Origin of the sequence: Rhodococcus sp. SBT000017 (genome assembly GCF_003688915.1) — a bacterium.
GTDB lineage: Bacteria > Actinomycetota > Actinomycetes > Mycobacteriales > Mycobacteriaceae > Rhodococcoides.
The window spans coordinates 1,669,837-1,726,067 of record NZ_REFU01000001.1 but is presented as its reverse complement, the minus strand read 5'-3'; the positions used below and the strand labels follow the sequence as shown (position 1 = coordinate 1,726,067).

Here is a 56,231-nt window from a genome sequence, read left to right as displayed (position 1 = left end):
GAGATCCGAACGGTCTCGGGGCGTATCGGTTGCGGGAGAACTCCGGCGTTCGCATGTACGGCGGCGGCTCCGGGCACCGTTGGTGCAGCAACCACAGTCCGCCGAGCATCGCCACCAGAGAGATCAGCCCCGAACCCCCGAGTCCGACGCCCACCGGGCCGATCGTCGACACCGCAATGACCAATGCCACCGCCACGACCACCATCTTGGTCGTCGAATCGGAGCTGTTGCCACGCCCGACCAGCGACTCCGCGCCCGACGCGGTGTCACCGGCGCGGTTGAGGACAAGCCACCCCGCCAGATACAGCACGATGCCGGTACCGCCGAACAAGGTGGAGACGACGAACGCGATCCGAATCAGAACGGGGTCGACGTCGTAGCGATAGCCGATACCGGCCGCAACACCCGCCACATGCCCGCGTTGCGGCAAGCGGTGCGGACGGGTGCGCCACATCTGCTGAAGTTGATCCGAGACGGTCACGTTGCTCATGACAACCATCGTGGCCGCCACGAGCACCGAACACATCAGGGATACCCCTGATCTTCATCCCCGAAATCGGGTCCACCTCGCCGGATCCGCGAAACATCAGGGCGAACCCTGATGCGATCACCACCGCATCCGTGCCAGGATCGAAGGCGTGCACCCTGTCGACAATCCACCCGTCGACGCCGCCCGGAACACACCGTCCCCGGCAGGCGACGCGACGGCTACCCATGGCACGCCGACCGCTGTCCCCGTCGCTCCCGTTGTCCCTGTCACTCCTGCTTTTCCTGTCGCTTCTGCAGGCTCCGCTCCTGCTTTTCCTGTCACTCCTGCAGGCTCCGCTCCTGCCCCCTTCCAACGCCGCGGCGGCGGACGCATCGTCGGCGGCGTGGCAGGCGGGCTCGCCGACCATCTCGGCATCGACGTGTTCAAGATTCGGGTGGCGTTCGCGCTGCTCGCCGCGTCCGCCGGTGCCGGCATCGCCGCATACGGATTGATCTGGATGTTCACGCCCGCGGGCGAGGACACCGCGCATCCGAGTGCCGCCGAACGCCAGCGTGCGCTCGGGTTGGCTGCTATCGGTCTCGGCCTCGCCGTCGGTCTCGCCTGGCTTCTCAGCGGTACCGCTGCTTCGGTCATCGTGCCGGTCATCGTCGTGGTGATCGGTGCGGCCCTGGTCTGGCGCGAGTTCGACTCCGAGGGACCGCGAACAGCTGTGGGTCTGCCCAAGCATCCGACCGTGTTGAGTTGGGCGAGGGTCGTCGGCGGAGCGACGTTGATCGTGCTCGGCCTCGCCGTGGTGGTGCTCGCCCGCGTCGATCTGGCCGCACTGCGCTCGTCGCTGCTGGCGGTGGTGGTCACTCTCGTCGGCGTCGGCCTGCTGACGGTTCCCATCTGGTTGCGCACCTGGCGCGCGCTCGGTGCCGAGCGGTCTGCACGCATCCGCAACGACGAACGCGAGGAAATCGCGTCGCACCTGCACGATTCGGTGCTGCAGACACTGGCGCTGATCCAGAAGCAGTCCGACCAGCCGCAGGAGGTGATGCGGTTGGCGCGGGGGCAGGAGCGTGAACTACGCAAATGGCTCTTCGACGGCGGCGACACCGACAACTCCAGCTTGGCCGACGCGCTCAAGACCATCTCCGGGGAGGTCGAGGATCAGCACGGCGTGACGGTTCGACCCATCACAGTCGGTGACGTACACCTACTGCCCGACGACGTCGAGTCAGGCCTGTCCCGCGAGAGCTTCACCGCGCTACTGGGTGCCACGCGAGAGTCTCTTGTCAACGCGGCCAAGCACTCCGGTGAGACCAATATCGATCTGTTCGCCGAAACCGAACCGGAACAGGTCAGCGTCTTCGTCCGCGATCGCGGTACCGGGTTCGACGAATCCGAGGTACCCGAGGATCGACAGGGACTGGCGAAGTCCATTCGGGGACGCATCGAGCGCCGCGGTGGCACGGTGCAGGTACGGTCGACCGTCGGCAAGGGAACCGAAGTGCGAATCTTCATGCCCCGCAACGGCGCCTCCGTCACCACCGAATCTTCCGAATCCACCCAGCAGGAGCAGCCGACGTGACCGAACCTTTCCGCGTTTTCCTGGTCGACGATCATGCGGTGTTCCGTTCCGGTGTGCGAGCCGAACTCGCTCGCGAGGCGGACATCGACGTCGTCGGGGAAGCCGGAGGCGTCGCCGAGGCGGTCTCGGGCATCGACTCGACGAAGCCGGACGTGGTGTTGCTCGACGTGCACATGCCCGACGGCGGCGGCGTGGCCGTGTTGAACCGCATCTCCGAGGGGCCGGTATGTCTCGCCCTGAGTGTGTCCGACGCCGCCGAGGACGTCATCGCCGTCATCCGTGCCGGGGCGAGGGGATACGTCACCAAGACGATCTCCGGCTCTGAGCTCGCCGACGGTGTTCGACGCGTCGCCGGGGGAGATGCCGTCTTCAGCCCCCGACTGGCCGGGTTCGTCCTCGATTCGTTCACCGGTCGCAGCGCCGCCCCGGAGCCCCCGCTGGATCCGGAACTCGATTCGCTCACGCCCCGTGAACTCGAGGTGTTGCGGTTGCTGGCGCGCGGATACACCTATCGCGAGATTGCCGAGGATCTGTTCATCTCCGTCAAGACCGTCGAGACGCATGCCTCGAACGTTCTACGAAAGACTCAGCAGTCCAACAGGAATGCGCTCACCCGATGGGCGCACAAGCGTCGAATCGACTAGGGGACCTACGTCGATCGGAGAAGTGTCGCCAGGATCGTCGCGTGACGGATCAGGAACGTGTGCTCGTCGAGCTTCTTGCGTCGGAGCCACCCGGTCACTTCGCTGTTGTGTTTGCTGGCGTTGCAGGAGGGGCAGGCCGGCACGACGTTGTCGAGTGTGTACCGGCCACCGCGAGAGACCGGCGTGATGCAGTCGCGTTGCAGCGGCGCACTCGTCGCGCGACAGTAGGCGCACCCTCCCCAGGCGTCGAGAAGTTCCGCCCACTGGGAGGCGGTGAGGTCGTTGTCCACTCGGGCGAGCCGTCGTCGCCGTCGTTTCGTGTAGCGCGCCCGCGTTGCCTTCGGCAGCTCAGCGGCGGGGAGCTTGCGGCGAGGGTGCACAACGGCGCCGATACTTCGGCCGCGGCAGCACTTCCGTGTTTTGCCTCCGCGCGCCGAAATTCACACCGTTGCCGAGTATCGCCGGATGATGAGCATGGCAGACGACACGGGCCACACCGGCCCGGACGCACAGTGCTTGACCTTCGACCAACGCGAAGCCTCAGGATTTCACCATGACTGATTCGGAAGAAGAATTCCTGACCATCGGTGCGTTCGCTCGCTCGAGCGGCCTGACCCCCAGCGCCCTGCGGTTCTACGACGACTGCGCACTGCTCGTCCCGGCCTTCATCGACGCCAAGTCCGGCTATCGCTACTACACCCGAGCACAAGCGAAGCGGGCGAACATCATTCGGCAACTTCGGGAGATCGGTATGTCGCTCGACAAGGTGGCCTCTGCCCTCGACGGCGACGGAGCTGCAGCGGTCGACATCGTGGATCGGCACGTCGACGAGCTCGCCGCACGGGCGCGGGCAGCAGCCGAGGCCGCAGTGTCCATCCGCCGGTTGTTCGACGAAAAATACTGCACAGCAACGGTATCTGCCGCCGAGTTCGCGTCGGCGGTGGAACAGGTCGCGTCTGCGGCCGGGACCAGCGAGGAGTTTCCGGTGCTGCGGGGCGTGCTGGTCGAGGTGGACGGTGGCACTGTCACCCTCACTGCGACCGATCGGTATCGACTGTCCACCCGAAGTCTCGTTGCGCAGTGCTCGGCCGGCACCTCTTGGTCTCGAGTTGCGGCGATCGGCTCACTCGGGACGGTGACTACAACTGGCACTCTCGCGCTGACAGCAACCGACGACTCGATGGTGATCGACTCCGACGGTGCTCGGGCTGCGGTGGATCCGGTCGACGGCGAATTCCCCGACTGGCGGACGATCATGGATGGCTTGGCTCCGACCGTGACCAGGGTTGTGCTGCAACGAGATTTCGTTCCGCTCGGCGGCGGCACCCTTCGGATCGAGGCCGGGCCGAACGGCGTCCGGGTCGATGGTGTTGCGGTCCCCGCACAGGTGACCGGTTCGGAGAGCGTGGTGTTCTTCGACGCGGCCGTTCTGCAGGCGGCCGTTGCGTCGGCTGTCGGGCCCGACCTGATGCTCGATATCGCTGCACCGGATCACTCGATGCTCGTGCGTTCCGCGGTCGACGGCGCTCTGACGACACTGGTGATGCCGGTTCTCGGCTGATCGAGTGCTTCCTGTCGTCGAAAGTCGGCGAAGTGTCGACTTTCGATGACTGGGTATCGGCTCCCACACTCGATACCGTCGACGGTATGGACGACAAGATGCTCGGGGAGACGCCACCGGCGGTGCTGTGGTTCTCCCGCGGCGATCGGCTCTTCCTGATCGTCGGTGCCGTGATGATCGGTGGGTTGCTGGGATTCGCGGTGCCGTACGTGGCGGAGTGGGGAGCGTCGCTCACCTGGATACCGTTCCAGGGTCCGTTGGAATTGATCGCGTCGTGGTCGCAGTGGTGGGTGCGGTACGTCTGCATCGGGGTGGGGGTACTGCTCGGGCTGGCGTTGGTGGTCGCCGTGTTCTACGACACTGCCCGGGTGGCGGTGTCCGAGGCAGTCGTACGCATCACCGAGAAGGGCGAGACCGTCACCGTGTCCAGATCACAGGTAGGCACCGTGTTCGTCGACGGCAAGGAACTGGTGTTGCTCGACGCGGCGTCGCGTCAGCTGGTGCGGGTGCCGAGCGAGGAGAAGCGTGAGGCGATCGAGACGGTATTCGAGCAGCGGGGCTACTCGGTTGCGCCCGGTGATCCCTACGACGATCTCTATCACCTGTGGGTGCCCGAGACCCCGGGTCTGGCACCGGAGGTGAATGCGGTGCTCAGGGCTCGGGACATGGCACTGAAGAAGAAGGCGGGTGCCGATGCACGCGAATTGCGTTCGGAGCTGGACAGACTCGGCGTGGTGGTGCGCGACAAGAAGACCAGCCAGTACTGGCGCCCCCTGGTCAGATCATGACTGTGCTGCGACGGCATCGAGAACGCGCATGGGATGTCGCCGCCATCGTGTTCGCGCTGTTGCTGGTGTTGTCGGTAGCCGCAGGCACCGAGGGTATGACCACCACCCGAACGGTCGTCTCGATCGTCGTGGGCGTTCTCGGTGCCGTGCTGTTGTGGTGGCGTCGCCGGTGGCCGATCGAGCTTGCGGTGGCGCTGGCGCTGTGTGCTGTTCTCACCGATGCAGTGGGTGGGGCCGAACTGGTGGCCGTTTTCACGGTGGCTTCTCGAAAGTCGTGGCGGGTCACCACCGCGGTGGTGGTTCTGCACGTGCTGGCGTCGATGATCTGGACGACCGTGTGGGCCGAGCTGTCGATTCTCTACGTCGCGATGACAAGTCTCGCCTTTCTGAGCATCCCGGCGGCATGGGGCATCGTCGTCAAATCGCGTCGCGAGGTGATCGATTCGCTACGTGAGCGGGCCGAACGAGCAGAGTCGGAATCGAACCTGCGAGCCGAGACAGTTCGCGGACTCGAACGTGAGCGGATCGCGCGGGAGATGCATGATGCTCTCGCACATCGGATCTCGTTGGTCAGTCTCCATGCGGGTGCGCTCGAGGTCCGGCCGGATGTCGGTGCGCGGGAGGTCGAAGCACTCGCGTCGACCATCAGATCCAATGCGCACGGTGCCCTGGAGGATCTGCGCGAGATACTGGGAGTACTTCGATCGGGCGACGTGAGTGTTCCGCGTCCACAACCGGGTGTGGACGATATAGCTGCGCTGATCGAGGATTCGGAGAAAGCCGGTACGCAGGTGACGTTCGTCGACGAGATGCCCGCGAACCTCACGCTGCCTGCCTCGGCCTCTCGCACCGTTCACCGTGTCATTCAGGAGGGGCTCACCAACGCGAGAAAGCATGCGCCGGGTGTGCCGGTTCGCTGCGGAATTGCTCCGACGGGCAGCGAGATCAGGGTGTGGCTCGAAAACGGTATCAGTGCAGAGAGATTCGCGACAGTGCCCGGTTCTCGCTCGGGGATGATCGGCCTCACCGAGCGAATCGAGCTGGCAGGCGGACGAATCGAGTACGGTATCGCCCGTAGTAGCGTCGGAGTGGTCTACCGTTTGGAAGCGTGGTTACCGTGCCCGAACTGACCGATGATCCCGAGGCAGCCGATGTGCTCGAGGTGTTGCTGGTCGACGACGACGCGTTGGTGCGGGCGGGACTGTCTCTCATCTTGAGTTCGGATCCGGGTATCACAGTGGTCGGCGAGGCGTCGGACGGGCGCAGCGGTATGGAGGCAGTGCACACGCTGGCTCCCGATGTGGTTCTGATGGATGTTCGGATGCCTGTCCTGGATGGTCTGGCCGCCACCGAAATGCTTCGAGCGGAGGGTTTTTCAGCGGCAATCGTAGTGCTGACCACCTTCGACACCGACGAATATCTGCTGCGGGCTCTGCGGGCGGGCGCAAACGGGTTCTTGCTGAAGGACACTCCGCCGCGGGACATCATCGACGCGGTGCATCGCGTCGGAACCGGAGAGTCGATGCTGTCGCCTACAGCCGTCGGACGCTTGGTTGCGCACTGGCGCGAGCAGGATGCCCGATCGCACGATTCTGCCACCGAACGTGCACGGGCGCTGCTCGATGCGCTGACCGATCGTGAACGTGAGGTGGCCGTTGCCGTCGGATCGGGAAAGTCCAACGCGGAGATCAGTGCTGAGCTGTACATGAGTGTGGCGACCGTGAAGACCTATGTCTCACGAATCCTCACGAAACTGGAGTGCAGCAACAGGGTTCAGATCGCGATCATCGTGCACGAGGCGCGTTGACGGGGTCGATCACCAATTCGGTGGCGGCGTCGAGTACCTGCCTGCGGGTGAAGCCGGGATGGTCGGCGTCGAGCAGTCGGCTGCCGATTGCGACACAGAACGCAATCAGGCACCGAGCTTCGAGCTCGACTCCCTTGGTACCGTTGCCCGCGAACGACTTGCGCAGCAACTCCATTCGTCGGTTGTCGACCTCTCGCAGCCGTTCGGCGACGCCCGAGTCTCGGCGCGCCCATTCGCGTACCGCCATGTCCGTCGGTAGGCGTTCGCCGTCGAATGTGAGGTGGCCGGCGAGGACGGCCCGGTCCGCCGGATCTCCGCCGGCTTGTTCGACGGCAGCGAGTACCTCGTCGACGCTGTCAGTGCGCCACCGGTCGAGCATGGCGTCGAGGAGGGCGGCTCTGTCCGAGAAGTGGCCGTAGAAGCCGCCTTTGGTCACTCCGATGCGTGTGGCAAGGACTTCCACGCGGACTGCATCGGGACCGCCTTCGACGAGGAGTGCCAAGCCCTCCTCGATCCACCTGTCACGTGGGGTGCGTGCGCGAGGCAAGGTGCCCTCCTGAGCGTCGACAGTTTTATCTATACGGCACCGTATAAAAGAGATACGATCACGTTGTACGTCACCGTATACCTGAGGGGAGTCGAGTGTGTCGAAGTCTGACGAGCATGACCGGTACCGGGTGAAGAGCCTGGTCGGATTCGATGAGATGGCAGAGGGTGTACTCGCCCGCTCGACCATGCACGCGGACTACGTCGACCACTTCTTCGTGGACGTCGATACCGCGGCCGCGCCGGAACGGTACGCGAGAGTCATGTTCGGCGATGTTCCTTCCGTTGCCGAACGATTCATTTGGCAGGGTTTGTTGCAGTTGAGGCTGATCGCAGGGCCGACTCCGACGTCGGTCGCGGGATGGCGCATCGCAGAAACTACTCCGCGGTGGATTCGACTGGAAAACCGATCACATTCTCTGACTGTGCATCTGGTGATCCACGCAGCAGACGGGCGGCTCGAATTGACGACCTTCGTTCGATACGACCGCAGTCTCGGGAGGTGGGCGTGGGTACCGCTGTCCGCCGTGCACCGCAGGCTTGCGCCATCGGTGCTCACCGACGCCATCGCGCGACTCGACGGTCGGGTCACATCACAAGCATGATCACCAGAACGACAGCGACCACGACGGCGAGCACGAGTGCTGCGAGGATCGCGGTCGACGGAATCGACGTTCGGTCACCGATGACGTCCTCGATGCGCATCAGGACGTCGTCGATCGGGTTCTTCTTCTTTTTCGGCAGATCGAACGGCGGTGGCGAATACGTCGACGGAACCGGGTTGGCTTGGCTCTCACCGGGTTGCACGGCCGGCAAGCCCGCGATGGTTCTTCCGAACTCTCGCGACGGACGGCGAGATTCGGAGACCGGTGTCGAGCGCCTCGCCCACGCCGGGACCACGCCGTCCACAGACGTCAGAGGCACCCCGCGCAGCTGAGCTATGGTGCCGCGCTTGCTGATCGCGGCGACGATGATCTCGTCGCGGGCCTGCGCCATGGTGGGCCGTCGGGCAGGATCGGGCTCGAGCATGTGCAGCAACGGGCCCGTGAGATCGCCGCTGCGGGTGGGAGCGATGATCTGCCCCTTGGCAACTCGGTGCAGCAGTGCGATCGAATCGTGATCGATGTCGAACGGCGGCTTGCCTTCGATGGCCGTGTACAGCGTTGCGCCGAGGGAGAACACGTCGCTGGCTGCGGTGGGATCCTGTCCGCGCGCGACCTCGGGTGCGAAATATGCCGGGGTTCCGGTGATCACGCTGTCGTCGGCTGCTTCGACGTCGCCCTTGGCGCGGGAGATGCCGAAGTCGCTGATCTTGACGATGCCCAGATCCTTGCCGCGATCGGCGATCAGAATGTTGCCCGGCTTGATGTCTCGGTGCACGATCCCGGCCTCGTGCGCCTCGGTCAGGGCATCGGCGATCTGTGCACCGATCTGAGCGACCTCGAACGGTGGTAGCGAATCGGTGGTGCCGAGTGCCTGCGCGAGACTCCGCGAGGACAGATATTCCATGACCAACCACGGCTCACCGTCGACGAGAGCGACGTCGTGCATCGCGATGGCGTGGGGGCTGGAGAGTCGGGCAGCGATGCGGCCTTCACGCATGGCCCGGTTGCGTACTTCCACGGCCTGCTGTGGAGTCAACCGAGTGGTGGACGTGACCTGTTTGACGGCCACTTGACGGTGCAGAAGCGTGTCGGTGGCGAGCCATACCGCGCCCATGCCTCCTCCGCCGAGTTTGCCGGCCAGGCGGTATCTGCCTGCCAGGAGGTAGTCGGGCCCGACGCCCCGTCGAACACGCTGCTGATCCGTCACGTCCACAGGTTAGTTGACGATGGCGGGACGTGCCTGCAGCCGCAGAACGGAGGCATCTACCAGGGGCTTCGGCATCACCTTGACGAGTTGCCGTCCGAGCGGCTTTACTGAGCGCAGATCGAAATTGTGTTCGAATACGCCACTTCCCGCGTTCGTCGAACACCGAAGTTTCGGGTCGATTTTCTACGCCGCGAAGGGGAGTGACATGACTGTACCGGGAGCTTCCGTCACGCCGGATGTGCTCGACGGGTTGTCGCTGCCGGAGCGCGTGGCGTTGCTGCGTAGCCGGATGGCTGCCGTACCTTCTCGGGGCGAAACGGCGTCGGTGCGCATCGAGAATTCGGACCCCGTCGAGCCCATGCACCCGGAACCGTCGACGCAGCGTCCAACCCGTCAACGACCCGTTCTTCCAGTGCCGTCTGCGCTGATCGAGGTGCTGCCGCACGGTGGACTGGTGCGTGGAACGGTGGCCTCGGTGTCCGGTGCCGGCTCGCTCCTGATCGGGTTGGTGGCTGCGGTGACCGGTGCCGGTGGGCATGTCGCCGTCATCGGGCAGCCCCGTTTCGGGATTCTGGCCGCGGTGGAGATGGGCGCACAGTTGAGCAAGCTGGCTCTGATTCCCGATCCCGGTCCCGACCCGGTGGAAGTGGCGGCCATTCTGCTCGACGGTGTCGACCTCGTGGTACTCGGTCTCGGCGGTCTGTCGGTATCGCCCACCCGGGCCAGGGCCGTGGTGGCCAGAGCGCGGAGCAAGGGGTCGACGCTGCTGGTGACCGATGGGCACTGGGACGGGGCAGAGCTACGACTGGACGCGTCGGTGCACGGATACGACGGCCTCGGTACGGGCCGGGAACTGGGCCGCGGCCGACTGCGCGGCGTCCGATTGTCGGTGTGCGCTCGCGGCAAGGCGATGCGGCCCCGCACCGTTCGACTCGACCTGCGTTCGGAGAACGGTCGCATCGAGTGGCATACCGAGAAGCGCGAGCAGAATTCATTGTCGATCGCGGTCTCGACATGAGCATCGACCGTTCCAGCCGTGTTCTTGCCAGCCGTGTTCTTGCACTGTGGTGTCCCGATTGGCCCGCTGTTGCAGCAGCGGCTCAGGCCGATCTGCCTGCGACGCATCCGGTGGTCGTCACCTCGGCCAATCGGGTCGTTGCCTGCTCGGCGACGGCACGGGCGTCGGGTATCAAGCGCGGCCTGCGCCGTCGGGAAGCGCAGGCGCGGTGCCCGGATGTGCATGTCGCTCTTGCCGATACCGATCGTGATGCGCGACTGTTCGAGCCCGTGGTCTCGGCCGTCGCCGCCATCGCGCCGGGGGTGGAAGTGCTCAGGCCGGGCCTGCTGGTTCTCTCTGCCCGCGGCGTCGGACGGTATTTCGGTACCGAGCATCGGGCTGCGGAACGGTTGATCGACGAAGCGTCGGCTGCTGGTGTGGAATGTCAGATCGGTATCGCCGACGAGCTGTCAACCGCGGTCGTCGCCGCGCGGTATGCGCAGGTGGTGCCGCGCGGCGGGGGTGCAGGCTTTCTCGCGCCGTTGCCGGTGGCAGAACTCTCGGCGGAACCGAGCATGTCGGCTGCCGATCGGGGCGAGCTGGTGGATCTGTTGCGGCGCTTGGGTTTACGAACTATTGGTGACTTCGCGGCACTGTCTCCTGGGGATGTGGCGTCGCGCTTCGGTACCGATGCCGTGTTGGCGCATCGCAGTGCTCGAGGTGAGCCCGAACGTCCGCCGTCGGCCAGAGCCCTACCGCCGGACCTGGATGTGGAGTACCAGTGCGATCCGCCGATCGATCGGGTCGACGCAGCTGCGTTCGCCGGGCGCGGGTTGGCCGAGCAGTTGCACACCAAGCTCGCTGCCGCTGCCGTTGCGTGCACTCGTCTGCTGGTGCATGCCAGTACCGGTAACGGCGAGAATCTGTCGCGTATCTGGCGGTGCGCCGAGCCGTTGACGCCGGAGGGAACAGCCGACCGCGTGCGGTGGCAACTCGACGGCTGGATCACCGGGCGCAGCGAGAACAAGCCGACGTCCGCGATCACCGTGCTGCGGCTCGAACCGATCGAAGTGGTGGCCGCCGGTGAGCTGCAGCTGGGGTTGTGGGGCAGCGTCGGGGACGAGGACGAGAGGGCGCGTCGAGCGTTGGTGCGCGTGCAGGGTCTGCTCGGCGGCGAATCGGTGCTCGGTGGTGTGCTCAGCGGTGGCCGCGGGCCGGCCGAGCGGATCACGCTGCGTCCGCTCGGTGACGAGTTGGTGCCGATGTCCGATCCGTCGGATCCCTGGCCGGGACGGCTACCGGAGCCTGCTCCGGCGGCAGTGATCGAGACACGTCCGACGGTGACGCTGATGAATCGAGCGGGAACCGGAATCGGCGTCACCGATCGTGGTGTGTTCGATACGCCGCCGTCGCGACTGCGCTGGGGGACCAAGGAATGGGCACTGACGGGTCTGGCCGGACCGTGGCCGGTGGACGAGCGATGGTGGGACAGTGGCCATGCGTCGACGGGTCCGACGGCGCGAGCCCAGGTGGTGCTCGACGACGAAAGGGCCCTGCTGCTGGTGTTCGACGAGGGTCGATGGCGGGTGGAAGGAATCTACGAATAGTGGCACCGCTACATTCGAGGGAATGCAGATGATGTCGGAGACGGTCGACCTCGATGGCGTCGATATCGCGTATCGCTCGTTCACCCCGCAGGGGCAGGCGAACTCGAATTCGGCACCGGTGATGCTGGTGCACGGCATGGGCGGCGACAGCACGACCTGGGATCGGTTCACCCGTGCACTCACCGCGCAGGGCAGCCGGGTGATCACCGTCGATCTGCGCGGACACGGCAAGAGTGCGCACACGTCCACGTACGAGTTCGATTCCTTCGGGGCAGACCTGCTGGCGTTGATCGACCATCTCGGGCTGAACGAAGTCAATCTCGTCGGCCATTCCCTCGGCGGATACGCGGTCTCACTCGTCGCTCAGCGTCGCCCGCAGCTCGTCCGCCGTCTGGTCCTCGAAGAGCTCCCGATACCGATTCGGCCGGGGGACGCTCCGCCGACGCTGACCGGCAAGATGCCGTCGGTCACCGAACTCTGGCACGCAGCGACCAGCGTCGTTCTGCATCCCCGCGCGGTACTCGCCTTCGATCGCTCGATGACCACCACTGCTCTCGAACAGTTCCGTCGGCCGAATCCGCAGTGGTGGGAGTCGTTGGCCGACATCACTGCTCCGACGCTGGTGCTTCGGGGCGGTCCCGGCGGCATGGTCGATCCGATTCGGCTGGACGCGATGGTCGCCGAGATTCCGACCTGCCGCGTCGAGGCGTTTCGTACCGGACACAGCATCCATCGCGACGGATACTCGGCGTTCGAGGCCTCCGTTCTCCCGTTCCTGACGCACTAGGGTCTCGGACATGACTCTCGGTGCGCTGGATCGTCGGATGCTGGGTTGGTCGGCACTGTTCGTCGTATCCCAGGCCAACATTGCCCGACTGCTCGGCCCCGCAGCCCCGAAAGTGCTTGCCGTGCAGACGGCGTGGTCCGCTCAGCGTTATCGGCAGATCCTGGCGAGCATGGACGAGACCGAGATCGCTCGGTTCCGCAGCCACTATCTGCCCGACTTCGTGCATCCGGCGATATACGCCATCGCACTACGTGCAGGAGCGAGGAGCCTGGCGGAAAAGACCCCGCTGAGCCCTGCGGTGACGACGGCATTGGCCGTCGCGCCCGTGGCCTCCGCTGCCGGCGACTACATCGAGAACATCGTCGGATTGATACTGGTCGACAACCGCGAACAGATCACCGACACCGTCGTCCGTGCTACCACCGTGGTCAGCACCGTCAAATGGGTTCTGGCCATCGGCACTCTGACATACCTGAGTCAGGGATTCCTGCGGGCCTGGGGAAAGGCTCTGCTGCGCTGAACCTTGCGACAGCCCTACTCCTGCGCTCGGACCAACTCGTCCCCGAGCGGAGTGCGCACGTACAGCACCGATCGCCCCTGTCTGATGCGTCGTACCACCGCCGCCTCGCGTAGAACGCGAAGATGCTGACTGGCGGCACTGGGTGAGACGCCCAGTACGGCAGCAACTTCTCCGGTGGTGGTTGGCGCGTCGAGCAGCGCGAGAATCGTGGCTCGCTGGGTGCCGAGAAGATTCGACAGCGTTCGGTTCGGAGCTGTCCGTGCCACGTTCCACACTGCGCCGCGCCCGCGGGCCGGATACACCAGAGACGGAGCTCGCGTCGCGCTCGTCTGAGTGATCGCGCCGTGCACGAACACCGACGGAATCAGCGGAAGTCCACGTCCGTCGACGTCGACCCACACCTGGTGCTCGAGCCGATCGACCTACAGCACACCGTCGTCCCATCGAACTCGGGAATCGAGGTGCTCGAACATCTTTCGTGCCCCGAAGTGCGAGAGCTGTTGTGCTCGGTAGTCCACATCACCGTCCAGGACCGCCCGGATCCGGGCCCAGTCGGGTTGGAGGCACGTGGACCAATACTGGGAGAGCGCCTGGACTGTACGGGTGCGTACCGCTCGGGCCGGACCGATGAGGACCGCAGGAATCTCCGCGGAGAAGGCGGCGGCGATATCGCGTCGCATCTCCGCTGCCGGTGTCGCCCCGACAACGGCGATCTCGTCGTCGAAGGCCGGGGATTCGGTGGGCGGACGAGGAGCGAGAAAGTCCGGAATTCTGCCGTCGGGGGAGACCAACGCCGTCAGCATCTCGGTGTCACACTGCTTCCATGCCGGCAGGACGCGTCGACGCCACGGCTCGTGCAGACGGTGCCGATTCGGCGAGGTCCAGGCACGCAGGCTCAGGACCGTCTCGAACAGCGGCGAGACGGTCTACGAGGTATCCGCCAGGTCGGCGGCTCGGAGGTGAAGTGCGAGCATGTAGTCCCACACTAAATGATGGCGACCGGCAACCGTGCTCGATGTACTGGTTCACATGCCCATCGACTTCGCAGATCCATCGAACGGCGACACCTATTCCGGCCGCGAGGCCGACCCCTCCTGGGCTGCCGCAATCACCGATATCGTCGATCCGGTCGGCGGTCACGTTGTCGATCTCGGATGTGGTGGGGGTACCTATGCGCGTGCATGGCGGACGCTGGGAGCTCATGTCACAGCGATCGATTCGAGTGAACCGATCCTGGAGTCCGCCCGGCGATCGTCGCCCGCGGACGTCGCGTTCGAGTGTGCATCCGCCGAGCACACCGGCCTGCCTGACGGTCGAGCAGACATCGTGTTTGCTCGCGCGCTCGTCCATCATCTGCCCGATGCATCTGCCCTGGCAACAGAGATGTTTCGGTTACTGCGTCCGGGTGGTACCGCGATTGTTCAGGATCGGACGAGCGAGGACGCGACACTGGCAGGATCGCCGACAAATCCACGCGGATATCTTTTCGACGCGTTTCCCCGGTTGGCCGAGATCGAGGGTCGGCGACGACACAGCGTCGATGACGTGCAGGCCGCCTTGACGCGGGCAGGATTCACCGACGTTGCCACGCAACCACTCTCGGAAACTCGTCGCCGCTACGGAAATCGCGAGCAGTACCTGACAGAGATCGCCGGCAGAACCGGGCGCTCCATCCTGCACGAACTCTCCGACGTCGAACTCGCGGAGTTGGTCGAGTATCTGCGTGGTCGACTGGCCCCCGGTGAGTTGATCGAACGTGATCGCTGGACTCTGTGGACCGCCGTGGCCCCATGACGTGCACGTCACCAACTGGTGCCGGGGACCAATCTGCCGGCGCGTCGGATTACTTTGCCGATGCGTGCGGTCGGAGCTTTCGGATTGTAGGGCCGCACTCGGTAGGGCACTTTCCCGTCCTCGATCGTGACCGGTGTTTCGCCTTTGGCTGCAGCGGATTCGGCGAATTTGCGGTAGTGCTGGTGCATCGTGCGGTCTTTGCCCTTCGGGGCGAACATGGCACCGAATTGTCCGAGTGTTCCCAACGGAGTGTCGATTCGCTTCGGCTTGTCGCTCAGCGCGCGAATCACGATGGCGGCAGCCTTCTCCGGTGAGAAGACCGGGCCGACGTTCTTGTCGCCCGTCGGGGTGATCATCGGCGTGTCCACCAGGGGCATGTGGATGGTGGTGTAGGTGATTCCGTCCGAGAGTGTCTCTGCGGCAGCCACATCGGTGAAGCCGTCGAGTGCTGCCTTGCTGGCCACATAGGCGGAGAAACGGGGAGGGTGTCCGAGGACCGCAGCGCTGGAGATATTGACGATGTGCCCGAAGCTGCGTTCGCGCATGTGTGGCAACAGTGCCAGCACCAGTCGTATGGCCCCGAAGTAGTTGACGGCCATGGTGCGCTCGTAGTCGTGCAACCGATCGGTGGATCGATAGAGTGCGCGGCGGATGGACCGACCGGCGCTGTTGACGAGCATGTCGACGTGATCGTGTTCGCTCAGAACGGTTTTCACGGTCTGGTCAACTGACTCGCTGTCGGTGACATCGCACGAGTAGCCGTAGGCGGTGCCACCCGATTCGCGGATGTGCTCGACCACCTCGTCGAGTTGATCCTGACCGCGCGCGAGCAGAATGACCACTGCGCCCTTGCGGGCAGCTGCCTCGGCGCTGGCTCGGCCGATTCCGGACGAGCCACCGGTGATGACGATGTGACGGCCGAACAGCGGCCCGCGTGGGTCGTTTCGGCGGTTGCGCTTGGGATCGAAGTTCTCCCGCCAGTGCTTCCACACGCGATCGGCGTACGTTCGCAGTGGTGGCGGTGTGATCGAGCTGCCCTGCAACGCTTTCTGTGTCGATGCCGACTCGAACACGGTGGGCAGAGTCAGGTGTTCGAGCATCACCGGTGGCACACCGACATCACGGAGGGCGGCGTCGCGCTGTTTGCGCACGGCCCTGGATTTGGGAGAGACGACCGGAGCGACCAGCGCCCCGGGTACATCGATGATTCTCGCGCGAGATCCGGCTGCGGACGAGAACGCGGCGTAGACCTCTGCCATCGACTGAGGCGTCGGATTGACCAGATGGAACACGCTGCCGGGAGAGGTGTCTCGATGTACGAGCTCGACGATGGCGTCGGCGACGTAGTCGACCGGAACGAGGTTGGTAGCGCCCATCTTCGGCACCGTGATCGGTACGACGGAGGGCAGCTTGGCAAGTTCCGCGAAGAACGGGAAGAAGTAGTAAGGGCCGTCCACCTTGTCGATGGCACCGGTCTCCGAGTGCCCGATGATCGCGGCGGGCCGATACACCCGCCAGTCCGCAGCGCTGTCGCGCACCAACTTCTCGGACTCGAACTTGGTGCGGTGATAGGCAGTCGGAAATTTCTGACCGAGGTCGAAGTCGTTCTCGGAGAACGTTCCTCGATAGTCACCCGCAACGGCGATCGACGAGATGTGGTGCAGGCGGGCCCCGGTCTTCTCGGCGAGGCCGATCACCGAGGCGGTTCCGGCGACGTTGGTCGGGGTCTGCTCGTCGCCTGCGGTCAGGTCGTAGACGGCTCCGAGGTGGAGGATGTGGTCGATGTCGGCAGGCACGTCTCGGAGTCCGAGCTCCGGTTCGGTGAGGTCGCCGACCAGCGGGTGAATTCGGTCGCCGCCGTCGAGGTGCTCTGCGAGTCGCTCGAGGCGAGCCACCGATTGGGGACGCACCAGCACGTGGATCGCAGCGAGCGCATCACGTTCGAGCAATCGGGGCAGGACGTTCTTCCCGAGAAACCCGGTACCGCCGGTTACGATGTAGTTCGCCATGCGAGCCGACCTTACTCCGAAGTAAGTTCCGGGGCTAGTGCCCGATACCGGCTTTTTCGTGCACTTTCTTCATCCAGGCCGGTGCCCACCAATTGGCCTCGCCCATGAGTTTGACCAAGGACGGAACCAGCAACATACGGATGATCGTCGCGTCGATGATCAGGGCCAAGATGACTCCGACGCCGAGGAATTTCATGATCGACAGACCCGAGATCGTGAAGGCTCCGGTGACGACGATCAGAATCAACGCCGCCGCAGTCACGATGCGTCCGGTGCGTTGAGCGCCGAAGATCACCGCTTCCTCGGTACTCGCTCCAGCCGCGCGAGCCTCGACCATGCGCGACATCAGGAACACCTCGTAGTCGGTCGACAAGCCGAAGATGACCGCGAGAATGAGAACCACGAACGTCGACTCGAGCGGCCCTGGGGTGACGCCGAGCAGGCCGGCTCCGTGGCCTTCCTGGAACACCCACGTCAGTGCGCCGAAGGTCGCGGCCAGGCTCAGTCCGGCCATCAGGACCGCCTTGATGGGCAGCACGATCGATCCGAACGCGAGGAACAGCAACACCAACGTCGAGACGACCATGATGGCGATCATCACCGGTAGCCACTTCGCGATCGCAGCGTTGCCGTCGTCGACGTTGGCTCGCCCGCCGCCCACGAGGATCTCGGTACCGTCCGGGGGAGCGATCGAGCGCAGCGCCGCCACTGCGTCGGATTGGGATTCGGCCTCGCTCAGTCCCTGGGTCGGTTCACTGTACGACGCCTGAAGCGTCACGAAATCGTCCTTGGAGCCCAGGAATTCGGCTCGGGCGATACCGGGCGTGGATTCCACAGCGGAGGTCAGTGCCGCAATCGGTGCACCCTGAGGCTTGACGCCGTCCAGGCCGCGCAGAACCACGGTTGCGCCCTCGCCGGTGGATTCGAAGTCGGAACCGAGAGTCTCGAATGCCATGCGCGCAGGGTTGTCCTTCGGCAGCGCCGTGTAGTCGACCTCTCCGAGCGAGACCTTCAGGATCGGGGTGGCAATGATCAGCAACCCGGCGACGATGACGGTAGCGACGATGCCTGGATGCTTCATGACGCGGGTGACGATGCCGCCCCAGAACCTGTGTGCGCGTGCATCACTGCGATCGGACGCGGTGCGCGACCACGTCCAGGAGTTGATACGGGTGCCGAGAATCGCGAGCAGTGCCGGGACCGCGGTCAGGGACAGGACGGCTGCACTCGCCACCGCGGCCATGGCCCCGAACCCGAGAGATCGGATCACCGCCTGTGGGAAGACGAGCATCCCGGCGAATGCGCAGATCAGCAGCAGTCCGGAGAAGACGACGGTCTTGCCTGCGGTGGCGACGGTGCGGATTGTCGCGTCGATCGGCGTCAGTCCACCGCGTAGCTCCTCGCGGAACCTGCTGACGATGAACAGTCCGTAGTCGATGGCCAGGCCCAGTCCCAGCAACGACGCGACGTTGATGGAGAACGAGCTGACTTCCGTGAATTCGGTGAGTATTCGCAGGATCGCCAGGGAGCTGAGCACGCTCAGAATGCCGACGAACACCGGAACGGCTGCAGCGATCACGCCGCCGAAGATGAAGATCAGCAGCAGCAGGGTGATGGGAACAGCGATGATCTCGGAGCGGATCAGGTCGCTTTCGAGGGTCTCGCTGAGCGAAACTCCGACCACCGACGCGCCGGCGAACTGCGATTCGACGCCGGGTACTTCGAGCTGGGGCGGAAGTTCGCCGAAGGTGTTGAACGTGACGCCCGAGTTCGTACCGAGGGACACCGTGGCCAGCGCCTTGGTTCGGTCCTTGGAGACCAGAAATTCCTTGCTGATCGGGTCTGCGCTCCAGTACGAACTGACGTTGCCGAGGGTGTATCGACTGCTGAACTCGTCGAGCGTCGCCTGCACCTGCGGCCCGATGTCGTCGATGGTCCTGCCCTCGGGAGCGGTGTAGATCGCGACGATGTCGGGGGTCGGTTGGCCGATTCCCTGCACCAGTCGCGCGACCTCGGACGATTCACTGCCTGCGTCGGCGTAACCGCCCTCGCTCAGTTTCGAGAAGACGCCGAGTCCGAAGATCCCGCCGACGGCGACGACGGCGACGACAACTGCGAGTGCCCATCGTTTGTGCGATACGACGAACGAGGCCCAACGCGTCACGTCTGTGCTCCGGCTCTGTGAAAGGGGATTCGGTGAAAAGGGTCAGTGGCGATTCGACTCTAGTTGATCCGTGTCGGACCCTCGTGTTCTCATTAGAACAAGTGTTCGATGACACGGCGGCGTGAAGGGGGTGGGCTCGATGGGATGGAACGACGGACCACCCACGTGGTCGGAGATGGAACGAGTCCTGTCCGGACGTCCGAAGCCGGTGGCCGAGGGGGACGGCGGCGACAGCCCGGCCTGGTCGCGAAAGAGGGACGTCTACGACCGCACCATCGACAAGCCCGCGCTGTCGGTGACGCCGTACGCGGAATTGCATGCGCACTCGGCGTTCAGCTTTCTCGACGGTGCCTCGCAGCCCGAGGAGATGGTCGAGGAGGCGGTACGCCTCGGCCTCGAGTCCATCGCCATCACCGACCACGACGGTTTCTACGGGGTCGTGCGGTTCGCCGAGGCAGCCAGAGCTCTCGGTATCGGAACCGTGTTCGGTGCCGAACTCTCACTGGACACGCATCGATCCCGAGCCGGGGAGACCGATCCCGACGGCACTCACCTACTGGTGCTCGCTCGCGGCCAGGAGGGGTATCGCCGGCTCTCGCGTCGGATCGCTGCTGCACACCTGGCAGGCGGGGTAAAAGGAAAGCCGCAGTACGACATCGACGAACTCACCGAATCAGCAGGCGGTCACTGGCAAATTCTCACCGGTTGCCGAAAGGGCCATGTTCGGCAGGCGCTCTCGCGTGGTGGTCCGGAGGCGGCAGAGGCCGCGCTGCGCACTCTCGTCGACCGGTTCGGATCCGATCGTGTCACCGTCGAACTCACCCGGCACGGCGTCGCAGACGACGACGAGCGCAACGACGCTCTCGCGACGCTGGCTCGGCGGTACGGACTTCCGACGATCGCCACCACGGCCGCGCACTACGCCGGCCCGCGCAGCAGGAGATTGGCCATGGCGATGGCCGCTGTGCGCGCACGGAGCAGCTTGGACGACGCCGCCGGGTGGTTGGCACCGACCGGCGGCGGACATCTACGGTCCGGGGCGGAGATGGCGGAGATGTTCCAGCACTATCCGGGCGCGGTGCGCGGTGCCGTCGAACTCGGTCGGGAGTGCTCGTTCGATCTGAAGTTGATCGCGCCGCGCCTGCCGCCATTCGATGTGCCCGACGGTTACACCGAGATCAGCTATCTTCGTCGACTCACGTTCGAGGGGGCCGCTCGTCGGTACGGCCCGCAGTCGGCGAACCCGGCGGCCTATTCGCAGCTCGAGTACGAGCTCGACATCATCGACAGGCTCGAATTCCCCGGTTACTTCCTGGTGGTCCACGACATCGTCCACTTCTGCAAGACACACGACATCCTCTGTCAGGGAAGAGGTTCCGCGGCCAACTCGGCTGTCTGCTTTGCGATCGGCATCACCAACGTCGATCCGGTGGCGAACAAGCTGCTGTTCGAGCGCTTCCTCGCACCCGAACGCGACGGACCACCCGACATCGACATCGACATCGAATCCGACCGTCGAGAAGAGGCGATCCAGCACGTCTACGCCAAGTACGGCCGCACTCATGCCGCTCAGGTGGCCAACGTCATCACCTATCGCGGTAAGTCCTCGGTGCGAGACATGGCCCGTGCGCTCGGTTTCTCGCAGGGGCAGCAGGACGCATGGAGCAAGCAGATCACCCGCTGGTCCGGAGTCGGTGATCAGGAAGGTGACGGTATTCCCGAGTCGGTTCTCGAACTCGCGCGGCAGATCGAGGGCTTCCCGAGGCACCTCGGCATTCACTCCGGCGGCATGGTGATCTGCGATCGGCCGATCGCCGACGTCTGCCCGGTGGAATGGGCGACGATGGAGAACCGCAGTGTGCTCCAGTGGGACAAAGACGATTGTGCCGCAGTGGGTTTGGTGAAGTTCGACATGCTCGGGCTGGGCATGCTCTCGGCGCTGCACTACATGATGGACCTGATCGCCGAGCACAAGGGCATCGATATCGAACTCGCCTCGATCGACCTGTCCGAGCCCGAGGTGTACGAGATGCTCCAGCGAGCCGATTCGGTGGGGGTGTTCCAAGTCGAGTCCCGCGCGCAGATGGCCACTCTGCCGCGGCTCAAGCCGCGGAACTTCTACGATCTGGTGGTCGAGGTCGCCCTGATCCGTCCCGGTCCGATCCAGGGTGGCTCGGTGCACCCGTACATCAAGCGCCGCAACGGACTCGAGCCGGTGATCTTCGAGCATCCGTCGCTCAAGAAGGCGCTCGATCGAACTCTCGGGGTGCCGCTGTTCCAGGAACAGCTGATGCAGATGGCCATCGATGTCGCGGGGTTCAGTGCTGCCGACGCCGATCAACTGCGCCGTGCCATGGGGTCGAAGCGATCACCGGAGAAGATGGAACTGCTGCGTGGTCGGTTCTACGACGGGATGCGCGATCTGCACGGCATCACCGGCGCCGCAGCGGACCGAATCTACGAAAAGCTGTCGGCTTTCGCCAATTTCGGCTTCCCCGAGAGCCATTCGCAGAGCTTCGCCTCACTGGTCTTCTACTCGTCGTGGTTCAAGTTGCACCATCCGGCGGCATTCTGTGCCGGTTTGCTGCGCGCCCAACCGATGGGTTTCTACTCACCGCAATCCCTGGTCGCCGACGCCAGGCGGCACGGTGTGCTCGTCCACGGTGCAGACGTGAACGCCAGTCTCGGCCACGCGAACCTCGAGGCGGACGGCCTCGAAATTCGCATGGGGTTGGCGGATGTGAAGTTCATCGGTACCGCAGTGGCCCAGAAGATCGTCGACGCGCGAGACGCACACGGGCCGTACACCTCGTTCCTGGACCTGACGGGACGCGTCGAACTGTCGGTAGCGCAGGCAGAAGCGCTGGCAACGGCAGGCGCACTCGGGTGTTTCGGCATCACTCGCCGAGAGGCACTGTGGGCTGCGGGTGCAGCGGCAGGGGAGCGTCCGGGCCTGCTCCCTGGCATCGGAGCGTCGACGAAAGCGCCTGCACTACCGGGAATGTCGGATCTCGACCTGGCCTCGGCGGACGTCTGGGCGACCGGTGTGTCACCGGATTCCTATCCCACGCAGTTCTTTCGAGATCGGCTCGATTCCCTCGGCGTGATTCCCGCGAACCGGCTGCTGCAGATTCCGGACGGAGACCGAGTGCTCGTCGGCGGAGCGGTGACGCATCGCCAGCGGCCGGCAACGGCCGGAGGCGTCACGTTCATCAACCTCGAGGACGAGACCGGCATGGTCAACGTCGTGTGCTCGGTCGGGTTGTGGGCCAAGTACCGCAAGCTGGCGATCACGGCACCGGCGTTGCTGATTCGAGGCAAAGTACAGAACGCCGAGGGTGCGGTGACCGTGGTGGCCGATCATCTGCAGCTGATGGATCTGCGAGTCGCGTCCAGATCGAGGGATTTTCGCTGACTGCCGACGTGCACAATCGAGTGGTGAAGCTGCTGCTGATTGCCGATACGCATCTCCCGAAACGGGCTCGCGCCTTGCCCGACGAGGTATGGACCGCCATCGACGACGCCGATGTGGTGATCCACGCAGGTGATTGGGTGAATCTGGCCGCGTTCGAGGAGCTTTCGCAGCGGTCGCGTCGACTGGTCGCGTGCTGGGGCAACAACGATGGCGAGGACCTGCGGGCACTGATGCCCGAGCGCGCCGACGTCGTACTCGGCGGGGTGCGGTTCACCGTGACCCACGAGACCGGTGCCGCGACGGGACGGGAACGACGGATGGCGGCCGCGTACCCGGAAACGGATGTGCTCGTGTTCGGCCACAGTCACATACCGTGGGACACGTTCGCAAACAACGGTCTTCGGCTGCTCAACCCGGGATCGCCGACGGATCGGCGTCGGCAACCGTTCTGTACCTACATGACGGCCACAGCCGAAGACGGCGCGCTGACGAACGTGGAGCTGCATCGCATCCCCCCTCGATAGCGGCGATGCGAAGTACTTACATTCCGCCGGCCACCCTGATGACGGTTCCGGTCGCGTATCGCGCATCCTCGGACAACAACCACGACACCGCCCCGGCGATCTCGTCCGGCACACCGGGGCGGCCGAGCGGGATGCTCGACGCCATCTTCTGTGGCCGCTCCCGATCTCGATGGAAGTCGGTCTCGATGACGCCGGGTGCCACTGCATTGACGCGGATGTTCTGCGCAGCAACTTCTTTCGACAGTCCGACCGTCAGCGCATCGACGGCGGCCTTGGCTGCCGCGTAGTGGACGTACATCCCCGGACTGCCCAGGGTCGCCGCAGCGGAGGAGATGTTGACGATGGAGCCACCCGATTCGGCCATTGCCGTGACCGCGTACTTGCAGCAGGTGATCACCCCGACCAGATTCACGTCGACGTCCGCTCTGATGGTCTCGATGTCGTTGTCCACCAGTGCCCCTACGGCACGCGCTGAACCGGCGTTGTTCACCAGGCCGGTGACGGTGCCGATCCGTGCGGCCGCGGTGAAGAGGTCGATCACCGATTGCTCGTCGGTGGTATCGGCCCGTACGGCAATCACCGTTCGGCCGTCGGTCGACAATTCGCTCGCCACTGCTCGAGCCGTAGCGGAATCGGAGCGGTAGCCGACCACCACATCGTGCCCGTCGGCCACCAGCCGCCTGGACACCGCAGCGCCGATTCCGCGACTTCCGCCGGTGACGACGGTCAAGGGAGCACTCATCTGTCGACAATATCCACCGAGCAGCAGGCACAATTCACTGCAGGTGCGATGCGCACGCACGGAAAGAAGGAACCGACGTGATCGATCGACCGGAATTGGCAGCGTTTCTCCGGCAGCGACGGCAGTCACTGCAACCGGAGGACGTCGGGCTGCCACGGGGGCAGCGCAGGCGCACACAAGGCCTCCGCCGGGAGGAGGTCGCAGAACTGTGCCACATGTCGACCGACTACTACGCGCGACTCGAACGGGCCACCGGACCCGCCCCGTCGGCGCAGATGATCGCTTCCATCGCACAGGGATTGCATCTGTCGCTCGGCGAGCGTGATCACGTGTTCCGACTCGCCGGGCACAATCCTCCCGCCCGCGGGTCGTCGAGCGAGCATGTCAGCCCAGGAATGCTGAGAATTCTGGACCGCCTGAACGACACGCCCGCCGAGATCGTGTCCGAAATCCGAGAAACTCTGCGCCAGACGCCGTTGGGAGCGGCACTGACCGGGGATGCGTCGTTGCGCACCGGGCCGAATCGGAGTCTGGGATACCGATGGTTCACCGACCCCGAGGTGCGGCAGTCGTACCCGCCCGAAGAACGTGCCGTGTTGTCTCGGGTGTATGCGTCGGGGCTGCGCGAAATCGTCACTCTTCGCGGACCCGACTCGCGAGCAGCGCACCTGTCAACAGAGCTGCTCGAGGTCAGCGAGGAATTCCGAACCCTGTGGGGGAAGCGCGAAGTAGGGGTTCACCCACCCGAGTCCAAGCGGTTTCTGCACCCGACGGTCGGCCTGCTGCAACTGAACTGCCAGACCCTGCTGGACCCCGAGCAAGCGCAGCGACTGCTGGTGTACACGGCAGTCCCCGGCAGCGAGAGCTACGCCAAATTGGAACTGCTCGCGGTGGTGGGAACTCAGGTTCTGTCCTGATTCGATCCACGGTGTCGGTCGTATCAGTGGATCGGGAAGTCCTGGATAAGCCCGGCACGGTCGTCGAACATGGGTTCTGCAGGTCGAATCCGCACGATCAACACCAGCACAGGAGCTTGCCATGGGCCGCACAACACACATATCCCTTCCCGATCTGACGGGGAAAGTTGCCGTCGTCACGGGAGCGAGCGACGGGATCGGAACGGTCATTGCCACGCAGCTCGCCCGCTCCGGTGCCGAGGTCGTCATGCCGGTGCGCTCTGCCACCAAGGGGGAGCGGGCAGCCGAATCGATCCGAGTCGCGGTACCGGGAGCGAAGGTCACCACTCGGGCGCTGGATCTGTCGTCGTTGGAGTCCGTTTCCACTCTGGTGAACGATTTCTCATCCGATGGCCGGGCGATCGACATACTCGTCAACAACGCAGGTGTCATGCAGCCACCTGCGCGTCAGGTCACCCAGGATGGATTCGAGCTGCAGTTCGGTACCAATCACCTCGGCCACTTCGCGCTCACCCTAGGTCTGCTGCCGCTGCTGCGGAAGGGTAATGCGCGGGTCACCCATCAGACGAGCATTGCGGCACGGTCGGGGACCATCAATTGGGACGACCTCAACTGGGAGCGGTCGTACGACGTCATGAAGGCCTACGGTCAATCGAAGCTCGCGGTGGCTCTGTTCGCACGCGAACTCGAGGCTCGTAGTAGCGCAGGCGGCTGGGGAATCACCAGCAACATCGCTCACCCGGGAGTTTCGCCGACCAATCTGCTTGCGGCACAGCCGGGATTGGGGCGGCCGAAAGACTCGGCCGGCAGACGGTTGATCGGCGTTCTCGCCCGCGTCGGCATTGCGGGCACTGTGGACAGCGCAGCGCAGCCGGGATTGGTTGCGGCTGCGGGTAGTGACGCGCACGGAGATCAGTTCTTCGGCCCGAAGCGACTCATCGGCGGGCCACCGACCGAGGTCGCCATGTGGAAGCCGATGCGCAGGATGGACGATGCGCGTCGCCTGTGGGAGGCCTCGGAACAGCTGACCGGTGTGCAGCTCGCGTTCTGATCGGCCGCGGTTCTCGGCCGTCACTGCGGCACCCTGACGCACGCGTCACTGCGGGGTAGGCGCGGGCTCCCGGGCATGGTCGACCAGGTCGTGCACCAGCCCGATGATGACGTCCATCTGAGCGATGACCTCGACGCGCAATCGGTTCTGCTGGTCTTCCGGCATATCCGGAGTGTCCGGCCGGTCGAGCGACATCAGTAGATCGATGTTGGTGCGCAACGCTGTCAGCGGCTCCATCAGTTCCGCGCCGGCATCGATGATCAGCTGACCCTGCCGTGCGCGCGAACGAGACAGGGAGGCCAACATCTCGTTGAAGCTGTTGGCCAGCGATGCCAGTTCGTCGTCACCGTTGACGTCGATGGGCTCGAAATCTCCTGTGCGGGCAACACGTTCGGTACCGGCCCGCAGTCGTCTGACCGGGCGGAGTCCGGTGCGTGCGACGGCGGCACCGGCGACACCTGCCAGTGCGACGAGGAACGCACCGACGAGGACCAAGGCGAGCGTGAGCTTGCCGAGTAGCGGTGACGCCGCGCTGAGCGATTCGGCCACCAGGATCGTCTCGCCGGCATCGGTGCGCTTGGCCGAGATGTAATAGCCTCGGACCTCGCGCAGCGACTGGTCGGTGTCGCCGTCGATGACAGATCTTTCTGCATCGTCCAGAACTCCGTTGGAATTGGTGAACGGCTCGGAGCCGTTCGTCGACGTCACCAATGTGCCGTCGCTCGTTGCGAAGGCGACCTTTACCGCGGTTCCCTCGGTGTCTTCGATGCCGAAGCCGAAGAGATCGGCCGGGACGCCGGATGCGGCACTGGCAATGATGGCGTCGCTGTTGCGTTCCACGCGGTCCACGATCTGTGAGCGGAGGGCTTGCTCCGCGACGAGATAGATCGCGAGAGCACTCACTGCGACTGCCAGGGCTGCCACGCTCATCGTCAACACTCGGATGCGGCCGTGCAACGTCAGTGCTCTGGGGCGAGCGGCTGCACGTGGATTGCTCATTTCTCGAGTATGCCGGTCGTCGAGCGACGATCATTCTGCAGGCCGTGTGGACCGGCGTCGACATTCGGCAATGGTCGACGGTCCATCGAGTTAGTGCACCTGGGTTCGGCTTCCCTACCTTGGTGCGAGCGCCGGCATGGGTCCCAGGCCTCCGTGAAAGTTCGATCTTCAGAAGGGTGGGGTGTCGGTGTCTTCGGCTGTTGGTTCTGTTTCGGGGTCGTGGTTGTCGGGTGGGTTGGGGTAGGCGATGATGCCGGATCGTTTCGGTTTGGTGGGGATGTGTGGTCTGAGGTCGTTACCGAGGATGGGCACTGCCGTGCCGCTGGTGGGCAGGGTGATGCGAGTGGTGTTCGAGGTCGATGTCCACAGGATGGCTCCGCCGGGGAGCATGACAGCTTTCCAGTAGCCGGCGGTTTTGACGGAGTGGTGGTATTCGCAGAGGCATTGCAGGTTGTTGACGGTGGTCCAGCCGCCGCCGAGGGGGTTGGTGTGGTCGAACGGGTTCACGTGGTCGAGTTGGCAGCGTGCGGCGGGGCGGTGGCAGCCGGGGAATCGGCAGTGTTTGTCGCGGTGGCGGACCGCTGCGGTGGTGAGGGTGTCGGGGCGGTAGATCAGGGCGTGGTCGGTGAGTGGGTCGCGGGCGACGGATTTTCCGAGGGTGGGGTCGACGGCGATGGCGGCTTCGAGTGCGGCGGCGAGGGAGGCGTTGCCGATGTAGAGGCCATTGGCTGTACAGCCGGTGCGGTTGTGGGGCCGGAGTGTCGAGCGTAGGTCGAGTGCCCGCATGTTGCGGGCGGGATGCCTGACGCCGTCCAGATCGAGGGCAGAGCTGTGCCGTGTACCCCTGCCGATTGGGGTGTGGGTGCAGAACATCGCCGCGGCGGACGTCAGGGATTGCGTCCGTCGTTGGTTGTCACTGCCATCTGGGGTGGGTGGGTCACGTAAGTCGTCTGGTGGCGGTCCAGTGGTCGGTGTCGGTGTCGGTGTCGGTGTGACTGTCGTGATTTCCTCGGGTTGACGTGAAGAAGTGTGGGTTTCGGTTCGGTCGGATGCAGTGCTGGGCTCCGGCATCGGCGCAGGTGCCAAAGCTGGATCCAGTGTTCGAGGTGGTCCGCCGGTCGGGTCGGGTGTCGGACTCGATGTGCCGGCCGGACCTCGGGCGGATGCTGCATTCGATGCTGCATCGGAGCCACGGTCGGGATCTGTCTCCTGGCCGGGAGCAGAGTCCGCTGCCGTCGCGGGTGCTGATGCGGTTGCTGTAACTCTGGTCGGCGACTGCGACTGCGACGGCGACGATGGCGAGGTGATCGTGGTCGGTGCGCTGGTCGGAGCGGGCGCGGGGGTCGGTGATGGTGCTGGGTTTGATTCGGTGTCGGGGTCACTGTGCGTGGCGGACTCGTTCGCCGGTTCCGTTTTCGGTGCTGTAGTTGCCTCGGCGGCGGTGGAAGCGTCTGTGGCACTACAGGCCTCGGACCCAGACTCGGCCTCGGTCCCCGGTTTCGAGTCGCTGCCGGTGGGGCTACGCGTCTCGGTCCCGTGTGCTGCCGAGCCGGTGTTCGTCGCTGTTGTCGAGTCGGTGTTCGTCGCCCTATCAGCATCTTCGTCTGTATCCGACACTGAGTCCGGTTCCTGCTTCTGGTCTTTCGGTGTTCGTTCCCAGTCTCCGGTGTCTGGGTTCCGGACGGCGAGGCCGAGGGATTCGGCGAGGGTGATCGCCTCGGTGAGCAGGATCTGCCAGTGGCTGTTGCGGGCCAATTCCCGCGCGAGGTCCGGGTCGATGGATCCGTGCCCGGCGAGGTAGGCGGGGTTGGCGAGGAGGCCGATGAGGGTGGCGATGTCGACGGTGATCATCGTCAACGGCACCCGCCGATCCGGCAACACCGCACCCGCCTTGGGGCAATCCTCCCGTTGGCACAGGCATGCCAGTCGGGGTTCGCCGTGCATGCGGGCCATGAACGCATCGCACAGGCGTTCCTTCTTCCCGCGCGGGTCCTTCGGGCAGAGGGTGTCGGCCATCTCCTCGAGCAGCTGCCATGCGGCGGCGGCTTCGGGTGCGGTCAACTCCGCCCGAATGCGGGCGAGTTCCCCGGCAGGACTGTAGGTGACGGTGCGGAACTTCTTCGCGAACTCCCGCAACGCCGCTGCTTCCTCGGGTGCGACGCGGACCAGGATGTCCCAGATCTCCTTCTCCAAGGGGCCGGGGGAATTGCGCCGGGCTGCTTCGACGACCTCGGCTTCGACCCGTATGGCGATGTCGTCGGAGAGGTTGTCGAGGATCCGGCAGGCCGTCCGGACGCGCGGAAGGTCGATGTCGCCGTCGGCGAAGGCTCTGCGTAACAGTGGGAGCCGGGTGTGCAGGGCGACGGCGACGGAGACGTACGCTTCGGCGACCGTCGCGGAACAGCCGAGGGCTACCGCCATTTCGGTGCGTCCGTATCGGCTGTAGTGCTTGTGCTTGGTGTCGAGGGTGATCCAACTTCGATGCACGTCGTAGCAGGCGGAGATCTTGCGGGCCGCCTGCCGATTCTCCTCACGCGCGGCCGCGGTCAACGCCTCCAGTGACACAGCTGGCAGTGCACCCATCTTTTCACCCCCCGGTGAGCAACATTTCAGAACGTGCGTTCGAACTGAAAAGAGAGTAAACCGGGCCACCGACAAGAATGGAAAAATACTCCGGGAGGCCTACGCGTCTGGTCAGGGGCGGTGGTCAGCCGGGTCGGTGCTCTCGTTCCACCGTTGCGCCCATTGCCAGAGTGGTTCGAGTGCCGGCCCCAACTCATCGCCGAGTTCTGTCAGGCAATAGGAGCCGTCGGAGTCCTTGATCAATACGCGCGCGTCGACGAGGGTGCGCAGTCGCGTGGCGAGCACGCTGGAAGAGATGTCGTCGGTGCGTCGTCTGAGTTCGAGAAAGCCGAGCGGGCCGCTCCGCAGCTCCCAGAGAATGCGCATGTTCCATCGCTGTCCCAGGAGATCGAGTACCGCCATCATCGATTGGCGAGGTGCGTTTGCCATTTCCATCGCGCTCGATCATAGTAGTTCGAAAATCGAAGCAGTTCGAAAATCGAAGCGGAGGGTGTCTATGGAGCATCGCGCGTCAGGAAAATCTGTGCTGATCACGGGTGCGTCCCGGGGCATCGGAGCGGAAACGGCGGTGCAACTGGGTGCCGAAGGCGCTGCAGTGGCGGTGAACTTCCGTGAGAAGAAGCGCAGAGCCGATGCTGTTGTGCACTCGATCGAGGAAAGCGGAGGACGCGCACTAGGGGTCGGTGCCGACGTCACCGACCCCGAAGCAGTCGACGCGATGCTGAACGCCGTCGCAGCCGAATTCGGCGCAATCGACGTTCTGGTTCTCAATGCTTCTGGTGGGCTCGAGCTCGGTGCAGATCCCGGCTACGCCATGAGCATCAATCGCGACGCGCAGGTGGCGATGGCTCGAGCGGCCGCCGACCGCATGAAACCAGGCTCACGAATCGTCTTTCTCACCAGTCATCAGGCGCATTTCTACGGCAGGAAGCCCGTACCCGTCGAGTACGAGCCCATTGCTGCGAGCAAGCGAGCAGGCGAGGATGCCCTGCGCGACATGATTCCCGAATTGAATTCTCGGGGAATCGACTTCGTCGTCGTGTCCGGTGACATGATCGAGGGCACCATCGTGGTCACTCTGCTGGAGCGACGAAACCCCGATGCTGTGGCCGCCCGCGCCGCGCACGGTGCGCTCCCGACCGTTGCCGAGTTCGCTGCGGCCGTGGCGGCTGCAGTCGTCACGCCGATCGAGAGGTCCGGTCATACCGTGTATGTAGGTGGAGCCGATTACCTCGACGAGTTCGTGTCGGGGTAATCGGCTCCGTTCGACTGGTTCGGTGCTGTGCAACCGGGCAATCAGCTACCGAGGACGCAGAACTGGCCGCTCGTGAGGTTCAGTGCCAGTGACAGGGGGCCGACGCAATCGACGCCCTGAGCCTCCGAGGTAGCGCCGGATCCCCACCCGGCGACGGCGAGAGTCGTCTGTCCGGCATCGGCCCACGAGTGAGCGATTCCGCCGCCGAGTGCCAGTGCGTAGGCCGTGCCTGCATTCTTGCTTGCTCCGAGGGCGACGCCGTATCCGTTGGCGTAGGTGGTCGTCGCGCCGGGACCGTCGTTGACGCTGACGGCGGTGCCGCTGTCGGCAGCACCTGCGGTGGCCCGCCCGGTGCCGTTCGAGGTGGCTCCGCAGCTCGCGGTGTCATCGACCTGGATGTCGTTGGCCGACGGCGGAGACACGCAGTTGACGGGGGCTGCCGACGCAGTGGCCGTGCCCGACAGGGCTGCGACCGTCAATCCCGAGCCCATGGCGAATATTGCTGCGGTGCGGGCAATTCGACTACTGAACCGACTGGACGTGCGCGCGGAGGAGGAGTTGGGGGACGAGAGACGGGGCAGGGAAACAGAGAACAACAGAAAGCTCCTTCACGAGCGAAACGGGCCGGTGCGGCACACGGTACCCCGCCCCGCGAGTCCATGGCAGCAGGCCGGTGAGGTTTGTGTAACGGTGCCGCTGGCATCCGGGGATGAATCGTCGTAGAAGTCCGGTTTCTCGGACCCCGGCCGCCGCGGTCGTGGCCGCCCGATGCACGTTGGGGTCACTACCGCGTTCTGCGTTCAATACGTCGAGTTCTGTTCCACCACTTGATATGTCGATGCGACGAATAGGTCTCGCGCTCGTGCCCGGGATGGCCGGCGACTCCGAACGGTAGCGATCCACGGCACCGGTCGAACGAAAGAAAATCGTTACCGGGCAGCTCTCGATGATCGCCGGAAGTCGCGCAGTGGAGACGGTGACGGTGACGGCCACAGGCGGACGGATCGAAGCGGAATCGGTCCTGTCGAGCCGCCACGGCGACGTCGACAGTTCGGTGTCACAGAAGAACTACCTCTCTGACCTGATCGATTTGTCGACGCTCACAACAAGTTCCAACTCCGCCGCCGGCGGCACACCGACGAACCCGGGCAACGTCTGGAACGCAATGCAGGGCTGCGGTGCCGCGCTCCCGTAAGTGTCGACATCGCAGCGGACCTGACCTAGCGATTGTCACGGACCGGTGGCACCGCCGTACGTTGCGATCTTGTATTCGGTTGCCACGAGCGAAAGTTGCAGTTCTCGGATTCGACGTCGGACGGCGTCTCGATGCCCGACGAGCATGTCGAGTCGTTCCGGAACGGTATGTTCTCCGCCGTCGACGAGTTCGACGTAGTGCTGCAGGTCGCGCATCGGCATCCCCGACAACCGCATGCGAGTGAGGAACACGATCCGTCGGACGGCCGCGTCGTCGTACCGTCGATGGTCGAGTCCGTCACGCGCAACCTCGATCAGGCCACACCGCTCGTAGTACCGCAGAGTGTGCGCGGAGATGTCGAGGAGCTCGGCAACCTCGGCGATACCGAGTGGTTCGGTGAGCTCTCCGGGTTCGATCAGCTCGTGCACCAGTTCGACGGTCAACTGTGCGTCCGAATCCGCCACGGCCGCCAGCGCCCTGTTCATCAAATCCGTCGTCGCCATGAGTACAGAAGATAGTCCGGGCGGTGCCGTCAGACCGGGCGGACGGATTCGGGTACACCCGGGAAGTCCGCACTCCGACGCAAACCCGTCAGACGCTGCCTTCGTACCCGTGCTGGCGCCATGCCTCGTACATCGTCACTGCTGCCGCGTTCGCCAGGTTCAACGACCGGCGGCCCGGAATCATCGGGATCCGCAGTCGATCGGTCACATGTGGGTCGCCCAGGACGTCGTCGGGCAATCCCGTGGGTTCCGGTCCGAACAGGAGGACGTCGCCGGGTTCGTACGCGACGTCGGCGTAGGAACGGGCTGCGTGTGCGGTGTAGGCGAACACGCGAGTCGGTGCCAGCGCAGACCAGGCAGAGGGTAGGTCCGCGTGCACCGTCACCGACGCCAGATCGTGGTAGTCCAAGCCTGCCCGCTTGAGCTTCGGCTCGGACATGTCGAAGCCGAGCGGGCCCACCAGGTGCAGTTCGCAGCCGGTCCCGGCGACCAGGCGAATTGCGTTGCCGGTGTTCTGTGGGATGCGGGGCTCGAAGAACATGAGTCGAAACACCCGGTTCACTCTGCCATCACGAGTCCGGGAAGTATGGGGCAGGTGGACGACGAACAGACGATCGGCGAGGACTTTTCCGACACTCGACTGGACGGGCAGGAGTGGACCGGTAGGCAGTTCGTTCGGTGTACCTTTCGCGACGCGGACATGAGCGGCGTTCGAACCGAGTCGGTGGTGTTCACCGAATGCGACTTCACCGGCACCGATCTGACCGAATCCGTTCACACGAACTCTGCATTTCGATCGTGCACCTTCACTCGGACCAATATGCAGCACAGTACGTTTCGTCATTCGACCGTGATGGGATCGACGTTCGTCGACAGTCGTATGCGTCCAGCGACGTACGACGAGGTCGACTTCACCCTCGCATCACTGGGCAACGCGGACCTTCGCGGTCTCGATCTGACGGGGTGCCGGATGCGCGAAGCGAACCTCGTGTCCGCAGACTTCCGGAAGGCAACTGTGCGCTCGGTCGATTTCTCGGGTGCCCGCGCCGTCGACGCGAAGTTCGACGAGGCGGATCTGCGGGGAGCCGTCGCCGACGCATCGCTGTGGGTGAGCGCGAGCGTGCGCAGTGCGAAGATCGAACTGATGCAGGCGGTGGCCTACGCTGCAGCGCACGGGCTCGTTGTCGAGGGCTGACCGTGGGGATCGGACCGGTGCGCCGCTGCTGACGCCGAACCTGGAACAATGACCGGGTGACTGCAACGATTCTCGATGGCAAAGCGACCCGTGACGAGATATTCGTCGATCTCACCGCCCGCGTGGCGACGCTGCGTGAGCAGGGCATCACCCCAGGTCTGGCGACCGTGCTGGTGGGCGACGATCCGGGTTCGGCCGCGTACGTCCGGGGCAAGCACAACGACTGCGCCAAGGTCGGCATCACCTCGATTCGTCGCGACCTGCCCGCGGACATCACCCAGGCAGATCTCGAAGCCGTCATCGACGAACTCAATGCCAACCCCGAATGCACCGGCTACATCGTCCAGCTGCCGTTGCCGAAGCATCTCGACGAGAACGCTGCACTCGAGCGAATCGATCCGGACAAGGACGCCGACGGTCTGCACCCGATCAACCTCGGCCGTCTGGTCCTGGGCAAGGATGCCGCACTGCCGTGTACACCTCGCGGGATCGTGCACCTGCTGCGCCGCTACGACGTTGCTCTCGACGGTGCGCACGCGGTGGTCATCGGCCGCGGAGTGACGGTCGGGCGACCCATCGGCCTGCTGCTCACGAGGCGCTCGGAGAACTCGACAGTCACGTTGTGTCACACCGGAACTCGCGATCTGGCCGCCGAGGTCTCCCGCGCGGACATCGTGATCGCCGCTGCCGGAGTACCCGGATTGATCACTGCGGACATGGTCAAGCCCGGTGCTGCCGTGCTCGACGTAGGGGTGACCCGCACCGAGGACGGACTGCGCGGCGACGTCGCCGACGGTGTCGCGGAGGTGGCCGGATTCCTTTCGCCCAACCCCGGCGGCGTCGGACCGTTGACGCGGGCCTTCCTGCTCACCAATGTCGTCGAGCGCGCCGAGCGCGTCGCCGCCGAGAGCTGAGCGAACCGGACGTGAACGATGCAGAGGATGCGCGAAGCGAGCCCGATGCGGGGTTTCGCGCGGCAGTCGCGCGAAACCTACCGATCGTCGCAGTCTCGGTCGTCGTCCTTGCCGCGTTGATTCTGGTGCTGGCCGATCGCTGGCGGCGCGGCGCATTCATCTTCGGATGCGCAGCGCTGCTGGCGGCCGTCCTGCGGCTGTGCCTGCCCGAAACACGTGTCGGCACACTGCAAGTGCGCAGCCGCGTGTTCGATGTGTTGGCGCTGGGCTGCGTCGGCGGAGCAATCGTCTTTCTGTCGCTGTCTATCGATCCGCTGGGAACCGACTGACCTTGCCTGTCGGTGTCAGCGCCGGCCCAGGCGGGCCAGCTCCATCGTCTCGGCGAGCAGCTTCGCCACCGAATCGGCCTCGGTGAGGAAGCCGTCGTGTCCGTCACGCGACTGGATCACTTCGAGTCCGCGGCACTGGGGGAGTTCGCGAGCGATCTCCTTCTGCAGTCGAAGCGGATACAGGCGATCGGAGTCGACTCCGCCGACGATGGTGGGAACCGCTGTGGACGCGAGGGCTTCGGCCACTCCGCCGCGGCCGCGGCCCACATCGTGGCGGTTCATCGCCTCGCTGAGCAGGACGTACGTCGCAGCGTCGAACCGGTTGACGAGCTTGGCAGCCTGATGCTCGAGGTAGCTCTGTGCGGAGTATCTGCCACCGGCCCACGGGTCTTCGTCGTTCTGCGGTGAGTTTCCGAACCTGATGTCGAGTTCGCTCTCGGTTCGGTACGTCAGGTGCGCGATGCGCCGCGCGATGCCGAGTCCGGCCGTAGGCGAGGTGCCGGTGTCGTGGTAATTGCCGCCCAGCCATCCTGGATCGGCCTTGATCGCGGCGATCTGTGTTGTCTGGGTACCGATCTGGTCGGCAGTTGCCCTTGCACCGACCGCAAGGACCAGCGCGGCCGCCACTCGGTCTGGATGGCCCACGATCCATTCGAGGGTGCGCATCCCGCCCATCGAGCCGCCGACGACGGCTGCGAACCGCTCGATTCCGAGGACGTCGGCCACGGCCGCCTCGGCAGCGACCTGATCGCGGATGGAGATGTCCGGGAAGCGAGACCCGTAGGGCGTGCCGTCGGGCGAGACGCTGCTCGGGCCCGTGGTCCCGCCGCACCCGCCGAGCACGTTGGTCGCCACGACGCACCACTCGTCGGTGTCGATGGGGCAGCCGGGACCGACCATTCCGTTCCACCAACCGGGCAGAGCGTGATCGGCGTCCGGCGGACCGGACACATGCGAGTCCCCGGTCAAGGCGTGTTCGACGAGTACCACGTTGCTGCGGTCGGTGGCGAGTTCGCCCCACCGTTGCACCGCGACGGTGACCTGGGGGATTCGAGCGCCGTTCTCGAGATCGAGACCACCGATGTCGATGGTGCCCAACCGCCCGTCCGGAGACGGAAGAACCGCCTCCGGACGAACGCCTGTGTCGCAGCTGTGACTCAAGATGCCGCCGCGCTGAATCCGACCTCGAGATCGGCGATGATGTCGTCGATTCCTTCGATGCCCACGGCGAGACGCACCAGGCCGGGAGTGACTCCCGACGCAAGCTGCTCTTCCGGAGTCAGCTGGGAGTGCGTGGTGGATGCGGGGTGGATGACGAGTGAACGCACGTCTCCGATGTTAGCGACGTGGCTGTGCAGAGTGAGTGCGTTGACGAACTTCTTGCCCGCGTCCACACCGCCCTTCAGCTCGAACGCGATGATCGCGCCCTGCCCCTTCGGCAACAATTCCTGCCCGCGCTGGTACCACGGGGACGATTCGAGTCCGGCGTAGTTGATCGAGACGACGTCGTCGCGACCGGCGAGGAACGCGGCGACCTTCTGTGCGTTCGCCACGTGCCGCTCGATCCGAAGGCTCAACGTTTCCAGACCCTGGCTGATGAGGAAGGCGTTGAACGGCGAGACCGCAGCACCGATGTCACGCAACAGTTGGACGCGCGCCTTCAGTGCGAATGCGGGCGCGCCCAGATCGGCGAACACGACGCCGTGGTAGCTCGGATCTGCGGTGGTGAAGTTGGGATGACGGCCCTGCGTCCAATCGAAAGTCCCGCCGTCGACGATGACGCCCGCGATGGCCGTTCCGTGTCCGCCGAGGTACTTCGTGGCGGAGTGCACCACGATGTCGGCACCGTGCTTCAACGGCTGCAACAGGTACGGCGTCGCCACGGTGTTGTCCACGATCAGCGGAATGCCGTTCTCGTGGGCCACTGCCGAGATCCCCGGGATGTCGAGAATGTCGTTCTTCGGGTTCGAGATCGACTCGCCGTAGAACGCCTTGGTCGACGGAGTGATCGCGGCACGCCACTGCTCGAGGTCGTCGGGATCGTCGACGAACGAGACGGTGATACCCAGCTTGGGGAGCGTGTAGTGGAACAGGTTGTACGTGCCGCCGTAGAGCCGCGGGCTCGACACGATGTGGTCGCCCGCCTCCGCGAGGTTCAGGATCGCGAACGTCTCGGCGGCCTGACCCGACGCGAGCAACAATGCCGCCACGCCACCTTCGAGGGCGGCGATGCGCTGCTCGACGACATCCTGAGTCGGGTTGATGATGCGGGTGTAGATGTTGCCGGGCTCGGCCAGACCGAACAACGCCGCTGCGTGATCGGTGTTGTCGAACGTGTACGAGGTGGTCTGGTAGATCGGCAACGCACGAGCCCTTGTGGTGCCGTCCGGGGTCTGACCCGAGTGGATCTGCTTGGTCTCGAAGCTCCAGTCGGCTGCGGGGTCCGTGAACGGATCCTCGGTGGGTGCTCCGGTGGCGTCGACGACGTCGGGGGTGGAATCGGTCATGGCTGGTGATACTCCGTTTTATTGAGACGAGTCTGTCTGAGACGAATCGAATGTCGAATGAAGCTCGAGAAGTCGAGCGCTACGGGGCGTATCGGTACAGCAACACATGAGAGAACCTCCTGACAGGCTTCGGCCCGTGGGGACCGAAGGTTCAGTGGGTCCGCTTCCTGCGGACCCGCGCTTGTCGATTCGGCACTCGCGTGCCGGACCGGCCTGGTCGTTCACCCGGGGCACCCCACCGCGGTTGGAGGGTTGCCGGCCAGCAAGCCGGGGCTCGATGCTGGCGCTCATGACCTGGCAAATATCTTAGCGGGTGACGGCACCCCACCGGAACGAGGGCACGCGAGGGGTGCCGGTACAGCTCGAGCAGATGCTCGGGTGAGCACTATCACCGTGCATCGACGCGAGAACGAGCCACCCGCGGGAAGACAATTGACCGGAGCGACGTTCCTGCTTCGGTCGGCTTCCGATCGCAGGCTCGAATCCCGTCCGCTTCTTCTGCCCCCCGATTTGCACACGAAGGTTGTACTGCTGTGACTGTCACCGATTCCGCTCTGTCCCGAGTCAGCGCTGTGCGCGGCAAGGTGTCGAGTGGCCTGAGTGTCAGTCACCGACCGCACTCGACCCGACGCAAACTCGCGATGTTGGCACTGTCCATCGGCGGCTTCGGGATCGGCACCACGGAGTTCGCATCGATGGGTCTGTTGCCGGACATCGCGACCACGATGGGGATCTCCGAGCCCTCGGCCGGCCACATGATCTCTGCGTACGCGCTCGGTGTGGTCGTCGGCGCGCCGACCATCGCAGCCCTGGCTGCTCGCGTTCCGCGCAGGATGTTGTTGCTGGCGCTGATGGTGGCCTTCACCCTCGGAAACCTCGGCACCGTCTTCGCGCCCAGCTTCAACGAGTTGGTGGCCTCGCGATTCGTTGCAGGTCTGCCGCACGGTGCGTATTTCGGTGTAGCGGCGCTGGTCGCTGCCCACCTCGCAGAACCGGGCAAGCGAGCCAAAGCCGTCGCGATGGTGATGATGGGACTCTCGGTCGCCAACGTCGTCGGCGTACCGGTGGCGACCTGGATCGGGCAGGCGCTGGGATGGCGCAGTGCATTCACGCTCGTGGCGGTCATCGGTGCCCTCACCGTCGCCGCGCTCGTCCTCTGGATGCCACGACTCGACGCGATGCCGACCACCAGCCCCATCACCGAGCTGGGCGCACTGCGCCGCAGCCAGGTGTGGATGACCCTGTTCGTGGGAATCGTCGGATTCGGTGGCATGTTCGCGGTGTACACCTACATCGCTTCGACGCTGACCGACGTCGCCGGTCTCGCCCGCGCCTTCGTTCCGGTGGCCCTGATGATCTACGGACTCGGAATGGTCGTCGGAAACTACGCCGGCGGATGGCTGGCCGACCGGTATCAGCTCAAGGGCACCTTCGTCGGCCTGGCCGCCACGGCCGTGTTCCTTGCGGTGTTCGTCGTGGCCGCACACAATCCGATCACCGCCCTACTGCTGGTGTTCCTCATCGGCGCGTCCGGCTCCTCGGTGGTACCCGGTCTGCAAACGAGGTTGATGGACGTGGCCGAGGACGCCCAGACCCTCGCCGCATCGCTCAACCATGCCGCGTTCAATCTGGCCAACGCCATCGGAGCTGCCGTCGGCGGTGCCGTGATCGCCGCAGGATTCGGCTACACGGCACCCGCCGCCGTCGGCTCGGGCCTGGCGGTGGCCGGTCTCGGTGTACTGGCCACCGCCATGTGGATGGACAAGCGTTCCGCCGCTCGGTAGCGCCCGAGATCAGCCGGTGATCGTTGCCGGCGTTCCGTCGAGGGCTTCGTCCAGTGCCGGGGCCAGCTTGTCGATCACGTACGGCAGGCTGAGCACGCTGGTGAAGTAGATCGCGCCCGCCGTCACGCCGTCGGTGAACACGAGGTTGCCGTCCTCGACCGGCTCGAGGGCGTCGTACACCGCTTCCTTCTCCAATTCCGCGCGGTCGCCCGGGCCTTCGGTTCCCCAGATCAGCACGTCGGCGGCGTTGAGGACCGACAGGTTCTCGAGCGGGATGCTTGCCTGGCCGCCGCCGTCCGCCGGAACGTAGGCGTCGATGTCGTCGGGAACGACGAAGCCCAGCTTGGTCATGAAGTCCGTGCTCAACCCGTCCTGGTAGGCGATCGCCTTGCCCTCGTAGAACGCGTTCTGGAGAAAGATCGCCTTCTTGTCGGCGAATTCGGGGTGCGCGGCTGCGGCGTCGGCGAACTTCTGGTTCACGCCGTCGATCAGGGCGTCGACCTCGGTCTTTTTGCCGAGCGCACGTCCGATCTTCTCGGCCTGGACGTCCCAGGGCTCGAAATAGGCGGTGGAGGCGTCCGATTGGGCGAGTGTGGGAGCGATGTCGCTGAGCCTGTCGTAGGTGTCCTCGGTGAGGCCTGCGTTGGTGGCGATGATCAGATCGGGCTCGAGTGCGGCGATCTTCTCTTCCTCGAAGCCGTCGCCGGTGGCCGAGAGAACTTCGGGCTGCGCGTCGCCCAACGCGGCCTGCGCCCAGGGCCAGGTGGCGTAGGGCTGGTCGCCGTACCACTCCGTGACGCCGACAGGTACGACGCCGAGTGCGAGGACCGTGTCCTGCTCGGTGTATCCGGCCACCACGATACGAGTGGGTTCTTCTGGCACGACGGTCTCGCCGAATGCATGCTCGATCGTGACCGGGAAGACCGCCGAATCGGAGGACGTGCCGGCCATCGACGACGCCTCGTCGGCGGAGTTCGAGCATGCAGTCAGCAGCCCCGCGGTGGTCAGCGCAATCGCGCACACCGTCCAGGTTCGGTGAAGTGGTCGGATGTGCATCGAGACGCCTTTCGGAAGGGTTGGCCAACAGCGGGAAGGGTAGCCCACCCTAATTTCGATGCGCAGTCGAGTCTGTCTGCCGACGCGACGTGAATTGCCTGGCTTCAACCTTCACCGAACCTCCACATTTCCCGACGGGCTCCTCCATGTGCGCCCTCTAGGGTCAGTTCTCATGAGCCGCACAGTTCTCGTCGTCGACGACGAGCCCACGATCTCCGAGGCCGTTGCCGCTCGGCTGCGCGGCGAGGGGTACGAGGTCGTCACTGCCGCCGACGGCCCGTCTGCCGTCGACGCGTGCGCCCGGATCGATCCCGACGTGGTGGTGCTCGATCTGATGCTGCCCGGGTTCGACGGACTCGAAGTGTGTCGTCGTATCCAGGCGTCCCGCCCGGTGCCGGTGTTGATGTTGACGGCCAAGTCGGACGAGACGGACATGCTCGTCGGCCTGGGCGTCGGTGCGGACGACTACCTGGGTAAGCCGTTCAGTATGCGCGAGTTGGTCGCTCGCGTGCACGCCCTGGTTCGGCGTGCCGAGCGTACGGTGACCGCCGAACCCCAGGCAGTTCGAGTCGGTGACGTGCAGATCGATCACCGCGAACGGCGGGTGACCAATCCCTCCGGTGACATCCATTTGACCAGAACCGAATTCGACATTCTCGCCTACTTGGCTGCTCGGCCGCGCACGGCGGTCTCGCGCGAAACGCTGCTGTCGGAACTGTGGGGCTGGGACGATTCGGCCAGCAGTAGGACGGTCGATTCTCACGTGAAAGCGTTGCGTCGCAAACTCGGTGGCGATCTCATCCGCACCGTGCACGGCGTGGGCTATGCCGTGGAGTCGCCGCGATGACGCGAATGCTGCCGCGCCCGTTGGATCCGTTGCGGTCGTTCAAGCTCAAGGTCTCGCTCGTCGTGGGCATCGTGCTGGTGCTCGCGAGCGTCGTGTTCTGGATCGGAGCGGGTTGGCAGTTTCGCTACACCCTCCTCGCAGCGCTCGTCGTGTCCTTGGCCGCAACACAATTCGTCGCCCACGGGATGACGTCACCGCTGCGCGAGATGACCTCGGCCGCCAAAGCGATGGCGCGAGGCGACTATTCGACGCGAGTGCGGGCAACGTCCAGGGATGAGGTGGGCGAGCTCGCCACGGCGTTCAACACCATGGCAAGTGATCTGGAAGCCGCCGAGAAGTACCGCCGCGAACTCATCGGCAACGTCTCGCACGAGCTGAAGACGCCCATCGCCGCCCTGCGTGCCGTGCTCGAGAACATGGTCGACGGGGTGACCGACGCGGATCCCGCGGCGCTGTCGGTGGCGCTGCGCCAAACCGAGAGGCTCGGAGATCTGGTCAGCGAACTGCTCGACCTGTCGCGGGTGGAGGGCGGTGTGCTCACCATTGCCCCGGAGGAGTTCGCGGTGCGGCAATTCCTCGAGGATGCGACGTCCGTTCACCGAGAACGAGTGTCGATAGTCGTCTCGCCGGATGATTCGTCCGTCGTGGCCGACCGATCTCGCATGACACAGGTGATCACCAACCTCGTCGACAACGCCGTGCGGCATTCGCCCCAGTCGAGCACCGTGACGCTGCGGGCCCATCGAATCGGCGGAGCGTATGCGTTCGACGTCGTCGACCAGGGCCCAGGCATCGCGCTCGCCGATCGCCATGCGGTGTTCGACCGATTCACTCGCGGCGGATCCACCGACGGCGGAACAGGTCTGGGCCTCGGCATCGCCCGCTGGGCTACCGAACTGCACGGCGGAACCATCGAAGTCCTCGACAGCGAAGTCGGCTGCCACATCAGAGTGGCCATCCCCGAGCACTGACTTTCTCGATCCATCCGAACCGCGACTGCACGTCCCCGGACCGCAGCCGCCGACCTTCCATGCCCGAAACACAGAAGAAGGAAGCGCCATGACCACGATCGACACTCCGATTCATCCGACAGCGAAGCACGGTCACTCTTTTTGGGGGCCTCGCACCTGGCCGGTGTTGCGGTATGCGCAGGCCCCCCGTGTGGCGCTGATCGGGTCCGCTGTTGCCGGGCTGATCGGGGCAGTGACGTTGGTGGACAACACGTTCGGTGTGCTGATCACCGCCCTGGCCTTCGTGGCGGTGGTGCTCGCAGCGCGCCGCGGCAGGCTCTCGGGGTGGGAATGGGCAGGGGTGGCAGGAGTGCTGGCATTGGCGAGCGTGTCTGCGCTGCGAGCGGCCGAGTGGATCGTGACGATGTCGACTACGCTCGCCGTCGTGGTCGCAGTGGTGGTGCTCTCCCGCGCCTGGACGTGGACGGGAATCGCGCTCGGCGGTCTACTACCGGTGTTTCTGCCGGTGCGCGTGGCTCGGTGGACCGGGCGCGGAGCCGGTTCGATCGATCTGGAAGGGCCACGGCCGGTCCGGATCGGCATGGTCTCCATTGTCACGATCGCGCTCCTCGTCGTGTTCGCAGCGTTGTTCGGTGCGGCCGACAAGCGTTTCTCGGATGCGCTGGGCGCGGTGACACCCGAGTTCGATGCCGCGTCCGTCGTCGGTCGCATTCTCGTCTTCGTGCTCACCGCAGCAGGTGCGCTCGCCGTGGCCTACGTCGCGCTGCATCCGCCTCGGTTCGATCGCCTCGCACCGTCGCCGCGTCGAACAGTGCAGTTGTGGGAGTGGATGGTTCCCCTCGGGGCGGTGGTGGCCCTGTTCGTCGTGTTCGTCGGGTTCCAGGTGCCGACGCTGTTCGGAGGGCAGGGGCACGTCCTCACCACCGAGGGGCTGACCAACGCCGAATACGCCCGGCAGGGCTTCTGGCAATTGCTCGCGGTCACGGTACTGACACTGCTCGTCATCGCGGTCACGGTCGCGAAGGCCCGCCGCGACGATCGGCGTGAACGAATTGCATTGCGCACGTTGCTCGGAGCGCTGTGCCTGCTGTCGCTGGTGATCGTTGCGTCGGCCCTGCATCGAATGTCGTTGTACGAGCAGCAGTACGGCTACACGACGCTGAGGTTGTTCGTCACGGGTGTCGAGTGGTGGCTGGCATCGGTGTTCGTACTGGTTCTGGTGTCGGGCGTGCGGATGTCGGGGCGCTGGCTTCCGCGAGCGGTAGGTGTCGGTGCAGTTCTGACCGTGCTCGCGCTGGCGGCTCTGAATCCGGATGCGTACATCGCACGGCACAACGTCGATCGCTTCGAGCAGACCGGACGAATCGATACGTCCTACGTGGGTGGCTTGTCGGCCGACGCGGACGCGGAGCTCGAGCGACTGCCCGACTACGTGCGTCCCTGTGTGCAAGCTCGCGGTCCGGTGTTCGTCGGCGATACCTGGCACCTGTGCACGGACCCTTCGGTATCTGTACCCTGAGCAACAACTCAGGTTCAGTGGCACACCAGGGAGGTGCGGAATGAGATACCAGAGCATGGTCGTCACTTCGCTGCTCCTCGTGTCGCTGTACCTGACGATGCCGACCGCAACCGCAGACGTGGCTCTGATCCTCGTCGCGGCGCTGGCAACTCTGATGGTGCTCGCGCACCGAGTCGATGTTCCGGCACTGCTGCGCCTACTGCCGAATGTCGGCCCCACCGCAGAGGAACGCCACCTTCGAGGTGCGTTCCGGCGTCAACATCGCCCGGATGCTCCCGGCCGCCCGCAACCACGCGCACCCGGTGCATTGGTGGGGGCACTCTAGCTCGAAAGTTCCCCCACGCCTTCGCGACCCGTTGTCCGCGAGGTTTGCCGGGAGAACAATCATGCTCGTCATCAACGACGCCACCAGGCGTTTCGGTTCGCTGACCGTCTTCAGCGACATCTCGTTCGTCGTACCGGAGGGATCGGTGTGTGCGCTCGTAGGTGCAAACGGTGCCGGAAAGACGACCCTGCTCCGATGCGTCGTCGGAGCAGACGATCTCGATTCCGGCACCATCACACTTTTCGGGAATGCTGTCGACGAAGCCGCGCCCGATTTCCGTGGGCGCGTGGCATCGGTCCTGGACGATCCGGGGACGTTCCCGCATCTGTCGGTGAGTGAACATCTGCAACTCGTTGCTGCGGCCCACGGAGTCGCCGACCCTGCGAGTGCAGCAGAGCGGGTGATCGAGGGACTGGGGCTCGGCCACGTCGTCGATCAGCTACCAGTCACGCTGTCCAGCGGTCAGAAGCGAAGGCTGGCATTGGGTTCGGCGTTCGTGCGACCGCGAGACGTACTGGTGCTCGACGAACCCGAGCAGCGGTTGGACGCCGAAGGCAAGCGCTGGTTGGCTCAGGCCATCGTGCGCGAGAAGCAGGCCGGCTGCATTGTCCTGATGGCATCTCACGACCCGGATCTCGTCGAGCAGGTAGCCGACACGAGCGTGGACGGTGACCGATGGCGACAGTGATGACGGCCGTTCCCTCGGCACGCGTAGTCCGTAGCCGGATTCGCGGCTGGACACGCGCGAGGAGGCCGATCGACATCGGCGCTGTCCTCGCGGTGTGGGGACTACCGGTGTTCGTAGCGACGGGACTGCTGTGGCACCTTCTCGGGCGCTTCGAGCCCAACCGAGCCGAGTCTGGGAACCCGCTTGCGGGGCTGCTGCTGGAGGTCGACTCACTGTTCGCGTCCGGCCTCGCAATCGCAGCATGCGGCCTGGTCATGGCTGCGGTGCGGGCGGTGGGGCCGGTTGTGGTGGATTCTGCCGAACAGTTCTGGATTCACTCGACCCCGCTCGATCGGTCGGGTGTGCTCGCTCCGCGATACTGGGCTTCGACAGCATGTGGCGGTGCCCTGGGTGTGCTGATCGCGCGAGTGGCAACACTGTTCGGTACGACTGCCCACAGTTGGTGGTGGTTCGCCGGCATGGGAGCAGCGATAGGTGCGAGCGTTGTCGGATCGGCAGTACTGGCGCAGACATCGCGGTTCTGGGAGGGGTGGTACCGGACATTCTCGCTCGGGCTCGTGTGCATCGGCGTCGTCCTCTGTTCGGTGTCCGCCGTCCACGCGCCGGTACTGCCCGCACCCTCCATCGGGTGGCCGTCGGCCGTGGCTCTCGTCTTCGGTGTTGCGATCGTGTGGGTCGGTCGATCCCGCGTGCATCGATTGAATCGGTCTGCGCTGGAACGCGGTTCGGGGTTGGTGACCTCTCTGTCGGTGGCGATCGCGACAATGGATACATCGTTCGTTTCTTCCCGAATGGACTCGCGCACTTGGCGTCGTGTGGGACTGGTTCGGTCTCGGTCGTTTTCGGGTTCGCGTCGGCGAATGTTCGTGGACGCCGATGCTCGACGCGTACTTCGCGACCGGCGCGCGGTGCGCACTCTGGTCTCGGTCGTCATCGCGGTCTACCTGTGCGCGGCGGTATTCGCGCTGCCCCTGCGTCCGGTTGCGCTGTTGCTCGCATGTTGCGTCGTAGGCACCGTATGCGGTCACGGGCTACGAGATATCTACTCGTCCAGTGCGTTTCGTGCAGCTCTCGGAGGATCCGATCGCAGTCTGCGGGCAGCGCATCTTGTGGTGCCTGCAGTCGGAATCCTCGTTGTATTCGGTGCCTGCCTACCGGTCGTGTTCGGTGCGTCGCTGTGGGCATTGCTGCCGACCCCGTTCGTAGCGCTCGCTGCTCTGTATCGATCGGCGTCGCGTCCGCCGCTCGAATACGGAGGGCTGATACTGGAGACGCCGATGGGGCAGGTGCCGGTTGACATGCTTCGGCAATTGTTTCGCGGTTCACTTGTCGTATTCGCGTGTGCGGTGGTGCAGATAGCAGTGGGTATCGGATGAGCCGGTCGAGTACCCATCGCTCCGTGGCCACTGCGCTCGGCGTCGTCGCCGTCCTGCTCGTCGTCTTCGCCGTCGTCGACGCCCAACCCGCCGCACAGATAGCGATGTTCGGTGCGCTGGTCGCGGCGTCCCTGGTCGTCCTCGGTGCGCCGTCCGACCTCGCCGTGATCGCACCGCTGTCGTCGTGCGCTGCCGGCGCGGACGGGCGGCGACTTCGGGGATCATTCCGCAGGCAACAGCAACCCGATGCGCCAGGTCGCCCCATGCCCAGAGCGCCCGGCCCGGTCTGTGGACCGGACCGGTGGCTCGAGTTCTCCTGAGCCACTGCGAGATCCGGTCGAGACGCCAACCGACCGCTTTCTCTCACAGTGAGGTGCTCCACCATGCTCGATTTCGTCTACTATCCCGTCTCCGCGGTGCTGTGGTTCTGGCACAGAGTCTTCGGGTCCGTGCTCGGCCCCGACAGCGGCTTCGCCTGGGCGTTGGCAGTGATTTTCCTGGTCTTCACACTGCGTGCGCTGCTGATCAAGCCGTTCGTCAGCCAGATTCGTTCGCAGCTCGCCATGAAAAGGCTCCAACCACAGATCAAGGCCATACAGAAGAAGTACTCCGGGGACCGTGCTCGGCAGGCAACCGAGATGCGGAAGTTGCAGCAGGAACACGGTTTCAACCCCCTGATGGGGTGCCTGCCACTGCTGGCGCAGGGCCCGGTTTTCATCGGTCTGCTGCACGTGCTGCGCTCGTTCAACCGAACCGGAACCGGATTCGGTCATCTCGGTATGACGGCGCAGGAGAACGCGAACACCGCGAATTACGTCTTCAGCGCCGCCGATGTGCAGTCCTTCCTCGACGCACGGCTCTTCGGTGCGCCGATCTCGGCTGCCGTCAACAGCTCTCGGGAGGTGCTCGAGGCCTTCGGTCCGTTCGGGGGAGTGCCGTCGGTGTGGAGCATCGCTTTCGTTGCAGTCCCCTTGATGATCGTCGCTGCGGTTGCCACGCATCTGAACTCGCGGGCGTCCGTCGCCCGGCAGGACGCAGCGGCGCTCGCCAACCCACAGACCGCGATCATGAACAAGCTCGTGCTCTGGGTGTTCCCGGCTGGCGTGCTCGTCGGTGGGCCGGTACTTCCGGTCGCGGTGTTGCTGTACTGGGTGAGCAACAACATCTGGACCTACACCCAGCAGCACCTCGTCTACCGACGCATCGACCGAGAACCGAGTGTCGAGCCAGAGGCGACACCGGCGGTCACCGCGCCGAAACCCGGGGCCAAGCCGAGGCGTCGGTAGCCGGCCTGCAGGAACGACCTCGATGAGCGGGAGTGGAGCCTGCAGGAACGACCTTGATGAGCGGGAGTGGAGCCTGCAGGAACGACCTTGATGAGCGGGAGTGGAGCCTGCAGGAACGACCTTGATGAGCGGGAGTGGAGCCTGCAGGAACGACCTTGATGAGCGGGAGTGGAGCCTGCAGGAATGACCTCGGTGTGCGGCCCAGCTGCCGTCTGTCGGTGGGCTCGGCTACCGTCGTCGGCGTGCCGATCACTGTTTCCACTGTCAACGTCAACGGAATTCGCGCAGCTGTTCGCAAGGGCATGCTGGCGTGGCTCGAGGCCACCGATGCCGACGTCATCTGCCTGCAGGAAACCCGCGCCAACGACGGGGAACTGACCAAGGCGCTGGCCCCGGCCCTCGATGGGGGCTGGCACCTGGCCTCGGCCGAGCCGTCCGCGAAAGGACGCAACGGGGTGGCCTTGCTGTCGAAGGCGGCTCCCGATGCGATTCGCACCGGCATCGGGGCCGTCGAGTTCGCCGATTCAGGTCGCTACATCGAAGGTGACTTCGGCGACGTCACCGTCGCCAGCCTGTATCTGCCGTCGGGCGAGGTGGGTACCGAGCGTCAGGACGAGAAGGAACGCTTCATGGCGGCGTTCGCGAAGTATCTGGCCAAGACGGCCAAGGCCGCGAAGTCCGACGATCGCGACGTGGTGGTGTGCGGAGATTGGAACATCGCCCACACCGAGGCCGATCTCAAGGCATGGAAGACCAACCGCAAGAACTCCGGCTTCCTGCCCGAGGAACGCGAGTGGGTGACGCGGTTGCTCGCCGACAAGGCCCCCTGGACCGACGTCGTACGGGCGCTGTACCCGGGCGTCGAAGGTCCGTACAGCTGGTGGTCCTATCGCGGCAAGGCCTTCGACAACGACGCCGGCTGGCGGATCGACTATCAGTTGGCCACCAGTGATCTGGCCGAGCGCGCCAAGGAAGCGATCACCGAGCGGGCCGAGGCGTACGACCAGCGATGGTCCGATCACGCTCCGGTGACAGTGCGTTACCGCTAGAGCGGAGGCCTGCGCAGTGACCCGTGGTGCTGTAGCGGAGCCTGCACAGTGACCATCTCGGCAGGCAGGAAGTGAGCGTCGACGGGGTCGTGAAAAGATTGCGGCATGTCTTCTTCCGACTCCATCGACACTCCGCAGGGTCCGCCTCGGCGGGTGCTCTCCGGCATCCAACCGACTGCCGATTCTTTCCATCTCGGTAACTACCTGGGTGCGGTGCGGAACTGGGTGGAGTTGCAGGACGAGTTCGACGCGTTCTACTTCATCCCGGACCTGCATGCCATCACCGTTCCTCAGGATCCCAAGGAGCTTCGGCGCCGCACCCGAGTGGCCGCAGCGCAGTTGCTTGCGGTGGGAATCGATCCGGAGAAGTCGACGCTGTTCGTGCAGAGTCAGGTGCCCGAGCATGCGCAGTTGGCGTGGGTTCTGAACTGCATCACCGGATTCGGCGAAGCTGCGCGGATGACGCAGTTCAAGGACAAGTCCGCCAAGCAGGGTCGCGATCACACCAGCGTCGGACTGTTCACCTACCCGATTCTGCAGGCCGCCGATATCCTGCTCTATCGGCCGAATCTGGTGCCCGTGGGCGAGGATCAGCGCCAACACCTGGAGTTGACTCGCGATCTGGCGCAGCGTTTCAACACCCGGTTCAAGAAGACGTTCGTCGTGCCCGATGCGCACATCATCAAGGGCACCGCGAAGATCTTCGATCTGCAGGATCCCACCGCGAAGATGAGCAAGTCCTCGTCGAATCCGGCGGGCATCGTCAACATCCTCGACGATCCGAAGGTGTCGGCGAAGAAGATTCGTTCGGCAGTGACGGACAACGAGCGCGACATCCTGTTCGATCCGGAGAACAAGGCGGGCGTCAGCAACCTGCTGGTGATTCAGTCTGCGCTCTCGGGCGCGAGTATCGACGACCTCGTCGCTGGGTATGCGGGCAAGGGATACGGCGACCTCAAGTCCGACACCGCCGACGTTCTGACCGAGTTCGTCGTTCCGCTACGGGAGCGGATGGACGGGTTCATGGCCGACGTGGCCGAACTCGATCGCATCCTCGCGGCCGGTGCGGATCGAGCCAGGGAAGTGGCGAGCCGAACGCTCGCTCAGGTCTACGACAGGGTGGGTTTCCTGCCGCCGGGTGCATAGCATCTACGGCACACTGAGTTTCGTCGTGCTGCGTTTCGGCAAGGAGTACTTCGAGGCGCAGCACCGCGGCGACACGATCCGACAGCAGGCGACGACAGCGAAAAGGTGAGTGCCATGCCCGATTTCAAGGCGATCCTCGACGACCGGCGTAACCGGTGGCCCTGGCTCGATCACACTGTTGTTGCTGCGCAGCGCTATCAGGGTCAGAAGGGCGACTACTACGCGGCAGGCATGACGTACTTCAGTGTGCTGGCCTTGTTCCCGCTGCTGATGGTCGCGTTCGCGATCGCCGGGTTCGTGCTGGTGAATCAGCCCGAGTGGCTTGCCGAGATCCAGTCGCAGATTGCCGAGAACGTGCCGGGCAGCTTCGGTGAGACGATCAACTCGCTGATCCAGACGGCCATCGAGTCTCGGACGAGCGTCGGCATCATCGGTCTGCTCGGTGCCTTGTATGCAGGTCTCGGTTGGATCGCCAACCTGCGGGAGGCACTGACCGCCATGTGGGAGAGCCAGCACGAGCAGGGGGGCTTTCTGGCCACCAAGGCCAAGGATTTCGCCGCGCTGCTCGGGCTGGGGACCGCGCTGGTGCTGTCGTTGGCGTTGTCGGCGCTCGCCGGTGGTGACCTGATGCGCAGCATTCTCGAGTGGGCCAATCTCGATTCAGTCCCAGGAGTGGGCATCGCCCTGCGCGTCTTCTCGATTCTGCTCGCGCTGGCGGGCACCTGGGCGTTGTTCACCTGGGTGATCTCGCGTCTGCCGCGCGAGCCGGTCTCGTGGCGCAGCGCAGCCAAAGGCGCTCTGCTCGCTGCCGTCGGTTTCGAGATCTTCAAGCAGCTCGGTGCCATCTATCTGGGATCGGTGACGAGCGGCCCGGCAGGCGTGGTCTTCGGACCCATCATCGGTCTGCTGGTATTCGTCTTCACGACGTCACGGCTGGTGCTGTTCTCCACATCGTTTGCCGCGACGACTCGCGAGAGCTTGGCCGAAGCTCATGTACCGGCCCCGGAGCCGGCGGTGATCAACACGAGGGTCGAGGTCAGCGAAGGACCGGGCGTGACGGGGGGTCTGGCGCTGGTGGGTGCCGGTGCCCTCGCCGCTCTCGGCCTCGCGGGACTGCGCAACAGACGTCGCTAGATTGCTCGCAATCGCTGTATCGGAGGACCCGGTTCAGCGGTTGCGCGAAAGCCGTCGAGCTCCCCACAACAATCCGATCACCACGATCGAACCGATGACTCCTATCGCTATGCGAACGACGGTGTCGCCTTGGGCCTGCATCTCGGACTGGCGGGAGCTCGACCCGGACGCCGATGCGGGCGGCTGGGCGAGAGTCGGAGTGGCCTCGGGCGCGCGCGTACTCGTCACCGCGGCCGTCGACTGCGGCTCCACGAGTTCGCCCACGCCGCGACTGGAGTCGAGCGCGAACCCGTAGTCCAACAGGCGTGCCGCTTGCTCCCACGGCCGGATCGGCAGCACGTCGCCCTTCATGATCGTCACGACCAGACGCCTGCCGCCCCGTTCTGCTCCTGCGACGAATGTCTGGCGAGCATCGTCGGTGTACCCGGTCTTGCCTCCGAGAGCTCCCTCGTAGTTGTAGAGCAGCTGATTGTCGTTGGAGAGGGTGAACCCGGGCCGGTCTTGGTCCTCCGGGATCGTGGGGTCCTTCGGATAGCCGGGAAACTGAACGGTCTCGGTCGAAATCAGTTGCGCAAAGGTCGGATTGCGCATGGCCGCGCGGTAGATCAACGCCAGGTCGTAGGCAGAGCTCGCCATCCCCGGGCCGTCGAGACCGGACGGTGTGGCGGTGCGAGTGTCGAGCGCACCCAGTTCTGCGGCCTTGGCATTCATCTTGTCCACGGTGGCCGCGTCCCCACCCAACTGCCTGGACAACGCATGCGCTGCATCGTTTCCCGATGCCATCACCAGGCCCTGCATCAATTGGAGATTGGTGTAGACACCGTTCTCTCCGATGCCGACGGCACTGCCCTCGGCATCGGCGTCCTCTGCGGTCGCGGTGATCTGGGAATTCAAGTTCAACTCGTCGAGGGCGACGATCGCAAGTAGCACCTTGATCGTGCTCGCCGGCCGATGCCTCCCGTGCGGATCCTTGGCGGCCAGGACGGAGCCGGAGTCCATGTCGGCCACCACGAACCCGGTGGCCGAGATATCGGCAGGCAACGGGGGAGCCCCGTCCGGCAGCACCGCTCCACACTCGGCGAGCCGATCCCCGCCGACGGTTTCGGCGGGAATCGGGAGTGGTTGCGGTGCAGTGCTTCCAGGGGCCGGTACCTCGGACAGGTCGATCGCCGGGGGAGGTGACGCGGCGAACGGGCAGCTGTCGGTGTCGGGCGTCGTGAACGGCGGTGTCGTCGTCGCGGCTGGTGGCTCGGCGGCGGGTTGCGCCAGAGCCGGTCCACAGCCGATGCCGACGAGAACCATCGACACTGCCGACGCTGCCACGCACACTCGAATCCTTTTCATCGCGAATCACCATAGGCGCTCGCGGGTCGGTCGACGTGGCGACCCACCGGCGAGCAATGCCCGAACGACCGCTCTGGTTCTCGTCCCGACATCGTCACCGGCACCGGCCGAATGTCGACCCACGCGCCCGTCGCCAGTATGAGAACTCGCTCATGGTGTGCTCCTTCGGTTCTCACGTTCGACAGCGATCGTTGAGTCATCACCGAAACGGTGGCCCGCAGGACTCGGATCGAAGGAGCAGACATGAGAATGCCAGGAAAGTTCATGATCGTCGGTGCAGCAGCCGTTGTCGTCACCCTCGGAAGCGTCGGCGCACTCGCGATCGCCGACGACGACCCCACCCAGCAGCGGCCGTCCTCGATCTCGGTGGAACAGCCTCTGTCGGAGTCAGATTCGGTTCCGAACCCGCCTGCAGCTCCCCAGCAGCCCGCACCGACCCAGATCCCGGACGACCGCTACGACGACGATTGGGACGACCGCTACGACGACTGGGACGACCGAAACGACGATCTGAACGGTCGAGACGACGACTGGGACGACCTGGACGACGACGACAACGATGACCTGGACGACGACAACGACTGGGACGACTGAGACTCGAGCAGTGGCGTCGGCAACCGGCCGACGCCGCTCATGTCTCGGACAGTCGGTATCCCATTCCGCGAACGGTCTCGATTCGTGCGGCACCGAATTTCGCCCGAAGGTAGCGGACGTAGACATCGACGACATTGGAGCCCGGGTCGAAGTCGTAGCCCCACACCTGCGACAGGAGTTGCTCTCGCGAGAGGACCTGACCGGGGTGGCGCATGAAGGTCTCGGCCAGGGCGAACTCACGGGCCGACAGGTCGACGGTGCGGTCTCCCACCACAGCTCGTCGGGTACGCAGGTCGAGGGTGAGGTCGGCGACCGCGAGCTGGTTGGTGTCGACGGTTCGTTTGGTGCCCAGTCGAACTCGGATGCGCGCCAGCAGTTCCTCGAATCGGAACGGCTTGGCCATGTAGTCGTCGGCACCGGTTTCGAGACCGGACACCACGTCCTGGACGCTGTCGCGTGCGGTCAACACGATCACCGGTATCTCGCACTGCTCTCCGCGCAGTCGCTGCAGTACCTCGAAGCCGTCCATGATCGGCAGACCGATGTCGAGTACCACCAGATCGAAGTCACCGCTGCGGGCATGTTCGTATGCGGATCTGCCGTCGGAGACGGTCGTCGTGCTGAAACCGCTCGCTCTGAGCCCCTTGTGAACGAACGAGGCGATGCGGGGTTCGTCTTCGGCGATCAGGATGCGGGCCATCGTCGATCCTTCTGCGGGGGAGGGGAATCGGTCAGTGGAATCGTGATGGTGAAGGTGGCCCCGTGCCCCGGGGCGCTGCCGACACTCACCCGCCCACGGTGGGCCTGTGCGATGGCGGTGACGATGGACAATCCGAGCCCCGCGCCCTCGGTGCGTCGGGTTCCGTTGCGACCGCGGGCGAAGCGCTCGAAGATTCGTTCCTGCTCGTCGCGCTCGATTCCCGGACCCGAGTCGGTGACCCAGAACCGGATGTCGCCGTCGGACAGTTGCGATCCGATGCCGACGCGACTGCCGGGCATCGTGTGGTGAGTTGCGTTGTCCGCCAACGCCAACAGTGCCTGGGTCAGTCGTTGCGCGTCGAGCGGCGCATGGACGGTTGCGCTCGCCTCCAGTACCCATTCCCGGTCGGCGAGGGTGGTCACCTTGTCGAACACGCTTCGAGTGAGCGCGTCGACATCGGTGTCCACCGGCGTGACGAAGCTCGTCTGGTCGGCCCGGGTGAGCAGCAACAGATCGGCGACGAGTCGGTTCATCCGATCCAGTTCGTCGTCGACGAGCGCGACGGTGTCTCGAACGTCGGCGGGGTCGCCGTGGTCGAGAACATCGAGGTGACCTCGGACGATGGTGATGGGAGTGCGGAGCTCGTGGCCGGCGTCGTCGAGGAATCGGCGCTGACTCGCCGCGCCGGACTCGATTCGGTCGAGCATCGAGTTCAGTGTGTCGATCAGGTCTCCGATGTCGTCGCCTCGACCGGTCGTTCTGGCGTCGGTGATTCGGCCGGACAGGTCGGTTTCGGTGATCGTTCTGGCGGTGGCTGTGATGTGTCTGATCGGCGACATGATGCGTCCCGCGACGAACCACGCCCCTACTGCCGCCAGCACCGAGGTGACGCTGCCGACGACGAGCATCAGGGTCGCGGTCTCGTCGGCCGAGGCGCGTTCCTGATCGGCGAAGTACGCGGCGACCACGACGCCCGGCACCGGGTCGCCTGCCAGCGAGACCGGCACCGCGAGATACACCACTTCGCCTGCCGCGCTCGAATACGAACCTTCGACCGGTGCGGTGACGGAGCCGACCTCGGCGGTGAAGCCGGTGTCGTCGGACAGTCGTACCGGCGCCTGCTGCCTGCTCTGTACGGCGAACGCGCCGTCCACGTAACCCAGGAACTTCTCGTTGGGGCGGGCGAGGTTGTAGGTGATCACCACGCGGAGGACGTCGTCGATGTCGTCGAACGGTGCGCCGGTTCCCGGATCGACGCCTGCGTCGGTGAGAGTGGTGAACTCGGCGATCTCGGTGCGCAGCGATTCGCGCATGCGATTGTCGGTCGCGCGGATCATGAGCAGCCAGGTGGTGACGGTGACGGCCGCGAGAGATGCCAGCACCAGCAGCAGCACCCACGAGAAGATGCGGCTCCGAGCGCTCGTCGGGCGCAGGGCGAGCAGTCGCGTCCGCATCACGTGGTCGGTCTCGCAGCAGGGTCAGTCGTCGTCGTCGTCATCGTCATCCCAGTCGTCGTCGAAGTCATCGTCCCAGTCGGCAGGCGGCAGCGGCGGCGGGGGCACGAATCCGTCCGGTGCCACCGGCTGTGGCGCGGTGGTGGGCGCGGGATCGCCCGGTCCCGGTGGAGGGGGAACGGGCCCCGGAGTACCCGGGGCGGATTGCACGGGTGCGGCGGGTGCGACGATGGGTGCGGGCAACGGGGTCTGCTCGCCCGTCGACCGAGTCGTCAGCAATGCCGCGACGAGCACGGCGAGCGTGAGCAGTCCCAGGGCCGAGACGATGATGGTTCGCACACAGACGACTCTGACGACGGTGGATTGTGGCTACGTGAATCGGAGATGAGAGTCCTCTCATGTCCGAGGTCCGGTGCTGCGCATACCGGTTGCGTCGCGTGACGAATAATCGTCGAAGATGCGTGACGGGTACCAATCGTTTCTTACAGTGATCAGGTCGGCGGGTCGGATTCGACGGTTGTTCGAGGGGCCGGATTTTCGAGAGGCCGAATTTTCGAGAGGAAGTGCAATGAGGTTTCGGCAACAGCGCGGGCCGATCGCGGTCGGCGCGGTCTGTGCGGTCGCGGCACTGACTGTCGCTGCCTGTTCGAGTACCGGTGGTGCTCCTCGATCGTCCGACGACGGAAGCAACGCGGGTGTCGCCGACACGCCGTCGGCGACGATCGCGATGATCACGCACGAGGTTCCCGGCGACACCTTCTGGGATCTGGTTCGCAAGGGTGCCGAGGCCGCTGCGGCCAAGGACAACATCGAACTGCGCTACTCCGCAGATCCCGAAGCGCCCAACCAGGCCAACCTCGTCCAGAGTGCGATCGACTCGAAGGTCGACGGTATCGCGGTCACGCTGGCCAAACCCGACGCGATGGCACCCTCCGTCGAGGCTGCGACCGCCGCGGGCATCCCGGTCGTCGCGTTCAATTCCGGTTACGACTCCTGGAAGGACATGGGAGTCCAGCAGTACTTCGGCCAGGACGAGACCATCGCCGGACAGGCTGCCGGGGCTCGGCTCACCGAGGACGGTGCACGCAAGACCCTGTGCATCATCCAGGAGCAGGGTGCCGTGGCACTCGAGGCTCGCTGTGCCGGCGTGACGGAGGGCTTCGGAGGCACCACCGAGATCCTCAACGTCAACAGCAAGGACATGCCGTCCGTCGAGTCGACCATCACCGCCAAGCTGCAGCAGGACCCGAGCATCGACCATGTCATCGCGCTCGCTGCTCCGATCGCCTTGACGGCGGTGCAGTCCAAGAACAATGCGGGCAGCGACGCCACGATCGTCACGTTCGACACCAACGCCGCACTCGTCGACGCGATCGAGTCGGGTGACGTGGCGTGGGCCATCGATCAGCAGCCCTACCTGCAGGGCTACCTGGCCATCGACTCGCTGTGGCTCTACCTCAACAACGGCAACACGATCGGTGGCGGCACCCCGGTGCTGACCGGGCCCGCGTTCATCGATTCGACCAACATCGACGCGGTCGCCGAGTACGCCCGTAACGGCACACGCTGAATGCGTCGCCTCGGCGCGGAAGGAAGATCATGTCCCCACAGGCCGATCCGGCTCTGTCCGAACACACCGTGATGGCAGATGAGCGGGTCAAGAAGCGGAAACCGTTGCAGCGGTTGCTGATTCGGCCGGAGGTCGGGGCGCTGTTCGGCGCGGTCGCCAT

The 56,231-nt window shown here is 65.0% G+C and carries 57 protein-coding genes, 1 pseudogene and 1 riboswitch (2 of these 59 only partly in view); of the genes and pseudogenes, 36 read left to right on the top strand and 22 right to left on the bottom strand.

The window, feature by feature from the left end; genetic code table 11:
- On the bottom strand, positions 1-490 hold the beginning of the coding sequence (locus tag AYK61_RS07845) for a PspC domain-containing protein (protein WP_259467963.1). The gene continues 890 nt to the left of window position 1, outside the view; the window shows 490 of its 1,380 coding nt (coding positions 1-490); the start codon lies at positions 488-490; the stop codon falls past the left edge of the window.
- A gap of 148 nt (positions 491-638) precedes the next feature.
- Here AYK61_RS07845 and AYK61_RS07840 point away from each other — a divergent pair, with 148 nt between their 5' ends.
- Together AYK61_RS07840 and AYK61_RS07835 are read left to right on the top strand one after the other, a co-directional pair.
- Entirely contained in the window at positions 639-2,063 is a 1,425-nt protein-coding gene (locus AYK61_RS07840) for a sensor histidine kinase (protein ID WP_121870402.1), read from the top strand.
- A complete protein-coding gene (locus AYK61_RS07835) occupies positions 2,060-2,707 on the top strand; it encodes a response regulator transcription factor (protein ID WP_121870401.1) in 648 nt (215 codons plus the stop codon). Before AYK61_RS07840 ends, AYK61_RS07835 begins: the two co-directional genes overlap by 4 nt.
- A 5-nt stretch (positions 2,708-2,712) precedes the next feature.
- On the opposite strand, the gene AYK61_RS07830 is transcribed toward AYK61_RS07835, so the two are convergent.
- Positions 2,713-3,054, bottom strand: a complete 342-nt coding sequence (locus tag AYK61_RS07830; RefSeq protein WP_121872558.1) for an HNH endonuclease — start codon at positions 3,052-3,054, stop codon at positions 2,713-2,715.
- Positions 3,055-3,260: 206 nt separating this feature from the next.
- Here AYK61_RS07830 and AYK61_RS07825 point away from each other — a divergent pair, with 206 nt between their 5' ends.
- The 4 genes from AYK61_RS07825 to AYK61_RS07810 are packed head-to-tail and all read left to right on the top strand — an operon-like array spanning position 3,261 to position 6,863.
- Positions 3,261-4,268, top strand: coding sequence for a MerR family transcriptional regulator (locus AYK61_RS07825; protein WP_121870400.1), 1,008 nt, complete (start codon positions 3,261-3,263; stop codon positions 4,266-4,268).
- Between the two features lie 32 nt (positions 4,269-4,300).
- The gene (locus AYK61_RS07820) at positions 4,301-5,056 is read left to right on the top strand and encodes an alkaline shock response membrane anchor protein AmaP (RefSeq protein ID WP_259467962.1); all 756 of its coding nucleotides are present in this window, start codon (positions 4,301-4,303) and stop codon (positions 5,054-5,056) included.
- Positions 5,053-6,186 (top strand): sensor histidine kinase, encoded by a 1,134-nt coding sequence (locus AYK61_RS07815; RefSeq protein ID WP_121870399.1) that lies wholly within the window; start codon positions 5,053-5,055, stop codon positions 6,184-6,186. Before AYK61_RS07820 ends, AYK61_RS07815 begins: the two co-directional genes overlap by 4 nt.
- Positions 6,174-6,863, top strand: coding sequence for a response regulator transcription factor (locus AYK61_RS07810; protein ID WP_237669141.1), 690 nt, complete (start codon positions 6,174-6,176; stop codon positions 6,861-6,863). The genes AYK61_RS07815 and AYK61_RS07810 overlap by 13 nt, the downstream gene beginning before the upstream one ends.
- On the opposite strand, the gene AYK61_RS07805 is transcribed toward AYK61_RS07810, so the two are convergent.
- Complete coding sequence (locus tag AYK61_RS07805) at positions 6,841-7,410, bottom strand: TetR/AcrR family transcriptional regulator (RefSeq protein ID WP_183130204.1); 570 nt, start codon at positions 7,408-7,410, stop codon at positions 6,841-6,843. The two genes, AYK61_RS07810 and AYK61_RS07805, sit on opposite strands and share 23 nt — an antisense overlap.
- 97 nt (positions 7,411-7,507) lie before the next feature.
- Between AYK61_RS07805 and AYK61_RS07800 the strand changes: the two genes are divergently transcribed.
- Complete coding sequence (locus AYK61_RS07800) at positions 7,508-8,014, top strand: DUF2867 domain-containing protein (protein WP_220709161.1); 507 nt, start codon at positions 7,508-7,510, stop codon at positions 8,012-8,014.
- Here the strand turns inward: AYK61_RS07800 and AYK61_RS07795 are convergent.
- A complete protein-coding gene (locus AYK61_RS07795) occupies positions 7,998-9,227 on the bottom strand; it encodes a serine/threonine-protein kinase (RefSeq protein ID WP_121870396.1) in 1,230 nt (409 codons plus the stop codon). The genes AYK61_RS07800 and AYK61_RS07795 overlap by 17 nt on opposite strands.
- Before the next feature lie 199 nt (positions 9,228-9,426).
- On the opposite strand from AYK61_RS07795, the gene AYK61_RS07790 reads away from it, so the two are divergent.
- Genes AYK61_RS07790 through AYK61_RS07775 form a run of 4 tightly spaced genes read left to right on the top strand, consistent with a single transcriptional unit; the run spans position 9,427 to position 13,132 of the window.
- Positions 9,427-10,239, top strand: a complete 813-nt coding sequence (locus AYK61_RS07790; protein WP_183130203.1) for a hypothetical protein — start codon at positions 9,427-9,429, stop codon at positions 10,237-10,239.
- Entirely contained in the window at positions 10,236-11,825 is a 1,590-nt protein-coding gene (locus AYK61_RS07785; protein ID WP_121870395.1) for a DNA polymerase Y family protein, read from the top strand. Before AYK61_RS07790 ends, AYK61_RS07785 begins: the two co-directional genes overlap by 4 nt.
- Positions 11,826-11,847: 22 nt before the next feature.
- A complete protein-coding gene (locus tag AYK61_RS07780; RefSeq protein WP_397484774.1) occupies positions 11,848-12,612 on the top strand; it encodes an alpha/beta fold hydrolase in 765 nt (254 codons plus the stop codon).
- A gap of 10 nt (positions 12,613-12,622) precedes the next feature.
- Positions 12,623-13,132, top strand: a complete 510-nt coding sequence (locus tag AYK61_RS07775; protein WP_121870394.1) for a hypothetical protein — start codon at positions 12,623-12,625, stop codon at positions 13,130-13,132.
- 14 nt (positions 13,133-13,146) lie between these two features.
- Here the strand turns inward: AYK61_RS07775 and AYK61_RS07770 are convergent, their stop codons facing one another.
- A complete protein-coding gene (locus AYK61_RS07770; protein WP_121870393.1) occupies positions 13,147-13,533 on the bottom strand; it encodes a helix-turn-helix transcriptional regulator in 387 nt (128 codons plus the stop codon).
- 21 nt (positions 13,534-13,554) lie between these two features.
- Positions 13,555-13,935, bottom strand: a complete 381-nt coding sequence (locus AYK61_RS07765; protein WP_121870392.1) for a hypothetical protein — start codon at positions 13,933-13,935, stop codon at positions 13,555-13,557.
- 226 nt (positions 13,936-14,161) lie between these two features.
- Between AYK61_RS07765 and AYK61_RS07760 the strand changes: the two genes are divergently transcribed.
- Entirely contained in the window at positions 14,162-14,926 is a 765-nt protein-coding gene (locus tag AYK61_RS07760) for a bifunctional 2-polyprenyl-6-hydroxyphenol methylase/3-demethylubiquinol 3-O-methyltransferase UbiG (protein ID WP_121870391.1), read from the top strand.
- An 8-nt stretch (positions 14,927-14,934) separates the two neighbouring features.
- On the opposite strand, the gene AYK61_RS07755 is transcribed toward AYK61_RS07760, so the two are convergent.
- Entirely contained in the window at positions 14,935-16,935 is a 2,001-nt protein-coding gene (locus tag AYK61_RS07755; RefSeq protein WP_121870390.1) for an SDR family oxidoreductase, read from the bottom strand.
- A 34-nt stretch (positions 16,936-16,969) separates the two neighbouring features.
- Positions 16,970-19,099: an MMPL family transporter gene (locus AYK61_RS07750; protein ID WP_121870389.1), complete on the bottom strand. Its 2,130-nt coding sequence runs from the start codon at positions 19,097-19,099 to the stop codon at positions 16,970-16,972.
- A 139-nt stretch (positions 19,100-19,238) separates the two neighbouring features.
- Between AYK61_RS07750 and AYK61_RS07745 the strand changes: the two genes are divergently transcribed.
- The gene (locus tag AYK61_RS07745) at positions 19,239-22,514 is read left to right on the top strand and encodes an error-prone DNA polymerase (protein WP_121870388.1); all 3,276 of its coding nucleotides are present in this window, start codon (positions 19,239-19,241) and stop codon (positions 22,512-22,514) included.
- A 23-nt stretch (positions 22,515-22,537) separates the two neighbouring features.
- Positions 22,538-23,038, top strand: a complete 501-nt coding sequence (locus tag AYK61_RS07740; RefSeq protein WP_121872553.1) for a metallophosphoesterase — start codon at positions 22,538-22,540, stop codon at positions 23,036-23,038.
- 16 nt (positions 23,039-23,054) lie between these two features.
- Here AYK61_RS07740 and AYK61_RS07735 read toward each other — a convergent pair whose 3' ends face one another.
- On the bottom strand, positions 23,055-23,780 hold the full coding sequence (locus AYK61_RS07735) for an SDR family NAD(P)-dependent oxidoreductase (RefSeq protein ID WP_121870387.1): 726 nt from the start codon (positions 23,778-23,780) through the stop codon (positions 23,055-23,057).
- Positions 23,781-23,857: 77 nt separating this feature from the next.
- Here AYK61_RS07735 and AYK61_RS07730 point away from each other — a divergent pair, with 77 nt between their 5' ends.
- Both AYK61_RS07730 and AYK61_RS07725 read left to right on the top strand, forming a co-directional pair.
- Positions 23,858-24,697: a helix-turn-helix transcriptional regulator gene (locus AYK61_RS07730; protein WP_121870386.1), complete on the top strand. Its 840-nt coding sequence runs from the start codon at positions 23,858-23,860 to the stop codon at positions 24,695-24,697.
- Positions 24,698-24,818: 121 nt separating this feature from the next.
- Positions 24,819-25,748, top strand: a complete 930-nt coding sequence (locus AYK61_RS07725; RefSeq protein ID WP_121870385.1) for an SDR family oxidoreductase — start codon at positions 24,819-24,821, stop codon at positions 25,746-25,748.
- Between the two features lie 45 nt (positions 25,749-25,793).
- On the opposite strand, the gene AYK61_RS07720 is transcribed toward AYK61_RS07725, so the two are convergent.
- The 3 genes from AYK61_RS07720 to AYK61_RS07710 form a co-directional block, all read right to left on the bottom strand.
- Positions 25,794-26,747, bottom strand: a complete 954-nt coding sequence (locus tag AYK61_RS07720; RefSeq protein ID WP_121870384.1) for a HAMP domain-containing protein — start codon at positions 26,745-26,747, stop codon at positions 25,794-25,796.
- A gap of 168 nt (positions 26,748-26,915) precedes the next feature.
- On the bottom strand, positions 26,916-29,330 hold the full coding sequence (locus tag AYK61_RS07715) for an HNH endonuclease signature motif containing protein (protein ID WP_121870383.1): 2,415 nt from the start codon (positions 29,328-29,330) through the stop codon (positions 26,916-26,918).
- A gap of 111 nt (positions 29,331-29,441) precedes the next feature.
- On the bottom strand, positions 29,442-29,765 hold the full coding sequence (locus AYK61_RS07710; protein WP_259467961.1) for a helix-turn-helix domain-containing protein: 324 nt from the start codon (positions 29,763-29,765) through the stop codon (positions 29,442-29,444).
- A gap of 61 nt (positions 29,766-29,826) precedes the next feature.
- Here AYK61_RS07710 and AYK61_RS07705 point away from each other — a divergent pair, with 61 nt between their 5' ends.
- A complete protein-coding gene (locus AYK61_RS07705; protein WP_121870382.1) occupies positions 29,827-30,585 on the top strand; it encodes an SDR family oxidoreductase in 759 nt (252 codons plus the stop codon).
- Between the two features lie 41 nt (positions 30,586-30,626).
- Here the strand turns inward: AYK61_RS07705 and AYK61_RS07700 are convergent, their stop codons facing one another.
- A complete protein-coding gene (locus tag AYK61_RS07700; protein WP_179273571.1) occupies positions 30,627-31,181 on the bottom strand; it encodes a DUF6764 family protein in 555 nt (184 codons plus the stop codon).
- A 350-nt stretch (positions 31,182-31,531) separates the two neighbouring features.
- Here AYK61_RS07700 and AYK61_RS07695 point away from each other — a divergent pair, with 350 nt between their 5' ends.
- Positions 31,532-31,780 (top strand): hypothetical protein, encoded by a 249-nt coding sequence (locus tag AYK61_RS07695; RefSeq protein WP_121870381.1) that lies wholly within the window; start codon positions 31,532-31,534, stop codon positions 31,778-31,780.
- Positions 31,781-31,815: 35 nt separating this feature from the next.
- Here the strand turns inward: AYK61_RS07695 and AYK61_RS07690 are convergent, their stop codons facing one another.
- Together AYK61_RS07690 and AYK61_RS07685 are read right to left on the bottom strand one after the other, a co-directional pair.
- Positions 31,816-32,283, bottom strand: a complete 468-nt coding sequence (locus tag AYK61_RS07690; RefSeq protein ID WP_121870380.1) for a MerR family transcriptional regulator — start codon at positions 32,281-32,283, stop codon at positions 31,816-31,818.
- An 88-nt stretch (positions 32,284-32,371) separates the two neighbouring features.
- Positions 32,372-32,836 (bottom strand): tRNA (cytidine(34)-2'-O)-methyltransferase, encoded by a 465-nt coding sequence (locus AYK61_RS07685; protein WP_183130202.1) that lies wholly within the window; start codon positions 32,834-32,836, stop codon positions 32,372-32,374.
- 33 nt (positions 32,837-32,869) lie between these two features.
- Between AYK61_RS07685 and AYK61_RS07680 the strand changes: the two genes are divergently transcribed.
- The 3 genes from AYK61_RS07680 to AYK61_RS07670 are packed head-to-tail and all read left to right on the top strand — an operon-like array spanning position 32,870 to position 34,721.
- Positions 32,870-33,478 carry a pentapeptide repeat-containing protein gene (locus tag AYK61_RS07680; RefSeq protein ID WP_121870378.1) on the top strand — a complete coding sequence of 203 codons (609 nt, stop codon included), beginning with the start codon at positions 32,870-32,872 and terminating at the stop codon, positions 33,476-33,478.
- Between the two features lie 56 nt (positions 33,479-33,534).
- Entirely contained in the window at positions 33,535-34,392 is an 858-nt protein-coding gene (locus AYK61_RS07675; RefSeq protein ID WP_037188179.1) for a bifunctional methylenetetrahydrofolate dehydrogenase/methenyltetrahydrofolate cyclohydrolase, read from the top strand.
- An 11-nt stretch (positions 34,393-34,403) separates the two neighbouring features.
- Positions 34,404-34,721, top strand: coding sequence for a DUF3017 domain-containing protein (locus AYK61_RS07670; RefSeq protein WP_121870377.1), 318 nt, complete (start codon positions 34,404-34,406; stop codon positions 34,719-34,721).
- 15 nt (positions 34,722-34,736) lie between these two features.
- Here AYK61_RS07670 and AYK61_RS07665 read toward each other — a convergent pair whose 3' ends face one another.
- Complete coding sequence (locus tag AYK61_RS07665) at positions 34,737-35,885, bottom strand: homoserine O-acetyltransferase (RefSeq protein ID WP_397485450.1); 1,149 nt, start codon at positions 35,883-35,885, stop codon at positions 34,737-34,739.
- On the bottom strand, positions 35,879-37,228 hold the full coding sequence (locus AYK61_RS07660; protein ID WP_082323496.1) for a bifunctional o-acetylhomoserine/o-acetylserine sulfhydrylase: 1,350 nt from the start codon (positions 37,226-37,228) through the stop codon (positions 35,879-35,881). The genes AYK61_RS07665 and AYK61_RS07660 overlap by 7 nt, the downstream gene beginning before the upstream one ends.
- Positions 37,229-37,400: 172 nt before the next feature.
- A riboswitch (SAM riboswitch) is annotated at positions 37,401-37,523 on the bottom strand.
- 346 nt (positions 37,524-37,869) lie between these two features.
- Here AYK61_RS07660 and AYK61_RS07655 point away from each other — a divergent pair.
- Complete coding sequence (locus AYK61_RS07655) at positions 37,870-39,012, top strand: MFS transporter (RefSeq protein WP_121872551.1); 1,143 nt, start codon at positions 37,870-37,872, stop codon at positions 39,010-39,012.
- Between the two features lie 9 nt (positions 39,013-39,021).
- On the opposite strand, the gene AYK61_RS07650 is transcribed toward AYK61_RS07655, so the two are convergent.
- Positions 39,022-40,068, bottom strand: coding sequence for an ABC transporter substrate-binding protein (locus tag AYK61_RS07650; RefSeq protein ID WP_121870375.1), 1,047 nt, complete (start codon positions 40,066-40,068; stop codon positions 39,022-39,024).
- A gap of 172 nt (positions 40,069-40,240) precedes the next feature.
- Here AYK61_RS07650 and AYK61_RS07645 point away from each other — a divergent pair, with 172 nt between their 5' ends.
- The 11 genes and pseudogenes from AYK61_RS07645 to yhjD all read left to right on the top strand — a co-directional run bounded on the left by AYK61_RS07645 (position 40,241) and on the right by yhjD (position 50,409).
- The gene (locus AYK61_RS07645; protein ID WP_121870374.1) at positions 40,241-40,915 is read left to right on the top strand and encodes a response regulator transcription factor; all 675 of its coding nucleotides are present in this window, start codon (positions 40,241-40,243) and stop codon (positions 40,913-40,915) included.
- Complete coding sequence (locus tag AYK61_RS07640; protein WP_121870373.1) at positions 40,912-41,886, top strand: HAMP domain-containing sensor histidine kinase; 975 nt, start codon at positions 40,912-40,914, stop codon at positions 41,884-41,886. Before AYK61_RS07645 ends, AYK61_RS07640 begins: the two co-directional genes overlap by 4 nt.
- An 88-nt stretch (positions 41,887-41,974) precedes the next feature.
- Positions 41,975-43,405, top strand: a complete 1,431-nt coding sequence (locus tag AYK61_RS07635; RefSeq protein ID WP_121870372.1) for a DUF4153 domain-containing protein — start codon at positions 41,975-41,977, stop codon at positions 43,403-43,405.
- Positions 43,406-43,445: 40 nt separating this feature from the next.
- Positions 43,446-43,730: a DUF6412 domain-containing protein gene (locus tag AYK61_RS07630; protein WP_121870371.1), complete on the top strand. Its 285-nt coding sequence runs from the start codon at positions 43,446-43,448 to the stop codon at positions 43,728-43,730.
- A 61-nt stretch (positions 43,731-43,791) separates the two neighbouring features.
- On the top strand, positions 43,792-44,418 hold the full coding sequence (locus tag AYK61_RS07625; RefSeq protein WP_121870370.1) for an ABC transporter ATP-binding protein: 627 nt from the start codon (positions 43,792-43,794) through the stop codon (positions 44,416-44,418).
- Positions 44,406-45,794: a DUF6297 family protein gene (locus tag AYK61_RS07620; RefSeq protein WP_121870369.1), complete on the top strand. Its 1,389-nt coding sequence runs from the start codon at positions 44,406-44,408 to the stop codon at positions 45,792-45,794. Before AYK61_RS07625 ends, AYK61_RS07620 begins: the two co-directional genes overlap by 13 nt.
- A gap of 23 nt (positions 45,795-45,817) precedes the next feature.
- Positions 45,818-46,114: a DUF6412 domain-containing protein gene (locus AYK61_RS27740; RefSeq protein ID WP_121870368.1), complete on the top strand. Its 297-nt coding sequence runs from the start codon at positions 45,818-45,820 to the stop codon at positions 46,112-46,114.
- A gap of 63 nt (positions 46,115-46,177) precedes the next feature.
- Positions 46,178-47,068: pseudogene (yidC, locus tag AYK61_RS07610) on the top strand (membrane protein insertase YidC); the annotation flags it as partial.
- Positions 47,069-47,382: 314 nt separating this feature from the next.
- Positions 47,383-48,129 (top strand): exodeoxyribonuclease III, encoded by a 747-nt coding sequence (locus AYK61_RS07605; protein ID WP_397485448.1) that lies wholly within the window; start codon positions 47,383-47,385, stop codon positions 48,127-48,129.
- A 105-nt stretch (positions 48,130-48,234) separates the two neighbouring features.
- Positions 48,235-49,275 carry a tryptophan--tRNA ligase gene (gene trpS / locus AYK61_RS07600; protein WP_121870366.1) on the top strand — a complete coding sequence of 347 codons (1,041 nt, stop codon included), beginning with the start codon at positions 48,235-48,237 and terminating at the stop codon, positions 49,273-49,275.
- 114 nt (positions 49,276-49,389) lie between these two features.
- Entirely contained in the window at positions 49,390-50,409 is a 1,020-nt protein-coding gene (gene yhjD, locus AYK61_RS07595; RefSeq protein ID WP_183130201.1) for an inner membrane protein YhjD, read from the top strand.
- 33 nt (positions 50,410-50,442) lie between these two features.
- On the opposite strand, the gene AYK61_RS07590 is transcribed toward yhjD, so the two are convergent.
- On the bottom strand, positions 50,443-51,753 hold the full coding sequence (locus AYK61_RS07590; RefSeq protein ID WP_121870364.1) for a D-alanyl-D-alanine carboxypeptidase family protein: 1,311 nt from the start codon (positions 51,751-51,753) through the stop codon (positions 50,443-50,445).
- A gap of 243 nt (positions 51,754-51,996) precedes the next feature.
- Here AYK61_RS07590 and AYK61_RS07580 point away from each other — a divergent pair, with 243 nt between their 5' ends.
- Positions 51,997-52,347 (top strand): hypothetical protein, encoded by a 351-nt coding sequence (locus AYK61_RS07580; protein ID WP_121870362.1) that lies wholly within the window; start codon positions 51,997-51,999, stop codon positions 52,345-52,347.
- Between the two features lie 37 nt (positions 52,348-52,384).
- On the opposite strand, the gene AYK61_RS07575 is transcribed toward AYK61_RS07580, so the two are convergent.
- From AYK61_RS07575 to AYK61_RS07565, 3 genes are read right to left on the bottom strand one after another with little or no spacing between them, the layout of a single operon-like run.
- Complete coding sequence (locus AYK61_RS07575) at positions 52,385-53,047, bottom strand: response regulator transcription factor (RefSeq protein ID WP_121870361.1); 663 nt, start codon at positions 53,045-53,047, stop codon at positions 52,385-52,387.
- A complete protein-coding gene (locus AYK61_RS07570) occupies positions 53,032-54,501 on the bottom strand; it encodes a cell wall metabolism sensor histidine kinase WalK (protein WP_121872549.1) in 1,470 nt (489 codons plus the stop codon). Before AYK61_RS07570 ends, AYK61_RS07575 begins: the two co-directional genes overlap by 16 nt.
- A gap of 24 nt (positions 54,502-54,525) precedes the next feature.
- On the bottom strand, positions 54,526-54,840 hold the full coding sequence (locus AYK61_RS07565) for a hypothetical protein (protein WP_121870360.1): 315 nt from the start codon (positions 54,838-54,840) through the stop codon (positions 54,526-54,528).
- Between the two features lie 229 nt (positions 54,841-55,069).
- Here AYK61_RS07565 and AYK61_RS07560 point away from each other — a divergent pair, with 229 nt between their 5' ends.
- Positions 55,070-56,071, top strand: a complete 1,002-nt coding sequence (locus tag AYK61_RS07560; protein WP_183130200.1) for a sugar ABC transporter substrate-binding protein — start codon at positions 55,070-55,072, stop codon at positions 56,069-56,071.
- 29 nt (positions 56,072-56,100) lie between these two features.
- Positions 56,101-56,231, top strand: the beginning of a protein-coding gene (locus tag AYK61_RS07555; protein ID WP_121870359.1) for an ABC transporter permease. 928 nt of this gene lie beyond the right edge of the window; the window shows 131 of its 1,059 coding nt (coding positions 1-131); it begins with the start codon at positions 56,101-56,103; the stop codon falls past the right edge of the window.

What these genes read in the sequence shown, in the direction of transcription:
- AYK61_RS07590 (WP_121870364.1), bottom strand. Translation starts at nt 51,753, where the DNA reads ATGAAAAGGATTCGAGTGTGCGTGGCAGCGTCGGCAGTGTCGATGGTT.
- AYK61_RS07765 (WP_121870392.1), bottom strand. Translation starts at nt 13,935, where the DNA reads ATGCTGACGGCGTTGGTCTCCCCCGACGGCAGAATTCCGGACTTTCTC.
- AYK61_RS07715 (WP_121870383.1), bottom strand. Translation starts at nt 29,330, where the DNA reads ATGGGTGCACTGCCAGCTGTGTCACTGGAGGCGTTGACCGCGGCCGCG.
- AYK61_RS07650 (WP_121870375.1), bottom strand. Translation starts at nt 40,068, where the DNA reads ATGCACATCCGACCACTTCACCGAACCTGGACGGTGTGCGCGATTGCG.
- AYK61_RS07680 (WP_121870378.1), top strand. Translation starts at nt 32,870, where the DNA reads ATGGGGCAGGTGGACGACGAACAGACGATCGGCGAGGACTTTTCCGAC.
- AYK61_RS07575 (WP_121870361.1), bottom strand. Translation starts at nt 53,047, where the DNA reads ATGGCCCGCATCCTGATCGCCGAAGACGAACCCCGCATCGCCTCGTTC.
- AYK61_RS07655 (WP_121872551.1), top strand. Translation starts at nt 37,870, where the DNA reads ATGTTGGCACTGTCCATCGGCGGCTTCGGGATCGGCACCACGGAGTTC.
- AYK61_RS07815 (WP_121870399.1), top strand. Translation starts at nt 5,053, where the DNA reads ATGACTGTGCTGCGACGGCATCGAGAACGCGCATGGGATGTCGCCGCC.
- AYK61_RS07625 (WP_121870370.1), top strand. Translation starts at nt 43,792, where the DNA reads ATGCTCGTCATCAACGACGCCACCAGGCGTTTCGGTTCGCTGACCGTC.
- AYK61_RS07690 (WP_121870380.1), bottom strand. Translation starts at nt 32,283, where the DNA reads ATGGCGACGACGGATTTGATGAACAGGGCGCTGGCGGCCGTGGCGGAT.
- AYK61_RS07580 (WP_121870362.1), top strand. Translation starts at nt 51,997, where the DNA reads ATGAGAATGCCAGGAAAGTTCATGATCGTCGGTGCAGCAGCCGTTGTC.
- AYK61_RS07705 (WP_121870382.1), top strand. Translation starts at nt 29,827, where the DNA reads ATGGAGCATCGCGCGTCAGGAAAATCTGTGCTGATCACGGGTGCGTCC.
- AYK61_RS07745 (WP_121870388.1), top strand. Translation starts at nt 19,239, where the DNA reads ATGGGATGGAACGACGGACCACCCACGTGGTCGGAGATGGAACGAGTC.
- AYK61_RS07775 (WP_121870394.1), top strand. Translation starts at nt 12,623, where the DNA reads ATGACTCTCGGTGCGCTGGATCGTCGGATGCTGGGTTGGTCGGCACTG.
- AYK61_RS07635 (WP_121870372.1), top strand. Translation starts at nt 41,975, where the DNA reads ATGACCACGATCGACACTCCGATTCATCCGACAGCGAAGCACGGTCAC.
- AYK61_RS07695 (WP_121870381.1), top strand. Translation starts at nt 31,532, where the DNA reads ATGATCGCCGGAAGTCGCGCAGTGGAGACGGTGACGGTGACGGCCACA.
- AYK61_RS07780 (WP_397484774.1), top strand. Translation starts at nt 11,848, where the DNA reads ATGCAGATGATGTCGGAGACGGTCGACCTCGATGGCGTCGATATCGCG.
- AYK61_RS07760 (WP_121870391.1), top strand. Translation starts at nt 14,162, where the DNA reads ATGCCCATCGACTTCGCAGATCCATCGAACGGCGACACCTATTCCGGC.
- AYK61_RS07710 (WP_259467961.1), bottom strand. Translation starts at nt 29,765, where the DNA reads ATGGAAATGGCAAACGCACCTCGCCAATCGATGATGGCGGTACTCGAT.
- AYK61_RS07645 (WP_121870374.1), top strand. Translation starts at nt 40,241, where the DNA reads ATGAGCCGCACAGTTCTCGTCGTCGACGACGAGCCCACGATCTCCGAG.
- AYK61_RS07630 (WP_121870371.1), top strand. Translation starts at nt 43,446, where the DNA reads ATGAGATACCAGAGCATGGTCGTCACTTCGCTGCTCCTCGTGTCGCTG.
- yhjD (WP_183130201.1), top strand. Translation starts at nt 49,390, where the DNA reads ATGCCCGATTTCAAGGCGATCCTCGACGACCGGCGTAACCGGTGGCCC.
- AYK61_RS07720 (WP_121870384.1), bottom strand. Translation starts at nt 26,747, where the DNA reads ATGAGCAATCCACGTGCAGCCGCTCGCCCCAGAGCACTGACGTTGCAC.
- AYK61_RS07735 (WP_121870387.1), bottom strand. Translation starts at nt 23,780, where the DNA reads ATGAGTGCTCCCTTGACCGTCGTCACCGGCGGAAGTCGCGGAATCGGC.
- AYK61_RS07620 (WP_121870369.1), top strand. Translation starts at nt 44,406, where the DNA reads ATGGCGACAGTGATGACGGCCGTTCCCTCGGCACGCGTAGTCCGTAGC.
- AYK61_RS07660 (WP_082323496.1), bottom strand. Translation starts at nt 37,228, where the DNA reads ATGACCGATTCCACCCCCGACGTCGTCGACGCCACCGGAGCACCCACC.
- AYK61_RS07725 (WP_121870385.1), top strand. Translation starts at nt 24,819, where the DNA reads ATGGGCCGCACAACACACATATCCCTTCCCGATCTGACGGGGAAAGTT.
- AYK61_RS07560 (WP_183130200.1), top strand. Translation starts at nt 55,070, where the DNA reads ATGAGGTTTCGGCAACAGCGCGGGCCGATCGCGGTCGGCGCGGTCTGT.
- AYK61_RS07790 (WP_183130203.1), top strand. Translation starts at nt 9,427, where the DNA reads ATGACTGTACCGGGAGCTTCCGTCACGCCGGATGTGCTCGACGGGTTG.
- AYK61_RS07570 (WP_121872549.1), bottom strand. Translation starts at nt 54,501, where the DNA reads ATGCGGACGCGACTGCTCGCCCTGCGCCCGACGAGCGCTCGGAGCCGC.
- AYK61_RS07785 (WP_121870395.1), top strand. Translation starts at nt 10,236, where the DNA reads ATGAGCATCGACCGTTCCAGCCGTGTTCTTGCCAGCCGTGTTCTTGCA.
- AYK61_RS07605 (WP_397485448.1), top strand. Translation starts at nt 47,383, where the DNA reads ATGCTGGCGTGGCTCGAGGCCACCGATGCCGACGTCATCTGCCTGCAG.
- AYK61_RS07825 (WP_121870400.1), top strand. Translation starts at nt 3,261, where the DNA reads ATGACTGATTCGGAAGAAGAATTCCTGACCATCGGTGCGTTCGCTCGC.
- AYK61_RS07640 (WP_121870373.1), top strand. Translation starts at nt 40,912, where the DNA reads ATGACGCGAATGCTGCCGCGCCCGTTGGATCCGTTGCGGTCGTTCAAG.
- trpS (WP_121870366.1), top strand. Translation starts at nt 48,235, where the DNA reads ATGTCTTCTTCCGACTCCATCGACACTCCGCAGGGTCCGCCTCGGCGG.
- AYK61_RS07755 (WP_121870390.1), bottom strand. Translation starts at nt 16,935, where the DNA reads ATGGCGAACTACATCGTAACCGGCGGTACCGGGTTTCTCGGGAAGAAC.